The sequence below is a fragment of the Nocardia sp. FDAARGOS_372 genome (assembly GCF_002554515.1).
Lineage (GTDB): Bacteria > Actinomycetota > Actinomycetes > Mycobacteriales > Mycobacteriaceae > Nocardia > Nocardia farcinica.
Map to the genome: position 1 here is coordinate 4239648 of NZ_PDDW01000001.1, position 55889 is coordinate 4295536.

57 protein-coding genes (2 of these 57 cut by a window edge) are annotated in these 55889 nt (G+C 71.2%); 26 read left to right on the forward strand and 31 right to left on the reverse strand.

The features are described from left to right. Together CRM89_RS19990 and CRM89_RS19995 are read left to right on the forward strand one after the other, a co-directional pair. Positions 1-895, forward strand: partial view of a cation diffusion facilitator family transporter gene (locus CRM89_RS19990; RefSeq protein ID WP_098087064.1) — the 3' portion only. Its footprint begins 29 nt before the window's first position; 895 of the gene's 924 nt are visible here — the last part of the coding sequence; the start codon falls outside the window, past its left edge; its stop codon occupies positions 893-895. Positions 896-974: 79 nt separating this feature from the next. Next, positions 975-2108: a S9 family peptidase gene (locus tag CRM89_RS19995; RefSeq protein WP_098085546.1), complete on the forward strand. Its 1134-nt coding sequence runs from the start codon at positions 975-977 to the stop codon at positions 2106-2108. A gap of 122 nt (positions 2109-2230) precedes the next feature. Here CRM89_RS19995 and CRM89_RS20000 read toward each other — a convergent pair whose 3' ends face one another. Beyond that, entirely contained in the window at positions 2231-2554 is a 324-nt protein-coding gene (locus CRM89_RS20000) for a hypothetical protein (RefSeq protein ID WP_098085549.1), read from the reverse strand. Further along, complete coding sequence (locus tag CRM89_RS30495; RefSeq protein ID WP_127516269.1) at positions 2551-2895, reverse strand: hypothetical protein; 345 nt, start codon at positions 2893-2895, stop codon at positions 2551-2553. The genes CRM89_RS20000 and CRM89_RS30495 overlap by 4 nt, the downstream gene beginning before the upstream one ends. Before the next feature lie 367 nt (positions 2896-3262). Here CRM89_RS30495 and CRM89_RS20010 point away from each other — a divergent pair, with 367 nt between their 5' ends. Together CRM89_RS20010 and CRM89_RS20015 are read left to right on the forward strand one after the other, a co-directional pair. Further along, the gene (locus CRM89_RS20010; protein WP_127516271.1) at positions 3263-4498 is read left to right on the forward strand and encodes a hypothetical protein; all 1236 of its coding nucleotides are present in this window, start codon (positions 3263-3265) and stop codon (positions 4496-4498) included. A 70-nt stretch (positions 4499-4568) separates the two neighbouring features. After that, positions 4569-5111, forward strand: coding sequence for an NUDIX hydrolase (locus tag CRM89_RS20015; protein WP_098085558.1), 543 nt, complete (start codon positions 4569-4571; stop codon positions 5109-5111). Between the two features lie 191 nt (positions 5112-5302). Here the strand turns inward: CRM89_RS20015 and puuE are convergent, their stop codons facing one another. From puuE to uraD, 9 genes are all read right to left on the reverse strand, one after another. Further along, on the reverse strand, positions 5303-6202 hold the full coding sequence (gene puuE, locus CRM89_RS20020; protein WP_098085560.1) for an allantoinase PuuE: 900 nt from the start codon (positions 6200-6202) through the stop codon (positions 5303-5305). Continuing rightward, positions 6199-7188, reverse strand: a complete 990-nt coding sequence (gene alc, locus CRM89_RS20025; protein WP_060594162.1) for an allantoicase — start codon at positions 7186-7188, stop codon at positions 6199-6201. Before alc ends, puuE begins: the two co-directional genes overlap by 4 nt. Continuing rightward, a complete protein-coding gene (locus CRM89_RS20030; RefSeq protein WP_098085563.1) occupies positions 7185-8456 on the reverse strand; it encodes an aldolase/citrate lyase family protein in 1272 nt (423 codons plus the stop codon). The genes alc and CRM89_RS20030 overlap by 4 nt, the downstream gene beginning before the upstream one ends. Further along, entirely contained in the window at positions 8453-11173 is a 2721-nt protein-coding gene (locus CRM89_RS20035) for a molybdopterin-dependent oxidoreductase (protein ID WP_098085566.1), read from the reverse strand. Before CRM89_RS20035 ends, CRM89_RS20030 begins: the two co-directional genes overlap by 4 nt. Then, positions 11170-12018, reverse strand: a complete 849-nt coding sequence (locus tag CRM89_RS20040) for a xanthine dehydrogenase family protein subunit M (protein WP_060594159.1) — start codon at positions 12016-12018, stop codon at positions 11170-11172. Before CRM89_RS20040 ends, CRM89_RS20035 begins: the two co-directional genes overlap by 4 nt. 232 nt (positions 12019-12250) lie before the next feature. Then, complete coding sequence (locus CRM89_RS20045) at positions 12251-13618, reverse strand: 8-oxoguanine deaminase (RefSeq protein ID WP_098085569.1); 1368 nt, start codon at positions 13616-13618, stop codon at positions 12251-12253. Continuing rightward, complete coding sequence (pucL, locus tag CRM89_RS20050; protein ID WP_098085571.1) at positions 13606-14499, reverse strand: factor-independent urate hydroxylase; 894 nt, start codon at positions 14497-14499, stop codon at positions 13606-13608. Before pucL ends, CRM89_RS20045 begins: the two co-directional genes overlap by 13 nt. A gap of 6 nt (positions 14500-14505) precedes the next feature. Further along, a complete protein-coding gene (gene uraH / locus CRM89_RS20055) occupies positions 14506-14835 on the reverse strand; it encodes a hydroxyisourate hydrolase (protein ID WP_011211777.1) in 330 nt (109 codons plus the stop codon). After that, complete coding sequence (gene uraD / locus CRM89_RS20060) at positions 14832-15350, reverse strand: 2-oxo-4-hydroxy-4-carboxy-5-ureidoimidazoline decarboxylase (RefSeq protein ID WP_098085574.1); 519 nt, start codon at positions 15348-15350, stop codon at positions 14832-14834. Before uraD ends, uraH begins: the two co-directional genes overlap by 4 nt. Positions 15351-15482: 132 nt before the next feature. Between uraD and CRM89_RS20065 the strand changes: the two genes are divergently transcribed. From CRM89_RS20065 to CRM89_RS20075, 3 genes are all read left to right on the forward strand, one after another. Then, on the forward strand, positions 15483-16049 hold the full coding sequence (locus tag CRM89_RS20065; RefSeq protein ID WP_011211779.1) for a nucleotidyltransferase family protein: 567 nt from the start codon (positions 15483-15485) through the stop codon (positions 16047-16049). Between the two features lie 17 nt (positions 16050-16066). After that, entirely contained in the window at positions 16067-17107 is a 1041-nt protein-coding gene (locus CRM89_RS20070; protein WP_060594156.1) for an XdhC family protein, read from the forward strand. An 87-nt stretch (positions 17108-17194) separates the two neighbouring features. Next, positions 17195-18127, forward strand: coding sequence for a 1-phosphofructokinase (locus CRM89_RS20075; protein ID WP_041560458.1), 933 nt, complete (start codon positions 17195-17197; stop codon positions 18125-18127). Here the strand turns inward: CRM89_RS20075 and CRM89_RS20080 are convergent. The 5 genes from CRM89_RS20080 to CRM89_RS20100 form a co-directional block, all read right to left on the reverse strand. Next, positions 18124-18402 (reverse strand): DUF3349 domain-containing protein, encoded by a 279-nt coding sequence (locus CRM89_RS20080; protein WP_011211782.1) that lies wholly within the window; start codon positions 18400-18402, stop codon positions 18124-18126. The genes CRM89_RS20075 and CRM89_RS20080 overlap by 4 nt on opposite strands. Before the next feature lie 14 nt (positions 18403-18416). Further along, positions 18417-18752: a DUF3349 domain-containing protein gene (locus CRM89_RS20085; protein WP_011211783.1), complete on the reverse strand. Its 336-nt coding sequence runs from the start codon at positions 18750-18752 to the stop codon at positions 18417-18419. A 10-nt stretch (positions 18753-18762) separates the two neighbouring features. Next, entirely contained in the window at positions 18763-19044 is a 282-nt protein-coding gene (locus CRM89_RS20090; RefSeq protein ID WP_011211784.1) for a hypothetical protein, read from the reverse strand. Positions 19045-19056: 12 nt separating this feature from the next. After that, positions 19057-20226 (reverse strand): inorganic phosphate transporter, encoded by a 1170-nt coding sequence (locus tag CRM89_RS20095; RefSeq protein ID WP_011211785.1) that lies wholly within the window; start codon positions 20224-20226, stop codon positions 19057-19059. A gap of 94 nt (positions 20227-20320) precedes the next feature. Continuing rightward, positions 20321-21892 carry an ATP-dependent DNA ligase gene (locus CRM89_RS20100; protein ID WP_098085577.1) on the reverse strand — a complete coding sequence of 524 codons (1572 nt, stop codon included), beginning with the start codon at positions 21890-21892 and terminating at the stop codon, positions 20321-20323. Positions 21893-22030: 138 nt separating this feature from the next. Here CRM89_RS20100 and ramB point away from each other — a divergent pair, with 138 nt between their 5' ends. The 7 genes from ramB to CRM89_RS20135 all read left to right on the forward strand — a co-directional run bounded on the left by ramB (position 22031) and on the right by CRM89_RS20135 (position 29166). Continuing rightward, positions 22031-23437, forward strand: coding sequence for an acetate metabolism transcriptional regulator RamB (gene ramB / locus CRM89_RS20105; RefSeq protein WP_011211787.1), 1407 nt, complete (start codon positions 22031-22033; stop codon positions 23435-23437). Positions 23438-23608: 171 nt separating this feature from the next. After that, complete coding sequence (gene urtA, locus CRM89_RS20110) at positions 23609-24883, forward strand: urea ABC transporter substrate-binding protein (RefSeq protein WP_011211788.1); 1275 nt, start codon at positions 23609-23611, stop codon at positions 24881-24883. A gap of 3 nt (positions 24884-24886) precedes the next feature. Further along, positions 24887-25771, forward strand: coding sequence for an urea ABC transporter permease subunit UrtB (urtB, locus tag CRM89_RS20115; RefSeq protein ID WP_011211789.1), 885 nt, complete (start codon positions 24887-24889; stop codon positions 25769-25771). Beyond that, positions 25768-26910, forward strand: coding sequence for an urea ABC transporter permease subunit UrtC (gene urtC / locus CRM89_RS20120; RefSeq protein ID WP_060594153.1), 1143 nt, complete (start codon positions 25768-25770; stop codon positions 26908-26910). Before urtB ends, urtC begins: the two co-directional genes overlap by 4 nt. Beyond that, positions 26907-27785: an urea ABC transporter ATP-binding protein UrtD gene (urtD, locus tag CRM89_RS20125; RefSeq protein WP_098085580.1), complete on the forward strand. Its 879-nt coding sequence runs from the start codon at positions 26907-26909 to the stop codon at positions 27783-27785. The genes urtC and urtD overlap by 4 nt, the downstream gene beginning before the upstream one ends. Next, positions 27769-28461, forward strand: a complete 693-nt coding sequence (gene urtE, locus CRM89_RS20130) for an urea ABC transporter ATP-binding subunit UrtE (RefSeq protein ID WP_098085583.1) — start codon at positions 27769-27771, stop codon at positions 28459-28461. The genes urtD and urtE overlap by 17 nt, the downstream gene beginning before the upstream one ends. A 6-nt stretch (positions 28462-28467) precedes the next feature. Further along, positions 28468-29166 carry a GntR family transcriptional regulator gene (locus CRM89_RS20135; protein ID WP_060594151.1) on the forward strand — a complete coding sequence of 233 codons (699 nt, stop codon included), beginning with the start codon at positions 28468-28470 and terminating at the stop codon, positions 29164-29166. Between the two features lie 30 nt (positions 29167-29196). On the opposite strand, the gene CRM89_RS20140 is transcribed toward CRM89_RS20135, so the two are convergent. Continuing rightward, positions 29197-30699 carry a hypothetical protein gene (locus CRM89_RS20140; protein WP_098085585.1) on the reverse strand — a complete coding sequence of 501 codons (1503 nt, stop codon included), beginning with the start codon at positions 30697-30699 and terminating at the stop codon, positions 29197-29199. A 193-nt stretch (positions 30700-30892) separates the two neighbouring features. Here CRM89_RS20140 and CRM89_RS20145 point away from each other — a divergent pair, with 193 nt between their 5' ends. From CRM89_RS20145 to CRM89_RS20155, 3 genes are all read left to right on the forward strand, one after another. Next, positions 30893-31438, forward strand: coding sequence for a carboxymuconolactone decarboxylase family protein (locus CRM89_RS20145; RefSeq protein ID WP_098085588.1), 546 nt, complete (start codon positions 30893-30895; stop codon positions 31436-31438). 100 nt (positions 31439-31538) lie between these two features. After that, positions 31539-31913, forward strand: a complete 375-nt coding sequence (locus CRM89_RS20150; RefSeq protein ID WP_086842266.1) for a VOC family protein — start codon at positions 31539-31541, stop codon at positions 31911-31913. 79 nt (positions 31914-31992) lie between these two features. Further along, positions 31993-32424 (forward strand): PPOX class F420-dependent oxidoreductase, encoded by a 432-nt coding sequence (locus CRM89_RS20155; protein ID WP_098085591.1) that lies wholly within the window; start codon positions 31993-31995, stop codon positions 32422-32424. Here the strand turns inward: CRM89_RS20155 and CRM89_RS20160 are convergent. Together CRM89_RS20160 and lpdA are read right to left on the reverse strand one after the other, a co-directional pair. Next, positions 32414-33118 (reverse strand): polysaccharide deacetylase family protein, encoded by a 705-nt coding sequence (locus tag CRM89_RS20160; protein WP_098085593.1) that lies wholly within the window; start codon positions 33116-33118, stop codon positions 32414-32416. The two genes, CRM89_RS20155 and CRM89_RS20160, sit on opposite strands and share 11 nt — an antisense overlap. A 141-nt stretch (positions 33119-33259) precedes the next feature. After that, positions 33260-34663, reverse strand: coding sequence for a dihydrolipoyl dehydrogenase (gene lpdA / locus CRM89_RS20165; protein ID WP_060594145.1), 1404 nt, complete (start codon positions 34661-34663; stop codon positions 33260-33262). 179 nt (positions 34664-34842) lie between these two features. Here lpdA and CRM89_RS20170 point away from each other — a divergent pair, with 179 nt between their 5' ends. Together CRM89_RS20170 and CRM89_RS20175 are read left to right on the forward strand one after the other, a co-directional pair. Further along, positions 34843-35883 (forward strand): AraC family transcriptional regulator, encoded by a 1041-nt coding sequence (locus CRM89_RS20170; protein ID WP_086842236.1) that lies wholly within the window; start codon positions 34843-34845, stop codon positions 35881-35883. A gap of 155 nt (positions 35884-36038) precedes the next feature. Continuing rightward, positions 36039-37085 (forward strand): NADP-dependent oxidoreductase, encoded by a 1047-nt coding sequence (locus tag CRM89_RS20175; protein WP_098085596.1) that lies wholly within the window; start codon positions 36039-36041, stop codon positions 37083-37085. On the opposite strand, the gene CRM89_RS20180 is transcribed toward CRM89_RS20175, so the two are convergent. Beyond that, a complete protein-coding gene (locus CRM89_RS20180; protein WP_098085599.1) occupies positions 37082-38059 on the reverse strand; it encodes a dipeptidase in 978 nt (325 codons plus the stop codon). The genes CRM89_RS20175 and CRM89_RS20180 overlap by 4 nt on opposite strands. Before the next feature lie 138 nt (positions 38060-38197). Here CRM89_RS20180 and CRM89_RS20185 point away from each other — a divergent pair, with 138 nt between their 5' ends. Next, positions 38198-40267, forward strand: coding sequence for a prolyl oligopeptidase family protein (locus CRM89_RS20185; RefSeq protein WP_011211803.1), 2070 nt, complete (start codon positions 38198-38200; stop codon positions 40265-40267). Between the two features lies 1 nt (position 40268). On the opposite strand, the gene CRM89_RS20190 is transcribed toward CRM89_RS20185, so the two are convergent. Together CRM89_RS20190 and CRM89_RS20195 are read right to left on the reverse strand one after the other, a co-directional pair. After that, entirely contained in the window at positions 40269-41129 is an 861-nt protein-coding gene (locus tag CRM89_RS20190) for an alpha/beta fold hydrolase (RefSeq protein WP_098085601.1), read from the reverse strand. Between the two features lie 5 nt (positions 41130-41134). After that, positions 41135-41767: a TetR/AcrR family transcriptional regulator gene (locus tag CRM89_RS20195; protein ID WP_011211805.1), complete on the reverse strand. Its 633-nt coding sequence runs from the start codon at positions 41765-41767 to the stop codon at positions 41135-41137. Positions 41768-41900: 133 nt separating this feature from the next. On the opposite strand from CRM89_RS20195, the gene CRM89_RS20200 reads away from it, so the two are divergent. Both CRM89_RS20200 and CRM89_RS20205 read left to right on the forward strand, forming a co-directional pair. Beyond that, entirely contained in the window at positions 41901-42590 is a 690-nt protein-coding gene (locus CRM89_RS20200) for a ZIP family metal transporter (protein WP_041561435.1), read from the forward strand. A gap of 94 nt (positions 42591-42684) precedes the next feature. Next, positions 42685-43494, forward strand: a complete 810-nt coding sequence (locus CRM89_RS20205) for a DUF6585 family protein (protein ID WP_228787455.1) — start codon at positions 42685-42687, stop codon at positions 43492-43494. Positions 43495-43685: 191 nt separating this feature from the next. Here CRM89_RS20205 and CRM89_RS20210 read toward each other — a convergent pair whose 3' ends face one another. The 8 genes from CRM89_RS20210 to CRM89_RS20250 all read right to left on the reverse strand — a co-directional run bounded on the left by CRM89_RS20210 (position 43686) and on the right by CRM89_RS20250 (position 51489). Then, the gene (locus tag CRM89_RS20210) at positions 43686-44639 is read right to left on the reverse strand and encodes a S9 family peptidase (protein WP_228821797.1); all 954 of its coding nucleotides are present in this window, start codon (positions 44637-44639) and stop codon (positions 43686-43688) included. Between the two features lie 156 nt (positions 44640-44795). Further along, complete coding sequence (gene groL, locus CRM89_RS20215; RefSeq protein WP_011211809.1) at positions 44796-46421, reverse strand: chaperonin GroEL; 1626 nt, start codon at positions 46419-46421, stop codon at positions 44796-44798. 214 nt (positions 46422-46635) lie between these two features. Beyond that, positions 46636-46935 (reverse strand): hypothetical protein, encoded by a 300-nt coding sequence (locus CRM89_RS20225; protein WP_011211810.1) that lies wholly within the window; start codon positions 46933-46935, stop codon positions 46636-46638. 22 nt (positions 46936-46957) lie between these two features. Then, the gene (locus CRM89_RS20230; protein ID WP_060594139.1) at positions 46958-47689 is read right to left on the reverse strand and encodes a Clp protease N-terminal domain-containing protein; all 732 of its coding nucleotides are present in this window, start codon (positions 47687-47689) and stop codon (positions 46958-46960) included. 55 nt (positions 47690-47744) lie between these two features. After that, complete coding sequence (locus CRM89_RS20235; RefSeq protein ID WP_060594138.1) at positions 47745-48833, reverse strand: NAD(P)/FAD-dependent oxidoreductase; 1089 nt, start codon at positions 48831-48833, stop codon at positions 47745-47747. 79 nt (positions 48834-48912) lie between these two features. Next, positions 48913-49797 carry an RNA polymerase sigma-70 factor gene (locus CRM89_RS20240; protein WP_060594137.1) on the reverse strand — a complete coding sequence of 295 codons (885 nt, stop codon included), beginning with the start codon at positions 49795-49797 and terminating at the stop codon, positions 48913-48915. A 20-nt stretch (positions 49798-49817) separates the two neighbouring features. Beyond that, on the reverse strand, positions 49818-50708 hold the full coding sequence (locus CRM89_RS20245; RefSeq protein WP_060594136.1) for a phosphatidylcholine/phosphatidylserine synthase: 891 nt from the start codon (positions 50706-50708) through the stop codon (positions 49818-49820). 67 nt (positions 50709-50775) lie between these two features. Continuing rightward, positions 50776-51489: a phosphatidylserine decarboxylase gene (locus tag CRM89_RS20250; RefSeq protein WP_060594135.1), complete on the reverse strand. Its 714-nt coding sequence runs from the start codon at positions 51487-51489 to the stop codon at positions 50776-50778. Between the two features lie 320 nt (positions 51490-51809). Between CRM89_RS20250 and CRM89_RS20255 the strand changes: the two genes are divergently transcribed. Next, positions 51810-52838 carry a beta-ketoacyl-ACP synthase III gene (locus CRM89_RS20255; protein ID WP_011211816.1) on the forward strand — a complete coding sequence of 343 codons (1029 nt, stop codon included), beginning with the start codon at positions 51810-51812 and terminating at the stop codon, positions 52836-52838. A gap of 11 nt (positions 52839-52849) precedes the next feature. On the opposite strand, the gene CRM89_RS20260 is transcribed toward CRM89_RS20255, so the two are convergent. Then, on the reverse strand, positions 52850-53302 hold the full coding sequence (locus tag CRM89_RS20260) for an SRPBCC family protein (RefSeq protein ID WP_011211817.1): 453 nt from the start codon (positions 53300-53302) through the stop codon (positions 52850-52852). Between the two features lie 225 nt (positions 53303-53527). Here CRM89_RS20260 and CRM89_RS20265 point away from each other — a divergent pair, with 225 nt between their 5' ends. The 3 genes in view from CRM89_RS20265 to CRM89_RS20275 are tightly spaced (at most 46 nt apart) and all read left to right on the forward strand, a layout consistent with a single transcriptional unit that may run on beyond the window. After that, positions 53528-53725 (forward strand): hypothetical protein, encoded by a 198-nt coding sequence (locus CRM89_RS20265; protein ID WP_060594134.1) that lies wholly within the window; start codon positions 53528-53530, stop codon positions 53723-53725. A gap of 46 nt (positions 53726-53771) precedes the next feature. Then, on the forward strand, positions 53772-55436 hold the full coding sequence (locus CRM89_RS20270; protein WP_086842255.1) for an FAD-dependent oxidoreductase: 1665 nt from the start codon (positions 53772-53774) through the stop codon (positions 55434-55436). A gap of 13 nt (positions 55437-55449) precedes the next feature. Then, on the forward strand, positions 55450-55889 hold the 5' end (the start) of the coding sequence (locus CRM89_RS20275; RefSeq protein ID WP_098085609.1) for an ATP-binding protein. 1054 nt of this gene lie beyond the right edge of the window; 440 of the gene's 1494 nt are visible here — the first part of the coding sequence; its start codon is at positions 55450-55452; the stop codon falls past the right edge of the window.

Below are 55889 nucleotides of genomic sequence, written 5' to 3' on the forward strand. Positions count from 1 at the left end.
GGTGGTCGAGGCGGGTAGTGCGTCCGGGAAGTACGTGCGGCGGCTCGGCCTGGTGATCGGGCTCGGGCTGGTGACCTTCGTGGCGCAGCTCGTCGTCGGGTTGTCGACGTCGTCACTGGCGCTGCTGTCGGACTCGGCGCACGTGTTCACCGATGTGTTCGGGGTGGCGATGGCGCTGGTGGCGATCCTGGTGGCCCGCCGTGCCGCGCATCGCGCCCACCGCTCCTACGGGATGTATCGCGCGGAGGTGCTGGCCGCGCTGGTCAATTCGCTGCTGCTGTTCGGTGTCGCCGGATGGGTGCTCTACGAGGCGGTGGGGCGGTTGGCCGAGCCACCCGAGGTGCCGGGGCTGCCGGTGGCCGTGGTCGCCGTCGTCGGGTTGGTGATGAACGTGGCCGCGCTGCTGCTGTTGCGGCGTGGCGCCGGCGAGAGCCTGAACGTGCGCGGCGCCTACCTGGAGGTGCTGGCCGACCTGCTCGGGTCCGTCGGCGTCCTGGTCAGCGGTCTGGTGACGCTGGTGTTCGGCTGGCGCTACGCCGACCCGGTCATCGGTATCGGCATCGGCCTGTTCGTCCTGCCCCGCGCCTACAGTCTGGGTCGGCACGCGCTGCGAATCCTGTTCCAGCACGCCCCCGCCGGGATGGACGTCGAGCAGGTCCGCACCGACCTCGCGGATCTCCCCGGCGTGGCGCAGGTCCACGACCTGCACATCTGGACGCTGACCTCCGGGATGGAGGTGGCCTCCGCGCACCTGGCCGTCGAGGCGGGCGCCGATACCGACCGCGTGCTGGCCGCCGCGCAGGAACTCCTGGCCGATCGCTATCACCTCGACCACGCCACCCTGCAGGTCGAATCGGCGAGCCGGGCACAGGAGTGCGACCGACTGCCGTGGTAGACCGCACGGCCGCGCCGGATGCGCCGGCACGGCCGTCGTGCGCGAGACTGGTCCGCAGTCGACCGGACAGGAGTCATCCATGCGCAAGTTCGTCGCCGCGGCCGCCGTGGCCGTCAGTTGCGCGGGCACGCTGCTCGCCCTTCCCGGCACCGCGCACGCCGAGCCGGGCACCGTCGTCTCGGTGGCGCCGCTCGCGGCGGTCGCCACCCCGCCCGGGGCCGGCGATGCGGCCCGCATCCACTACGACACCGTCACCGTCGGCGATGCGCCGACCGTCGCCAGCGCGGCCGTGTATTTCCCGCCCGGCGAAGCGCCCGCGGGCGGCTGGCCGGTGATCGCGTGGGCGCACGGCACCGTGGGACTCGGGGACGACTGCGCCTACAGCGTCGCTGGTCCGTCGGCACGCGAACGGGACTGGGCCTACCTGGGCACCTGGCTGGACCAGGGCTACGCCGTGGTGGCCGCCGACTACGCCGGGCTGGGAACGGCCGGAGAACATCCGTACCTCAACGGAATGGTCGAGGCGCACAACATCGTCGACGCGGTGCGGGCGGCGACCGCGCAGTACCCGAACCTGGCGCGCCGGTGGGCCGTGGTCGGCCAGTCCCAGGGCGGCGGCGCGGCGGTGGTCACCGCGCGGTACGCCACCGAGCTGGGCGGGCCCGAACTCGACTATCGGGGCGCGGTGGGCACCGGTGTGCCCGCCTACATCGAGGACATCCTGATACCGCTCGGGCCGGGAATGCCACCGATCGAGCTGGGCCCGCACACCTCCGCCTACGTGCTGTACATCCTGGCCGGGCTGGAGACCACGCACCCCGAACTGAACATCGGCTCCTACCTCACCGAGGCCGGACGCGACTGGGTGGCGCGGGCGCGCACCTCGTGCGTGGAGGCGTTCGGCACGGAACTCGCCGCGCACGATGTGGTGCTCGGCGACCTGTTCGCCCGGCCGCTGGCCGAAATCCCGGATCTGCACGGCGTGCTCGCCCGCTACCTCGGCCTGCCCGAATCCGGCTACGACCGACCCCTGTTCCTCGGCCAGGGCTTGCGCGACACGGACGTCATCACCCCCCAGACGCTACGGTTCGCCGCCACCCTGCAATCGCGCGGCGAGCCGGTGACGCTGCACGTCTACGACGAGGACCACAACGGCGCGGTGAACGCCTCACTGCCCGACAGCCTGCCGTTCGTACGGAACCTGTTCGCGTAGCTCGAGTTCCAACCTCTCGAAACAAGGATGGTTTCATCGCTTGTCTCGGCGTTCGGGCAGCACCACCGCCAGGATGAGCACGGTCAGTGGCAGGCCGACCGCGAGGGCGTATCCGAGCGTGATCACTGTTCAGGCGGTGTCGGTGCGGTGATTCCCCATCGCCGCGGATAGCGCTGTGTTGCGGTGATCAGGTCGGCGACTCGAGTGACAACCCACCACGGAGTGCCGGCTTCGAGGTCGTCGAGATGGGGAATCACGACCGCGTCGGCGGCGCGATCGAGTACGTGCTGGACGGCGATCAGCGCGGCCAGGACGGCGGTGACGTCGGCGTGGACGGTGTAGACGAGGTGGAGCCGGTGTTTCCGCGTGAGCGCCTCCAAGGTGGCCGGGTCGTGGGTGCCGTGCAGTAGGGCGATCGCCCGTGTCGGACTGCCGGGTCCGGTCACTGGCGGTCCTCGATGTACTGCGCGGCGAGCCGGAACCGGGGACAGTCGTGCCCGGCGTGGTCGGCCATCAGGTGGATGGCGTGCGCGCGCCCGCGGACGGGATCGGTGCAATCGCAGGCGACCGGGCAGTTGAGGTGGCGGAGGCCGGCGGCGACGCGTTCGAGGAGGTCGCGATCGCGAGTGTGCCAGAGCCGGATGGTGGCGGCCATCGACGGGTTGCGTGCCTGTCTGGTGGGAAGTTTCGGTCGTTCCTGACTCGGCTCGGCGATTGATTCGTTTGCGGCCTGGCCGTGTTCGGTGTGCAGCAGGTCAACAGCAGGCCTTGCCTGGTTGAGGTCCATTCGTACTCCTTTGCGCTCGAATGGCTCTCACCTTCACCGCCCAGACGCGGCCGCCGTATGACCAAATGGTTATGCAGGTTGCGGTTCGGGTTATCTCCCCAGTTCAGATCGGTAGGCTCGTCTTGATTCAGCGGATCGGCAGCGCGCATACACACGTTGATCGGACTCAGGGGGAAATTTGGGAACGGCATCGGGCAGCGGACGACCGTATTGCCGCTCGTGCAGTCGACCGCTGGCCGCCGACAATTCCACGGTGCTATGTGGCCCCTGCACAACCGAGGCCCGCGACCGTATCGCGGAACCGCCGACGCTCTCACCAGGCTTCTGGGACCATCCACCGCTCGAACAGGCACTTGCCGAGCGGCATATGGGCAAGGTCATCGCGGCTTACCGCCGCCATCCCGACCATGGGTCCGCAGTACGCCAAGCAGATATCGCACGCTGGGCCGGGACCAGCCAGGTGCGAATCAGCCGAATCGAAAACGGTCCACCGATGCGGCAGATGGACAGTCTTGCCTACTGGGCCGAGCTGCTCGGTATTCCGCATCACCTGCTGTGGTTCCAGATGCCCGGCCGCACCCACTCGATGTCTGTGCCACGGCAGGCTGCCACGGATTCTCCGACCGCCAGCGGGTTTCGGCTGCTGCGCTTGGATGCTCGTCTTCCGGCGGCGCAACGTGATATGGCCGTCATCGAGTCTTTGCGGTCCGCAGATCTCAGGATGGGCGGCGGCCATCTCTACCGCGAACTGATCCGTTACCTCACGACCGATCTCGGGCCGCGCTTGCTCTTCGGCCATGCCGATCCCGCGTTGTTCGTCGTCGCCGCCGGACTGATCGAGATGTCCGGGTGGATGGCGCACGACGCAGGACACGATGAACTGGCTCATCACCAATTCACGCGTGCCCGCGAGTTCGCCAAGCTCGGCCCCGATCGGCAGCTGCCGGTGCATATTCGCACCAGCCTCAGCCATCTCGAGCTGCATCGGGGGAATCCCAAGCGCGCGATCCAACATGCCTACGAGGCGGAATCCGCCCTGGCGAAAGCACCGGCGCATCCCGAACTCAAAGCCCGGTTGTCCGCGATGCAGGCCCGCGGGTTCGCGGCCCTGGGCGAAGCCCGCCAAACCCGTGCCACCCTGCAACGGGCGGCGGACGCGCTCGACGCTCCTACCGCGTACCCACTGTCGCCGTGGGTCAGCCGATTCGATCACGGCAGTCTCGCTGCCGAAGCTGCGCGATGCGCCAGGCTACTCGGTGATCGTGCCCGTGCCGCCGAATACGCGCAGCGGGCGATCGACCTCCGGTCACCCGATCGGGCGCGCTCCCGCGCGCTCTCTCAACTCATGCTGGCGGCAATACTCGCCGACCAAGGGCACCCGGAGCCTGCCTGCACGATCGCCGACGGCGTCATCGCGGCAACCTCCGACCTGGCATCCCATGTCGTCGTCCGGCATCTCGGAGACCTGGTCGACAGCCTCCAGCCGTACCGCAACAGTCCGCCGGTGACGGCCTTTCTCGAGCACCTGCGCGAGACCATCCGCTCCCGTACCTGGATACTGGCTATGGTGACCAGCCAACCGGACCAGTTTTCCGGCGCGTAGCACCATCGACGGCGACGCGGGCGAGATTCCGATCGGATCACCGAGTGGAGTTGCGCAAGAAGATGGTGTCATGAGTGCCGTGGAGAAGCCCCTGTACGAACGTGACCCCGAGGCCTATGCGGCGCATATCGCCGAGGGCAACGCGATACTGCCTCGGAAGCTGGTCAGCGCTGATGTACTGCTGTTCGACCAGCAGGGGCGAATTCTGCTCGTCGATCCGAACTACAAGCCCGGGTGGGATCTGCCCGGCGGCAATGTCGAGGCCAACGAACCGCCGGACGCCGGAGCGCTACGTGAACTACATGAGGAGCTCGGCCTCGAACTGTCCCCGGACGACCTGGACTTACTGTGCGTCGACTGGGTGTCGCCACACAGTAGATGGGACGACTGGCTGAAGTTCATTTTCGGGGGCCTCCGCCTGACGGATTCGCAGATCGCCGGCCTCCGTATCGAGGACGAAGAACTCACGGCGTTCGAGTTCTGCTCGGAAAGTCAGGCTCGGCAGCGGCTCGGCACCGCGCTGTGGACGAGAGTCGAGGCCGCTCTCGACGCGGATCGAACCGGCAAGGCCGTCTATCTGCGCGACGGCCGGCCCAACCACGGCTACGGCTGAATCCGGTGCTTCGACGGGCCGCCCAGACAGGCCGGCAGACGCGACCTGTCGACGCCGTTCGCGCGGGTCGACATCCACCAGGGTTCGGTCCCGACGGAGCCTGCTTACGGTTACTCGTCGACATCCTCGAGCCTGCGTGCGGCCTCGTCGAGCAATCGGTCGTCCTTGTCACCGGCCTTGTCCACACCGCCCTAACCCGGGGCCGGATGCACCCGCCGCCAGTGTTCGGCGATGTCGATGCGGCGGGTGACCCACACCCGGTCGTGGGACTGCACGTGGTCGAGGAATCGCTCGAGGGCGGCTGTGCGGGCGGGGCGGCCGACGAGCCGGCAGTGCAGTCCGACGGAGAGCATTTTCGGCGCGCCCTGTGCGCCCTCCCGGTAGAGGACGTCGAAGGCGTCGCGGAGGTGGGTGAAGAACTGGTCGCCGCTGGGGAATCCGGCGGGGGAGGCGAAGCGCATGTCGTTGGTGTCGAGGGTGTAGGGCACGACGAGGTGGTCGCGGTCGTGCACGCGCACCCAGTAGGGCAGGTCGTCGGCGTAGGAGTCCGCGTCGTAGACGAAGCCGCCGTGTTCGACGACCAGTTCGCGGGTGTGGGGTGAGTCGCGGCCGGTGTACCAGCCCAGCGGTGGCGCGCCGGTGAGTTCGGTGAGGATGCCGACCGCCTCGGCCATGTCCGCGCGTTCGGCCTCCCGGTCGACGAGTTGATAGGAGATCCAGCGCAGGCCGTGGCAGGCGATCTCGTGGCCGAGCTCGACGCAGGCGGCCACGGCGTCGGGGTTGCGTTGCATCGCGCGGGCGACGGCGAAGATCGTCAGCGGCAGCCCGCGCCGCTCGAACACCCGCAAGACCCGCCACAGGCCCGCGCGCGAGCCGTACTCGTAGAGCGATTCGACGCTCATGTGCCGGTTCGGGAAGGGTTCGCAGGGGGTCAGCTCGGTCAGGAACGTCTCGGAGTGCGGGTCGCCGTCGAGGATGTTGCGCTCGGCGCCTTCCTCGTAGTTGAGCACGAACTGGACGGCGATCCGCGCGGCACCGGGCCAGTGCGGGTGCGGCGGGTGTGCTCCGTAGCCGACGAAATCGCGGGTCATCCGCCCAGCTCCCCGAACAGCCGGACCCGGGCCAGGCCGCCGTCGGGATAGATGTCGAGTCGGACCTCCTCGACGGAGGCGGCGACCGCGGCGATCGGGAAGCGGTGCCTGGTGTCGGGTTGCAGCGGCGTGCGCGGCAGCAGCTCCACCTCGGTGCCGTCGGTGGTGCGCCCGGTCAGCCGCGCGGCGGCGGGACTGTTGCCGAGGAAGTAGGAGGTGTCGAGTTCGGCCAGCCGGATCAGGCCGGGACCGGCGAGCCGGATGCGCACCCAGTCGTTGCCGTCGTCGCGGCGGCGCGCGGTCTCCCAGCCGTCGCCCATCCGGCGGGCGTTGCCGGGATGGAGCAGCTGGTGCGGGGACCCGTAGAAGCGGTCGGAGCAGTCGAGCACCAGGGCGCCGTTCTCCAGGGCGGCCAGGTCCACCGGGCCGAGGCCGAGCAGCGCCGGGTCGGGCCTGCCCTCGCCGTGGACGCGCAGCCGGGCGATGCCGCCGTCGGGGTGCATGGTGAGGCGCACATGGGTCCAGCGGTCGCGGCTGGGGATCGGGAACGGGTTGCGGGCGTCGCCGCGAACCGGCACCCGGTCGAGCAGGGGTACCCAGTCGGTGCGGGCGGCGATGTCCGCGGCGGGCGGGTAGCCGTCGATCGCGAGGGCGGACAGCGAGATCGCGGGCGGATAGTTGCCGGTGAACCAGGAGGTGTCGACGACGACGCCGTGGATCACCCCGGGCACGCCGAGCCGGACGACGGCGGCGTCGTCGCCGGGCAGGCCACGGTGCCTGCGGGTCTCCCAGCCGTCGTACACCTGGCCTCTGTGCCCGTAGGTCGCGGGCCGGAACTCCGGTGCCTCGGGCACGATCAGGTTCTCCTTCTCGGCGAAGAACTCGTCGTCGGCCCAGATCACCGCACCGCCGAGCGAGCGCACCGCCAGATCCGGCAGTTCGGTGAAGCCGCGCGGTGCGACGCGGTCGGCGGCCGTCTCGTTCACGGCGTCTCCTGTTCCAGCTCGGGCAGCGGTCTGCGCAAGGCCAGCGCGCGCACCACCGCCGCGTCCAGTTCCGGTGCGTCGGCTCGCACTTCGTCCTCGGTGACGGCGCCGCACCGGGTGGCGCGCAGCACGGTCGAGGCGAGCGCCTGCGCCGTGGCCGGTTCGTCGACAACGCCGTGCCCGGCACCGCCGCCGTGCCCGGCACCGGCGCGCCCGGCCAGGTAGGAGCGCAACCGCGGGACGGCCGCCTCGACGGCGGTGCGGAAGAAGGCGTAGGTGGCGGCCCAGCGGGTCACCAGGTGGCCGGGATGCATGTCCCAGCCCTGGTAGTACCCGCGCCGCAGCGCCCGCGTGACCAGCCGGTGATGTTCCCGCAGCGCGGCGGGCGGATCCCCGTCCGGCACGATCAGCGTGGAGCCGTCACACACCCACACGCCCGTCTGCGCGGCCGCGGCCTGCATGACGGCCTTGGCGTGGTCGGCCGCGGGGTGGTCCAGCGCCTGGCAGTGCGCGGCGACGCCGCAGTCGGCGGTGTAATCGTAGGTGCCGAAATGCAGCGCGTCGCAGCGACCTTCGGCGACGGTGAGCATGCGGGCGACGGGCGTGCCGCCGTCGGCGCCGATGATGGCCTGCGGGCTCTCGATCTGCAGTTCGAACCGCAACGCCCCCTCCGGCAGGCCCGCGCCGCGCTCCAGCCCCTCGCACAGCGCCACCAGCGCCGAAACCTGTTCGGGCGCGCGCACCTTCGGCACCGTGACGACGAACCCGGCGGGGACGCCACCCGCCCCGTCGAGCACGAGTTCGAGGGTGCGCACCGCGCGCCGGCGTTCCAGCCCGGCCAGCCCTTTCGTCCGGATACCGAAGCGGGCCGGTCCGGCGGGGTCGGCGGCCCAGGCGGCGAGCACCGCGCCCGCGGCGAGCGCGGCCGCGTCCTCCTCGTCGTCGGGCCGCGGGCCGTAGCCGTCCTCGAAGTCGATGCGCAGATCCTGCACCGGTGCGGTGCTGAGGCGGTCGCGCACGGTGGGCAGCACGTCGATCGGGTCGAGCTCGGCGAGGGTGTCGCGGTGCCGGTCGAGCAGGTCGACGGCGGCGGCGCCCCACCGAGCGGGGGTGTCGGCCGCCGCCCGGTCGGCCGGGACGTAGACCGTGTGGATCGGCTGGGCTCGCCCGTCGGAACCGGGATATCGGGTGCGCAGCTCGGTGTCGACGGCGTCGAGCATCGCCTCGATCCTGGCTCGCACGTTCTCCGGCAACCGCGTCGCGGTCATCGCGACTCTCCTTCCTGCAGGGCACGCCAGATCCGGTCCGCCGTCATCGGCAGCCGGTACATCCGCACGCCCACGGCGTCGCGGATCGCGTTGGCCAGTGCGGGCGCGACCGGGTTGTACGGGGATTCGCTCATCGATTTGGCGCCGAGCGGGCCGAGTTCGTCGGCGGTGTCGGCGAAGGCGACCTCGGTGACGGGCAGGTCGGCGGCCTGCGGAATGTGATAGTGGCGCAGGGTGCGGGTGGTGACCACGCCGCGCTCGGCGCGCATGTCCTCGTACAGCGCGGTGCCGATCGCCTGCGCCGCACCGCCTTCCACCTGGCCGCGGCACTGCGCCGGGTGCAACACGGTGCCGGCGTCGGCGGACTGCACCGAGTGCAGGATCCGGACCCGGCCGGTGTCGGGATCCACGGCGACGCGGAAGGCCTGCACGTTGAAGCTGACCGAGCGCGGACTGCCCGCGTGGGTGCCGCGGGCACGCAACTCCCCCGCCGCGCACAGCTCGGCGGCCGTGACCAGCCGGTCGCCGCAGCGCACGCCGTCCGGCCCGGGCACGCAGGCGTCGGCGGGCAGGCCGGTCAGTTCGGCGGCGCGGGTGCGGATCCGTTCGCGCAACGCGGTGGCGGCGAGGTGGGTGGCCTTGCCCGCGACGACGATGCCGGTGGAGCCGAACGCGCCGGTGTCGTGGCCGACGAGGTCGGTGTCGGACTGGCGGATGTCGATGCGGTCGGCGGCCACGCCGAGCGCGGTGGCGGCCAGGGTCAGGTGCGCGGTGGTCGTGCCGTTGCCGAATTCGGCGGTGCCGACCCGTATTTCGTAGCGGCCGTCGGCGCGCAGGACGGCCACCGTCTCGGCGTGGTGGCCGCGCGGCGGGATGGTCGCGATCATCGCCGCGGCCATGCCCTCCCCGACCCGCCACCGCGGGCCCGGTGCGGCCACCCCGTTGCCGCGCCGCAGCGCCGCGCGCGCCAGGTCCAGGCACTGGTCCAGGCCGTAGCTGCCGAAGCGCAGATCGCCGGGCTCGGCCTCGGCGCCGACGAACGGATCGCCGGGCCGCACGGCGTTGCGGGCGCGGAACTCGAACGGGTCGATGCCCAGCGCACGGGCCAGCTCGTCGAGCGCGGATTCGATGCCGAAGACCAGCTGGCCGAGGCCGTAACCGCGGAAGGCGCCGGAGGGGACGTTGTTGGTGTAGGCGGCGCGGCCGTCCACCCGCTTGTTCGGGCACCGATAGAGCTGCACCGACTCCCCGACGCCGTGGAAGAGCACACCCGGACTGTGGTTGCCGTAGGCGCCCGCGTCCAGCAGCACATCCACGGCCAAGGCGGTGAGGATGCCCGCCGCGTCGGCGGCCGCGGTGACCTCGACCCGCGCCGGATGGCGGCTGGTCGCGGCGGTGAACTCGTCGGTGCGGGTGTACTCGTACTGCACCGGCCGCCCGGTGCGCAGCACGGCCAGCGCGATCAAGTCCTCGACCAGCATCTCCTGCTTGGCGCCGAAACCCCCGCCCACGCGGGCCGCGAACACCCGCACCCGGTCGCGGGCGAGCCCGAACACCTCGCAGAGTTCGTCGCGCACCAGGAACGGCACCTGGGTCGAACAGCGGATCACCAGTCGCCCGGCCCGGTCGAGCCAGCCGACGCCACCGTGGGTTTCCAGGTGCACGTGCTGCACCCGTGGACTGTGCCACACACCCCGCACCACGTGGGCGGCGTCGGCCAGCCCGGCCGCGACCGAACCGACCTCGCCGTGGATCTCGGCGACCAGGTTCCGGGCGGGATCGGCGATGCGCGCCTCGGCTGGTTTGTCACCGTGCAGCGCGGGCGCACCCTCCGCCAGTGCCAGTGCGGGATCGAACACCGCGGGCAACTCCGCGTAGGTCACCCGCAGCAGCCGGCAGCCGGCGCGCGCGATGTCGAGGGTGTCGGCGACGACGGCGGCCACCCGCTGCCCGGCGAATCGCACCGTGCGGTCGAGGACGTAGGTGTCGTCGGGGTCGTCGGTGCGCAGTTCGTGGCGGGCCGTGGAGAAGGCGCGCGCGGGGGCGTCGGCGTAGGTGAGCACGGCGTGCACGCCCGGTAGCGCCTCGGCGGCGGCGGTGTCGATGGCGACGATCCGCGCGTGCGGGTGCGGGCTGGGCAGCACGGCGAGGTGCAGCGGCGCGGCCGGTGGGGTGCGCTCGTCGTCCCCCGGCTCGAAATCCAGGGTGAACGGTTCCAGTCCGGCGACGACCCGCGGCCCGGCCGGTGCGCCGACCGGAGCGGGACGCTCGGCGGCACCCGCGGGCGCCGGGGAGACCGCCGCGAGGATCGGCCGGTAGCCGGTGCAGCGGCAGAGGTTGCCCTTGAACAGTTCGGGGAGATCGGCCTCGGGCGGGGTGGCCGCCCCGGTCAGCCCGGCGGCGGTGACGACCATGCCGGGTGTGCAGAAGCCGCACTGGAAGGCGGATTCGGCGAGGAAGCGGCGCTGGATCGGGTGCGGATCGGCGGGAGTGCCGAGGCCGGCGGCGGTGACGACGCGCGCGTCGGCGGCGCGATGGGCCGGGACGAGGCAGGAGTGCACCGCGAGGCCGTCGAGCAGGACCGAGCAGGCGCCGCAGTCGCCGGCGTCGCAGCCCTTCTTGACGGCGCGGGCCCCGTGTTCGCGCAGCAGGGTGCGCAGGCACTGGCCGGGCCGGGGCCGGGCTTCGACGGAGCGGCCGTCGACCTCGAATCTCACGGCGCCGCACCGCCGTTCAGCTCCGCGACCACCTGGCGGGCGAGCAGCCCGGTGACATGCGCGCGCCAGTCCGGGGCGCCGTGCGGATCGTCGAACCACAACCGCGGATCCAGACCCGCGACGGCCGCGGCGACGGCGTCGGGCGCGGGCACGCCGTCGAAGCCGAGGACGACGGGCCGCACGGTGGCCGCGCTGATGGTCAGGACGACGCCCGCGGCGTCGAGCCGGCCGATCACCAGTGCGCCGGAGCGACCGAGCGGGGCGAGCGCGATCCTGCGCAGCACGGTGCGTGCCGACAGGGTCCGCCGCGGTACGACGAGCGCCCGCAACACCTCCCCCTCGGCGAGCACGGTCCGGCCCGGCCCGGTCACGAACTCGCGCAACGGAATCCGCCGCTCCCCACCCGCGCGCGGCCACACCACCGCGACCGCGTCCAACGCCACCAGCACGGCCAGCACCGCACCCGCGGGCAGGGCCAGGCACACGTTCCCGCCGACGGTCGCCGTTCGCCAGATCTTGTGCGAGGCCACCAGCGCCCGGCAGGCCGCCGCGAAGCACGTCGTCGCGGGCAGACCGGGGAATCGCGGCGACCGCCCCAGTTCGCGGCCCGGCCGCGCGCCCGCGAACTCGGCCAGGGTGCAGGTCGCGGCGATCTCCAGGCCGGCCTCGTGCAGGGTGAGCGGTGGCCAGTCCAGCGCGGTGATGTCGACGAGCCGGTGCAGATGCTCCTGCGGCTCGGAGAACAGGAACGTGCCGCCGGCCAGCACCGCCGTGCCGCCACCCACCTCGGCCAGGTCGCGGCGGTCGCGTGCCACGACCACCTCGCGGATCGTGTCCAGGTCCACCGCTCACCTCGCTCCCGTCGCCCGACCCGTCCTCGGAGGGCTCACGGTAGGGGTGTGCGATTGCCGCGGCGTTGCGCCGCGGCCACGTCCGCGTTTCGCGGGCGTAACCCCTACCAGCCGCTTCCGCAGTATGCCCCGCGGGCGACCGGTCCACGCCCGACACGACCGAACCGAAATCCGCAGGTGATCGCGGCCGAGCACGCGCGAACACCCGCGCGGAGCAATCCGACGGCTACCGGGCCGCGCGCAGCAGCGCCGCCTGCGCCGCCGCGACCTCGCGCCCCACCACCGCCTCGTCGACCGTGCGCACCCGCCCGTCCCGCACGATCACCCGGCCATCGACGACCATCGCCGCCAGCGGCGGCGGCGCGCCCAGGATCAGTGCCGTGACCGGGTCCTCGATTCCGGCGTGCGCGGCGGTGTCGAGCCGCCACAGCGCCAGATCCGCCAGCTTGCCCGGCTCGATCGACCCGATCTCCGCCGCCCGCCCGAGCACCCGCGCGCCGCCCATCGTCGCCAGCTCCAGCGCCCGGCGCACGCTCATCGCGCGCGGCCCGTGCGCGGCGCGGGCGAACAGCAGGGCGTGACGTGGCTCCTCGAGCATCACGGCGGCCTCGTTGCTGGCGGCGCCGTCCACCCCGAGCCCCACCGCGACCCCGGCCGCCACCAGCTCGGGCACCCGCGCGATGCCCGCACCCAGCCGTCCGTTGGAGGTCGGGCAGTGCGCCACGCCGGTTCGCGTGCGAGCCAGTGTGGCGACCGCCGTGTCGTCGAGGTGCACCGCGTGCGCGAGCCAGACGTCGGGCCCGGTCCAGCCCAGTTGTTCCAGGTACTGCACGGGCGTGCAGCCGAAGCGCGTGCGGCAGTAGTCGAGTTCGTCGCGGGTCTCGGCCACGTGGGTGTGCAGGCGGACCCCGGCGGATCTGGCCAGCGCCGCCGACTCGCGCAGCAGGTCCGGCGTCACCGAGAACGGGGAACAGGGCGCGAGCGCGATCCGCACCATGGCGTCGAAGCCGGGATCGTGCCAGCGATCGATCGCCGCGGCGCCGGCGGTGAGAATGTGGTCGAGCCGTTCGACCACCGAGTCGGGCGGCAGACCCCCGTCGCTCGCGCCGAGATCCATCGATCCGCGGCACGCGTGGAATCGCACGCCGACCGCGGCGGCCGCGGCGATCTCGGCGCCGAGCAGGTCACCGCCGGTGCGGGGGAACAGATAGTGGTGGTCGGCGGTGGTGGTGCAGCCGGTGCGGGCCAGCGCCGCGAGCGCGCCGGTGGCCGCGACCCGCACGGTGTCCTCGTCGATGCCCGCCCAGATCGGGTAGAGCGTGCGCAGCCACTCGAACAGGGTGGCATCGGCGGCGATCCCGCGGGTGATCCACTGGTACAGGTGATGATGGGTGTTGACCAGGCCCGGGGTGAGCAGGCAGCCCCGCCCGTCGATACGGGGGACGTCCAGGGCGGGCGCCGGGCCCGCCGCGACCGCGCCGATCCGGTTGCCGTGCACCACGACGTGGCCCTCGCGGTACTCCGTACCCGCGGCGTCGACGGTGACGACCGCGCAGCGGTCCAGCACCAGCGTCGGCGCGTTCACAGCTCCCATGCCTGCCCGGCGTCCGGCGCGTCGGCGCGGCGCAGCGCGGCCTCGATGAGCCCGTAGGGCCGGTCGGCGGCGTAGTACACCTCGCCGTGGTTGGCGATCCCGAACGGCGACAGGTCGTAGTCGAAGTGGTGTCTGTTGGGCGCGACCAGCCGGATCTCGGCCAGCACCGGGAAGTCGGCCAGCACCGCCGAGCCCATCTCGAACAGCGTCTGTTGCAACGCCTTGGAATGGTGGGTGGCGAACACTTCGATCAATCGGGCGCGCACGCCCGTATACATGGCCGCCCAGTCCACGGCCGCGGTGTCGGCGAAGCGCCACCGCGCGGTCAGGGCGGTGGCCAGCATCCGGTCGTCGGTCGGCGCGAGCACGGTGAATTCGTCGCGCAGGAAGCCCGCGAACTCCGATCCGGTCGATTTGAGCAGCACCAGATCCCGCACGCCGCCGACCACCCAGGACCCGGTGCCCGTGACCGTCACCGCCGCCGTGCGCACCTCCGGGCCCCGCCGCACCCAGGTGTGGTCGTGCTCGCCCGGCCCGACCCGCGCGCGCTCCCAGGCGAATTCGTCGATCTCCACCCTGGCCGCGTGGACCGGGGCGATGTCGCGGACGAAATGCCCGGCCAAGGCGAGCCCGTAGTCCTCGATGTGGTGCAGGCCCTGGGTCTTGGCGTAGGCGTAGGCGGTCTGCTTCTGGCTGTCGGTGGGCAGCACCGCCGACTGGTCGCCGGTGACGTAGGCGTCGGCGAAATCACCGCGCAGCCGGGTGGAGACGGTGACGTCGCGGATCTCGTGCCGCGGCCCGTCCCGGTGGATGCGCACGATGCGGTTCTCGGACTTGCCGTAGCGGTTGTCCGACAGCACGATCGGTCCGGTCAGCGGCACGGGCGCTCAACTCCCTCGGTAGGTGGAAAAAGCGAAGGGCGACAGCAGCAACGGCACGTGGTGGTGACGTTCCTCGGTCACCGCGAAGGTGATCGCGACCTCCGGGTAGAAGGTCGGTGTGCCCTGCGCGGCGAAATACGCGCCGGTGTCGAACACCAGGCGGTAGGTCCCCGGCGACACCTCGGCGAGCCCGCCGATGCGCCCGTCGGCGTCGGTCGCGCCCGAGGCGACCGGTTCGGCTCCGGCGTACAGCGTGACGGCGACCCCGGCGGCAGGGACGCCGCGCACGGCGTCCAGCACGTGGGTACTGAGTGTGCTCGTACCGGGTGTGCTCATACCGGGTCCTCTCCCGTGACGGCAGGCAGGCGGGCCAGCCGGAACCGATTGATCTTCGCCAATTCCTCTCGGACGACGCGTTTTTCGACTTCCGGGTCGTTGCGCAGGCGGGCCTCGAGGATCGCGAGCAGCTCGTCGGCCGACCGGCCCGCGGCGCTCACCAGGTAGATCCGGCCGAAGCGGCGCTCGTAGGCCCGGTTCCCGGCGGCCAGTGCCGCGCGCGTCGCGGCGTCGGCGCCCGCCACGCCCGCCTGCTCGCGCGACGAGGCCGCGCCGCCCGGCTGTTCGCCGATGCGGGGATGCCCGGCCAGGGCCCGGTCGATCTCGCGCTCGGACAGGTCGGCGAGCACCCGCTCGGCCGCGGCGTACAGCCGCTCGGCGGTGCCGTAGGGGCGACCGGCGACCACCCGGCGCGCCCATTCCGGCGACGCGCAGACCTCGAGCAGCGCCGCGGTGGCCGCGGCCGCCGGCAGCGCGTCGAAGGCGGCGATACCCGCCGGTGCGGGGTGCGTCATCGGTCCAGCATCGGTGACGCGACCGCCCGGCGCCAGCGCAGGGACGGATGGGCGCGCCGGCGTGTCGGGCCTACGCCGTTCCGCCGCCCGCGTGTAACCCACAAGCAACGATCCGTGATTACGGTGACCGGCATGGCAGTATCCCGCGTCGGCATCGTGCTCGCCGCGGGCGCGGGAACCCGCTACGGCCGTCCCAAGGCGCTCGCCGAGGGCGGCGCCTGGCTGCGTTCGGCCATCGCCGCCCTGCACGGCGGCGGCTGCGAGCGGGTGGTCGTCGTGCTCGGCGCCACCGGCCCGCACCCGCACGCGCTGGACCTGCCTCCGGAGGCGACCCCGGTCTGGGCGCCCGACTGGGCCCGCGGGCTGTCGGCCTCACTGCGGGCGGGGTTGCGCGCCGCGGCGGGCGGTGACTACGCGGTGATCATGCCGGTGGACACCCCCGATGTCGGCGCCGCCGTCGTCGCCCGGGTTGTCGAGGCCGCGCTCCACGCACCGAGCGGGCTGGCCAGAGCCGTTTTCGCGGGCACGCCGGGGCATCCGGTTGTGATGGAGCACAAGCACTGGGCCGGGGCGCTCGCGATGGCCACAGCAGATCGAGGTGCCGGGACCTATACCGCGTCCAGGAGCGATATGGTGTGCGTCACGTGCGACGATCTGGCGACTGGAGTCGATCACGATTTCCCGGCCACCGCACACTGAGTGGAGTTGAGAACTGCATGCGCGACATCGTCGACGACCTCTTGCGGGTGTGGTATTCGGGCCGCACGGGTGGTCTGGCCACCGTGGTGCGGGCGGCGGGCGGTGAGCGGCTGCCGGTCGGCACGGCCATGCTGGTCGACGCCGACGGCGCCGTCTTCGGCGCGGGGCTGGGCGGCACGCTCGACAACAGCATCCGCGAGGCCGCCGCGAGCGCGGCGCGCACCGGCCACCGAGCCATGCACCGGCTGTCCGTGCCGCCCGGCGAGCCCGGGTTGGAGGCGGGCGGCAGCATCGACGTCTTCGCCGAACCCTTCTCCCAGCACGACTTTCCCGAATTCCCCACCGTCGCCGCCGAGATCGCCGCCAACCGGCGGGTCACCGTGTTCACCGTGGTCTGGAACCCCGACACCGACCTGATCGGCCAGCACCTCATCACCGACAAGCGGCACAACACCGAATTGGTCGCCCTGCCCGAATCCGACATCTTCGTCGCCTCGTTCGCACCCGCGCCGCGCCTGATCATCTTCGGCGCCAACTCCTATGCGGCGGCGCTGGCCACCCAGGCCAGGATGCTCGGCTACCGCGTCACCGTCTGCGATTCCCGCGAGGAGTTCGCCAGGCCGGAGGCCTACCCGGGCGCGGAGGTGGTGGTCGACTGGCCGCACCGCTACCTCAACACCCTCGCCGCGGCCGACGAGATCGACGCGAGCACCGCGATCGTGGTACTGCTGCCCGATCCCAAGTTCGAGATCCCGCTGCTCACCGTGGCCCTGCGGCTGCCCGAACTGGGCTACCTCGGTGCGGCGGGCTCGTATTCGGCGCACCTGCGACGGCTCGAGGACCTGCGCGCGGGCGGGTTCGACGAGACGACGCTCGCGCGGCTGCATTCCCCCGCCGGTCTGGACGTCGGCGCCCGCACCGCCGCCGAGACGGCCGTCGCGATCGCGGCCGAACTGCTGGCGGTCCGGTCCGGGCGCGCGGGGACGCCGGGCCGCGAGGACACCGGAATGATCCGCCCGGTCGGCGCTTTCGAGGGGAAAGCCACTGTGGGACTGTAGTTCTCCCGACCAGTAGCCGATCCGCACCCCGGCGGGCTATGACGGGCGACAGTTGCGCGGGGTGCCCAGACGTGGACAGTGGTTACCGTGATCCTCACTGTGACAATGAATCCCGCGTACGACACGACCTACCGGGTCGAGCGGTTCGAGCGCGGGCGGGCCCACCGGGTGCGTTCGGTCGAGCAGCGTATCGGCGGCAAGGGCATCAACGTGACGCGGGTGCTCAACCAGCTCGGCCGTTACGCGCGCGCGACGGGATTCGCCGATCACGCCTTCGCGGCCGCGGCCGAACTGGAGCTGCCGGTCGATTTCGTGCACGCGCTGCCCTGGGTCCGGCGCACGGTGGTGATCAGCGAATCCGACGACGGCACCGCGACCGCGCTGGCCGAGCCCGGTGCGCGGGTGTCGAACCCGCACGCCTGCGAGCAGCTGGCGGTCCGGGTGGCGGGCCTGCTGCCCGATCTCGGCGGGCTGGTGATCTCCGGGTCGCTGCCCGGGGGGATCGACGCCGGACTGCCCGCGCAGATCGCCGACAGCGCCGTCGCCGCGGGGGTGCCCACGATCTGCGATGTGGAGGACGAGGCGCTGCGGCTGGTCGCGAAGGTGCCCGGCGTGGTTCTCATGCCCAATGCCGCCGAGCTGACCTTTCTCACCGGCGACGAGCCGCAGACCGCGCGGGAGGTGGTGCGCGCGGCCCGGCCGCTGGTGGACGCGGGCGTGCGGGCGGTGGTCGCCACCCGGGGTGCGCGCGGCATGGTGGCGGTCACCCCGGAGGGCGCCTGGTGGGGCGGGCTACCGCAGCCGCTGGCGGGCAACCCCACGGGGGCGGGTGATTCCGCGGCGGCCGCGGTGATCGCGGCGCTGGCCGGCGGCGGCGAACCGGACTGGCCCGCGATCCTCACCGACGCGGTCGCGACGGCCGCCGCGGCGGTGGTCATCCCGGTGGCGGGCGAGATCGACCGCGGGCTGCGCACCGAACTCGCGCCCACCGTGCGCATCGAAGAACTCGACCCGCGCTAGGGCCGCTCCGATTCCGGCCACTCCCGGCCCGCCAGCCGCTCCTGCACGCGGGCGACATCCTGTTCCGAGGGCATCTCGTTGGTGACCTTGGTGATGAGCACCTGGATGTCGGTGCGGTCGCCGGAACCGTAGACCGCGGACGCGATCTCGGCCACCTCGTCGTCGGAGAGTCGGCGCCGCAGCACCGCGAGCAGCGGGATGTAGTCCGATTCCGGCACGCCCTCCGGGTAGCCGGCCCGCAACCAGTCGATGATGGCCTGGAGGAACGGGGGCACGACGCACCGCTTCCTCAGTCCGGGTCGTCGGCCGGGGGCTGGGCCAGCGGCCACCCACCCGCCGCCAGGTGCGCGGCCACCCGGGCCACGTCGTGCGGGTCGGGCTGCTCCTTGGCGAAGCGGGCGATGGCCGCCACGATGTCGTCGTGGGTGATGGTCGACTCCGGGTTGTCGCGCACCAGTTCCTCGGCGACCGTGACCACCTCGTAGTCGGTGAGGTGCCGGTGCAGCACCGCGAACAGCGCGACGTAGTCCGACTGCGGCACGCCCTGCGGATAGCCCGCCCGCAGCCAGCCGAGAATACGGCCGAGAACCTTCGGCCTGGTGGTGTCGGATGCCGACTCGGTCACGGTGCGCCCCTCACTCTCCGAACAGGTGGATGCCGAACCGCGCGGCCAGGAAGGCCTTGGCGGTGTAAAGGATTCCGGTGACGATCGCCGCGACGATCAGCGCGAAGCAGAGGTACGCGCCCGCGGCGGCGACGTGGTTGCGCCGGGTGATCCCGCCCTCGGCATCGACGGTAGCCGCCGCCGACCACCAACGCACGCCGAGCGCGAAGACGATCGGCAGGCCCGCGCCGAGCACCAGCGCGGCGACGACGACCTGCCACAGCGCGGACAGGTTCGTGGCGAGGGTGTGCACTGCGGACTCCTTCTACAGCGAGGGGGATCGGGGGGTCGGGTGCGCGCCGGTGCCCGGCCACTCGTTGACGTTGGTGGTGTCGACCTTGTCGCGCCGCGAGCGCACCCACATCAGCGTGCACAGCACCACCAGCACGGCGAACACCACGAGCACGCCCGCGAACCCGCCGATCAGGTGGGCGACGGCCCAGCAGATCGCGCCCGCCAGGCCGGCCATCGGCAGCGTCAGCAGCCAGGCCACCGCCATGCGGCCCATCACCGCCCAGCGCACCTCGGCGCCCTTGCCGATGCCGCTGCCCAGGATCGAGCCGGTGGCGGTCTGCGTCGTCGAGAGCGGCAGCCCGAAATGCGCGGAGGTCAGGATGATCGCGGCCGAGGAGGACTCCGCGGCCAGGCCCTGCGGCGAGTCGATCTCCACCAGGCCCTTGCCCAGGGTGCGGATGATCCGCCAGCCGCCCAGGTAGGTGCCGGCGGCGATGGCGAACGCGCAGGCGGCCATCACCCACAGCGGCATCTCGTCGTCCTTGGTGAGCGTGCCGTGCGCGACCAGCGCCAGGAAGATCACGCCCATCGTCTTCTGCGCGTCGTTGGTGCCGTGCGCCAGCGAGACCAGCGACGCCGAGCCCACCTGCCCCCAGCGGAAGCCCGAGCGCACCTTGGCCTGATCCGAGGACGCGGTGACCCGGTACACGCCCCAGGTGCCGATGGTCGAGACCAGCGCGGCCACCACCGGCGCCAGCACCGCGGGCAGCACGATCTTGGTCAGCACGCCCTCGGAGCCCGACGCCCAGATCACCCCGCCCCAGCCGAGCGCGGCGACGGTGGCGCCGATGAGACCGCCGAACAGCGCGTGCGACGAGCTCGACGGCAGGCCGAGCAACCAGGTGAAGACGTTCCAGAGAATCGCGCCGACCAACCCGGCGAAGACGATCACGAGCAGGTCCTGCCCGCCCACCGCGTCGAGCTGGACGATGCCCTTGGCGACGGTCGCGGCCACCGCGACCGAGAGGAAGGCGCCGATGAGGTTCAGCGCCGCCGAGAGGGCCACCGCGATGCGTGGCCGCAGCGCCCCGGTGGCGATGGAGGTGGCCATTGCGTTGGCGGTGTCGTGGAAGCCGTTGGTGAAATCGAATGTGAGTGCCGTCGCGATGACGATCAGCAGCACCAGTAATTCGGCGGTCACGTCTCCAGTGTGCGGTAACCGTCTGTTCGCCTGCCAGGCGGTCGCCGCGTGTCGGGCGTTCACCCCGATGCGCTAAAGTGCGCGCCTCACCGGATCAGGGCAGCAGGCCGCGCACGGTATCGATGGTGTCGGCCTGGTCGGGCGTCTTGTCGGGCCGATAGCGCACCATCCGCGCGAACCGCAGCGCGACGCCGCCGGGGTACCGCGGGCTCACCTGCACACCGTCCAGCGCGATCTCCACCACCAGCTCCGGCCACAGGTACACGGTGTGTTCGTCGCGGGCCCGCTCGTGGCGCGGGAACTCCGCGGTCTGCCAGGCCAGCAGGGCGTCGGTGAGGCCCTTGAAGGTCTTGCCCACCATCACCGGCTCGCCGGTGCGCGGATCGCGCGCGCCCAAGTGCAGGTTGGACAGGTACCCGGTGCGCCGCCCGTACCCCCACTCCGCACCGAGCACGAGCAGGTCGAGGGTGTGCGTCGGCTTGATCTTCTGCCAGGACCGCCCGCGTCTGCCCGCCGCGTACGGCGCGCTCAGCGACTTGACCATCAGCCCCTCGTGTCCGGCCGCCAGCGCGCCGTCGAAGTACTCGGCGGCGGCCTCGGCCTCGGGCCGGATGAGCGCCGGGATGGCGTGTTCGCCCGCGACCGCCAGCAGCGCGGCCCGGCGCTCGGACAACGGGGCGTCGAGCAGGTCGCGGCCGTCCAGGTGCAGGCAGTCGAAGAAGTACGGGTGCAGCAGCAGTTCGCGCGTCGAGGACACCGGCGGCACCACCGGCGTGCCCGGCGGCAGGTCGACCTCGGCCGCGCGGGCGGGGTCGGCGGTGGCGAAGCGGCTCATCGTCTCCTGGAACGGGCGCGGGCGGCCCGCATCGGTCAGCGCGAGCGTCTCCCCGTCGAGCACCACGCTGGTGCAGTCGAGCCGGGCCACCAGCTCCACCAGTTCCGGGACACCCGCGGTGATGTCGCGCAGCGTGCGGGTGAACACCGCGATCCGATCGCCGTCGCGATGGACCTGGATGCGCGCGCCGTCGAGCTTGTGCTCGACGCTGACCTCCCCGCCGAACTCCGTCATCGCCTCCTCGAGCGAGGCGCCCGGCGCGGCGAGCATCGGCTGGATCGGCCTGCCCACCTCGAGCCGGAACTCCGCCAGCGCCGCCGCGCCACCGCGCAGGGCGGCCTCCGCCGTCACGGGCAGCTGCCCGGAGAGCATGTAGGCCCGGCGCACCTGCTCGACCGGCACGTCCGCGGCTACGGCGACCGCCTCGGCGACCAACGCGGTGAGCGCGCCCTGCCGCAGTTCCCCGGTGAGCAGCCGCAGCAGGAACTCCTGTTCGGGTCCGGTCGCCGCCGACCACAGCCGGGTCAGCAGTTCCTTGCGACGATTCCCCGAGCCGGCGCCCGACACGGCGGCCAGTTCGTCGAAGATCGCGTCGACCGTCGCCACCTCCAGCGCGGCGTCCAGCGCCGGTGGCACGCGCACCCCGGTGAGCGTGCGCCAGCCGGTGCCGATGCGGCCCTGCCGCAGCTCACCGGACAGCCACGCGACCACCGGGGCCAGCTCCGCGGACTCCGCCGCGCGCAGCAGCTCCGCCAGCGCCGCGACCTTCGTCTTCCTCGACCTGGTGGCCCGCACCGCCTCCGAGGTCCGCACCACGTCAGCGAACAGCACGAATCAGACCGTAACCGCCGGTACCGACATCCGCACGGATCCACGCCAGGACCGCGCGGCCGCGGGCGCTCCCCGCGCTCTCGCACATCCTGTTAATTTCACATTGGCACTGCTGTGAAGACCGCCTAAGCTGGTCGCATGGCCAAGACTTATGTGGGCGCGCGGCTGCGACAGCTGCGCACCGAGCGCGGGCTGAGCCAGGTCGCGCTGGCCCAGCAGCTCGAGATCTCGGCCAGCTACCTGAACCAGATCGAACACGACGTCCGCCCGCTCACGGTGCCGGTGCTGCTCAAGATCAGCGAAGTGTTCGGCGTGGACGCCACCTTCTTCTCCTCCCAGGACGACACCCGGCTCATCGCCGAGTTGCAGGAGGTGGTGATGGACCAGGAACTCGGCATCGAGGCCGACACCCAGGAGATCGCCGAGATGGTGTCCGCGCACCCGAGCCTGGCCCGCGCGATGGTGGCCATGCACAACCGGTATCGCAACACCAGCGCCCAGCTGGCCGCGGCCACCGAGGACCGCTTCGCCGACGGCGCGGGCAGCGCCACCATCAGCAAGCCGCACGAGGAAGTGCGCGACTACTTCTACCAGCGGCAGAACTACATCCACGAACTCGACACCGCCGCCGAGGAACTCACCGCTCGGATCCGCTTCCACGGCGGGGACGTGAGCACCGAGATCACCCGGCTGCTGCGCGAGCACGACGTGCGCATCATCGAGCGGATCGATCTCGGCGAGGGCGTGCTGCACCGCTACGACCCCGAGACCCGCAGGCTCGAGATCGCCCCGCACCTGTCCGGCGGGCAGCGCACCTTCAAGCTGGCCGCCGAGCTGGCCTACTTCGAATGCGGCGACCTGCTGGAGAAGCTGGTCGACGAGGGCAATTTCGCCTCCGAGGACACCCGCAAGCTGGCCATGCTCGGCCTGGCGAACTACTTCGCCGCCGCCACCGTGCTGCCCTACACGCACTTCCACGAGATCGCCGAGGACTTCCGCTACGACATCGAGCGGCTGTCGGCGTTCTTCAGCCAGAGCTACGAGACCATCTGCCACCGGCTGTCCACCCTGCAGCGGCCCTCGCTGCGCGGGGTGCCGTTCTCGTTCGTGCGGGTGGACCGGGCGGGCAACATGTCCAAGCGGCAGTCCGCCACCGGGTTCCACTTCTCCTCCAGCGGCGGCACCTGCCCGCTGTGGAACGTCTACGAGACCTTCGCCTATCCGGGCAAGATCATGACCCAGATCGCGCAGATGCCCGACGGTCGCAAGTACCTGTGGGTGGCGCGCACCGTCGAGCGGCGCGCCACCCGCTACGGCCAGCCCAGCAAGACCTTCGCGATCGGCCTGGGATGCGAACTGCGCCATGCGAGCCGGGTCGTCTACGCCGACGGCATCGACCTGGACCAGGTCAAGGCCACCCCCATCGGCGCGGGCTGCCGGGTGTGCGAGCGCGCCAACTGCCCGCAGCGCGCCTTCCCGCCGCTGGGCAAGAAACTCGACATCAGCGAACACCGCAGCTCGGTCTCGCCCTACGTCCTGAAATGAGCGCGACGTCCTGAGATGAGCGCCGCTCCGGGCGTTCCGGGGAAACGTTCACATCACTGAAACATCGGCAATCCACTTGTCACCGAGGGATATTCCGGCGCAACAACTTCTGTCTAACGTTCGCGGCACGAATACAGCCGCTGTATACGCGTGTCAGAAGGGTTCCGCCACATGTCAGATCCACGTTCCGCCCGTCGGCATCGTTCTCGCCGGGTGACCAAGGCGCTGGTCGTCCCGACCGCGCTCGCCCTCACCGGCCTGTTGCTGACCGCCTGTGGCGCCAAGGACGACGCGTCCAGCGACGCGGCCGCCGCCTCCTGCGTCGACACCTCCGGCCCGACCGTGAAAATCGGGTCGCTGCACTCCCTCTCGGGCACGATGGCGATCTCCGAGGTCACCGTCGCCAACTCCACCAAGCTGGCGGTGGACCAGATCAACGCGGCGGGCGGGGTGCTGGGCAAGCAGATCGAGCTGGTGCTCGAGGACGGCGCCTCCGATCCGAAGACCTTCGCGGAGAAGGCCGAGAAGCTCATCAGCTCCGACTGCGTGGCCGCGGTGTTCGGCGGCTGGACCTCGTCGAGCCGCAAGGCGATGAAACCGAAGTTCGAGAGCCTCAACTCGCTGCTGTACTACCCCGTGCAGTACGAGGGGCTGGAGGACAGCAAGAACATCTTCTACACCGGCGCCACCACCAACCAGCAGATCGTGCCCGCGCTGGACTATCTGAAGCAGAAGGGCGTGAAATCGCTCTACCTGGTCGGCTCGGACTACGTGTTCCCGCAGACGGCCAATCGTGAGATCAAGGCCTACGCCGCCGCCAACGGCATCGAGATCAAGGGCGAGGACTACACCCCGCTGGGCTCGACCGACTTCTCCACCATCGTCAACAAGGTCCGCACCGCCGACGCCGACGCCGTGTTCAACACCCTCAACGGCGATTCCAACGTCGCGTTCTTCCGCGAGTACAGCAACGCGGGCCTGAAAGCCGCGGACATGCCGGTGGTTTCGGTGTCCATCGCCGAGGAGGAGGTCGCGGGCATCGGCGCCCAGCACATCGCCGGGCAGCTGACCGCCTGGAACTACTACCAGACCGTGGACACCCCGCAGAACAAGGCGTTCGTCGACGCCTACAAGGCCGCCTTCGGCGCGGACAAGCCCACCTCCGACCCGATGGAGGCCGCCTACACCTCGGTCTACCTGTGGAAGAACACCGTCGAGAAGGCGAACTCCTTCGCTGTCGCCGACATCCAGGCCGCCGCGGACGGAGTGAGCTTCGACGCGCCGGAGGGCCGGGTCACCATCGACGGCTCCAACCACCACATCACCAAGACCGCCCGCATCGGGGAGATCCGTCCCGACGGCCTGATCTACACGGTGTGGGAGTCCGCGGGCCCGATCCAGCCCGACCCGTACCTGAAGTCCTACGACTGGGCGAAGGGTCTGTAGCTCGTGGATGTTCTCGTCGGACAACTCTTCACCGGGTTGAGCCTCGGCTCGATTCTGCTGCTCGCCGCGCTCGGCCTGTCGCTGACCTTCGGCCAGATGGGCGTGATCAACATGGCCCACGGCGAATTCATCATGGCCGGCTGCTACACGACCTACGTCGTGCAGAAGGTGATCTCCGACGCCGGGGTGTCGCTGATCGTCGCCCTGGTGATCGGGTTCCTGGTCGGCGGCGCGCTGGGCGCGGTGCTGGAGATGGGGTTGATCCGCTGGATGTACGACCGGCCGCTGGACACGCTGCTGGTGACATTCGGTGTGGGCCTGGTGTTGCAGCAGCTGGCCCGCGACGTCTTCGGTGCCCCGGCCAAGAACGTGCTGGCACCGGAATGGCTCGGCGGCGGCGTCACGATCCTGGGCGCCGTCGTCCCCAAGACCCGCATCTTCATCCTGGTGCTCGCGGTGGTCGCGGTCGCCGCGCTGGCCGCGGTGCTCAAGGCGACGCCGCTGGGCAGGCGGATCCGGGCCGTGGTGCAGAACCGCGGCCTGGCCGAGACCAGCGGTATCTCCAGCCGCTTCACCGACATCAGCACCTTCTTCATCGGCTCCGGCCTGGCCGGGGTCGCCGGGGTGGCGCTGACGTTGATCGGGTCGACCAGCCCCACGATCGGGCAGAGCTATCTCATCGACGCCTTCCTGGTGGTGGTGATCGGCGGCCTCGGCCAGATCAAGGGCACCGTGATCGCGGCGTTCGCGCTGGGCCTGCTCAATTCCTACATCGAGTACGAGACCACCGCCTCGATCGCCAAGGTGATCGTCTTCGTGATCATCGTGATCGTGCTGCAGGTCCGCCCGCAGGGTCTGTTCACCGTTCGGACAAGGAGTTTGGCATGACGACGCTGATCGGGTCGTGGCGGGAGCGCTCCTCGCTCACCGCGCTCGCCGGGTTCGCCGTCGCCGCGATCCTGTTGTTCGCGGTGGCACCCGCGGTGCTCAGCGATTTCCGGCTGAACCTGCTGGCGAAGTTCCTGTGCTTCGCCATCGTGGCGGCCGGCATCGGGCTGGCCTGGGGGCGTGGCGGCATGCTGACCCTCGGCCAGGGCGTGTTCTTCGGCATCGGCGCCTACATCATGGCGATGCACCTGCAGATGGCCGACGCCGCCCGGCTGGGCAACGACGTGCCGGAGTTCATGGAGATCGCGGGTATCCGCGAGCTGCCGACCTTCTGGCAGCCCTTCGCCTCCGCGCCGGTGGCGATCCTGGCGATCCTGGTGCTGCCCGCCCTGGTGGCGGCGGTGCTCGGCTACGGCGTGTTCAAGCGCCGGGTCAAGGGCGCGTACTTCGCGATCCTCAGCCAGGCGCTGGCCGCCGCGCTGGCGATCCTGCTCACCGGGCAGCAGGCGCTGGGCGGCTTCACCGGCCTGTCCGACTTCCGGGCGTTCTTCGGGTTCAAACTGTCGGACCCGGCCAACCGGCGGATGCTGTTCTTCCTTGCCGCGGGCGCGCTGCTGGTGGTGGTGGCCATCGTGCGCCAGCTCATGCACAGCCGCTACGGCGAACTCCTGGTCGCCGTGCGCGATCAGGAGGAACGGGTGCGCTTCCTCGGCTACGACCCGGCCGACATCAAGATCGTGGCCTACGTGGTCGCGGCGTTCTTCGCCGGGATCGCCGGTGCGCTGTTCACCCCGATCGTCGGCATCATCTCCCCCGCCGACATCGGTGTGGTGCCCTCGATCGCCTTCCTGATCGGGGTGGCGATCGGCGGACGGACCACACTGCTCGGCCCGGTGCTCGGGGCGATCGGCGTGGCGTGGGCGCAGACCACGCTGTCGGAGCAGTTCCCGTCCGGGTGGACCTACCTGCAAGGCGTGCTGTTCATCGTGGTGGTCGGGTTCATCCCGGCCGGGCTGGCCGGGGTGTGGCCGATGCTGAAGGCGCGGTTCGGTTCCCGCACCGCCGCGCCGCCATCCCCACCGCCGGTCCCGGCCGCCGCACCGGCGGTCGACGAGGCAGAGAAGGTGGAATCGCGATGAACGCAGCGTCGAACGAAGCGACAGCGGCAGTGGCGACCGAACCACGCTTCGGCGGGAACGCGGGCATGGCCAGCGAATACCTCGAAATCCGCAAACTCTCGGTGAGTTTCGACGGGTTCAAGGCGGTCACCGACGTCGATCTCACGGTGCTGCAGGGTGACCTGCGGTTCCTGATCGGACCCAACGGCGCGGGCAAGACCACGCTGATCGATGCGATCACCGGCCTGGTGCCCGCCACCGGATCGGCGCAGAAATCCGGCGCCGAGCTACTGGGCAAGAAGGTGCATCAGATCGCGCGGCTCGGCGTCGGGCGCACCTTCCAGACCGCCAGCGTCTTCGAACAGCTGACCGTGTTGCAGAACCTCGACATCGCCGCGGGCGCGGGCCGCTCCGCGTTGACCTTGCTGCGCAGGCGCAAGTCGGTGTTGCCGAGCATCGAGGAGGCGCTGGAGACCACCGGGCTGGCCGCGCTGCGCGACAAGCCCGCCGGGGTGCTCGCGCACGGGCAGAAGCAGTGGCTCGAGATCGGCATGCTGCTGGTGCAGAACGCCTCGGTCCTGCTGCTCGACGAACCGGTGGCGGGCATGAGCGCCGAGGAACGCGAGGAGACCGGGAACCTGCTGCGCCGCATCGGCGCCGAGCGCGTGGTGGTGGTCGTGGAGCACGACATGGAGTTCATGCGCTCCTTCGCCACCTCGGTGACGGTGCTGGCCGGCGGCACGGTGCTCAGCGAGGGCACCGTGGAGCAGGTGCAGGCCGACCCGAAGGTGCAGGAGGTCTACCTGGGCACCGCGGCCGCGATCGGCACCGAACTCGAGGACGCCGTCGCCGCGTCCGCGACCACCGAGGAGGCCGGCGATGCTGGAACTCGTTGACATCCGCTCCGGCTACGGACGCACGGAGGTGATCCACGGCGTCTCGCTCACGGTGCCCGACGATTCCGTGGTCGCGATCATGGGGCACAACGGCGCGGGCAAGACCACGCTGCTGCGCACCGCGGTCGGGTTGCTCGGCGCCAAGTCCGGGGAGATCCGCTTCGACGGCGAGACGATCACCAGGCTCGCGCCCTCCCGGCGGGTCGCGCGCGGCATCGCCTACGTCCCGCAGGGGCAACAGAGTTTTCCCCAGCTGACCACAGCCGAGAACCTGCAGGTGGTGGCCGACGGCCGCAAGCGCGGTAAAGAGCTCATCGAGGAAGCGCTGACCCTGTTCCCGGCCCTGCGAGAGCTGCTGTCCCGCAAGGCGGGGCTGCTCTCCGGCGGTCAGCGCCAGCAGCTGGCGATCGCGCGGGCGCTGATCACCGAACCGAAGCTGTTGATCCTGGACGAGCCGACCGAGGGCATCCAGCCGTCGGTGGTCGCCGAGATCGAGCGCACCATCATCGATCTCACCCGGCGCGGCGGGCTCAGCGTGCTGCTGGTCGAGCAGCACATCGGGTTCGCGTTGCAGGCAGCGCAGCGCTACTACGTGCTCGAATCCGGGCGGGTGAGCTCGACCGGCGCGGGTGGGGCGGGCGCGGAGACCGCCGTGCGCGCCGCGATGGCGATCTGAGCCGCCGTGGCGCGCCGGGGGCGGGTGCCGCTGGGTGAACAGGTCTACCACCGGCTGCGCCACGATCTGGCCACCGGCGCCGTGGTGCCCACCGAACGGCTCGGCGAGGAACGGCTCGCCGAGGCCTACGGCGTCTCCCGCACGCCGGTGCGGGAGGCGCTGACCCGCCTACAGGCCGACGGGCTGGTGGAACGGCACGCCGACGGCCTCTATCCGTATCGGCCCCGGCTCGAGGAACTCGACGACCTCTACGAACTCCGGGTGACGCTGGAGGCCAGGGGAATTCACCGCGTCCTCGAGCCCGGCGCGCGGCGCGCCCACGACCGCGCCGCGCTCGGCGCCCAGCTGCGCCACTGGGTCCGGTTGCGTGACGACCCACCCGTACCCGGCCCGGCCGTCGTCGCCGAGGACGAGCACTTCCACACGGCCTTGCTCGCCGCCTCGGGCAATGCCGCCCTGGCCGACGCGCTGGCCGCGGTGCACGGTCGACTGCGCCCCGTCCGTACCCTCGACCTGCCCACCGGCGCGCGCATCGCCACCATGACCGCCGAGCACATCACCATCGCCGAACAGCTTCTCGCCGGTGAGCCGCGACGGGCACTGGCACTGCTGGTCACCCACATCGAGAGCTCCCGCGCGCACGTGCTCGCCCGTGCCGAACACGCCCTCGAACTCGCCGAACTCGGTCGCGCCGTGCGCGATTGACCGCAGCCCGGCGCGGGCGAGCCGCCGGTGTCAGCAGCCGGACTGGAACGGGAAACACGCGCTCGGACGCGGCGGAGCGGTCGGCATGGCGCCGGTGGTGGAGGTGGTGGTGGTGACCGCCGGTGCCGCGGGCGGATCGTCGTCGTCACGGGCCACGGCCGTCACGACCATGCCGAACACGGCGAGGATCCCCACGAACGCCACGGCCAGCACCAACCAGCTCGCCAGGTGCGGGGAGCGGCGGCCCGGCGGGCGGGGGGCGGAGCGGGGCGGGGCGAACGCGGGGGCGTAGCCGCCGGGGCGCGGGCCGCCGGTCGCGGGCCGAGGTGGTGGGGTCGGGCCGGCCGACTCGATCGGCGACCGGCCCGGTGTGGCGGCGGCCCGGACGGGCGCCGCCGGCTGAGTTGGCGGACTCTGGCGAGGCGACTCGGTAGGCGTCCGAACCGGCATGGGGTCGGCGGCCCGGACGGGCACCACGGGCGACGGTGGTGAGGTCGGGCCGGGCGACCCGTCGGAAGGCGCCCGACCCGATGTGGGATCGGCGGCCCGGGAGGGCGCGGCAGGCTGAGGTGGTGAGGTCGGTCCGGCCGACTCGGAAGGCGCCCGAACGGGCGTAGGTTCGGCGGCCTGGACAGGCACCGCGGGCGGGGAGGTGTCCGGGTCGGCGGCGTCGGCAACGGGATTCGCACGCGGGACCGCGGGGTCCACGACCGGCGTCGTCGGGTGCGCCTCGGGAGGGGTTGGCGCGGGCTCTCCCGGGCCGGATCCTGCGGTGGGACGGTCGATTCCGCCGGCCGGGGCGAAGCCTTCGGCATTGGGCGCCGCGCTGATGCCGGGCTCGGTTCCGGGCGGGGTCGCCGAGGGCGGTGGCGGGCCGGGTTTGCGGCGGAATGCCGACAGTGGGTTGCGGCGGGTCCGGGGGCCCGGCGGGGGGCCGCCGAAACCGTCCGCGGTCAGGTCCTCGCGGCCCACACCGTCGCTCATGCCGAGCGCGTGCGCCGCGGCGAGCACCTGATCGGGGGTCCATTCCCGTTCCCCCGCATTGAATTTCTCGAGGTAGCCGCGCAGGTCGGCGGCGTCGGTCACGTTGGCGACCAGCACCTCGCGGCCGGGGCGCAGGCCGATGCGGGACGGGCGCACCACCACCCCGCGGAACGGCACGAGGGCCACCAGGCCGCAGACGTGACCGGGATCGAGCAGGGCCCGCTCCAGCGTGGTCCGCACGGCGTAGAGGGCGTGTTCGAGACGGTCCGCGGGCACGGTCTCGCCGTCGAGGTCGGCAGGGTCGCCGCTGATCGTCCAGGCGGCGTCGGCGCGGGCGCTGAGAATACCGCTCTGCCTGCGCCGGAAGCCGCGGATCTCGACCACCGCCACCCCGCGGGGCAGCACCAGCACCGCGCCCACCCGGCGGGTGCCGCGATCGACCCGCACGTCGACCAGGGCCAGGCAGGTGATCGGCAGCGAGCGCAGGCAGTCGACGAATTCGCCTTCGGCCGCGGACAATTGCGCGTCCGGCCTGATCTTCACCAGCATCCGTCGACCTCAGCCCCTCTTCGTCACCGTGGCACGAGGCGCCCCACCCCCGCACCGGTACTGATGATGCCGGTACGCGGCGGGGAAAACCACCGGAAGGTCGCGAACGGCCGTGCCGGACGACCGGAAGGTAGGCTCGGCGCACGGTCCGGCGACGGCGCCCGGGCCCGGTGGACGGCGGAAGGCGGCGGCGATGACTTCGACCTCACGAGCGCGCATCGAACCGGGTCGGTTGCGGGAACTCGGTCCGATCAACTGGGTTGTCTGGCAGGTTCTTTCCCGGGTCGCGGGCGTACCGGACGCGCATCTGTTCAGCACGCTCGGCCGCACCAGGGGCCTGTTCCGCGGCTGGCTGCACTTCTCCGGCAAGCTCATGCCGGGCGGGCGGCTGCCCCGCCACGAATCCGAACTCGTCATCATCCGGGTCGCGCACCTGCGCGGCTGTGAGTACGAGATGGACCACCACATCCGCCTGGGCAGGCGCGCGGGCGTCACCCCGGAGATCCTCGACCGGCTGCGGATCGGTCCCGCCGATCCGGCCTGGACACCGAAACACCGCGCCCTGCTCGACGCCGTCGACCAGCTCACCACCACCCGCGACATCGACGACGCGGCCTGGGCGGAGCTCGCCGAGTACTACGACGAGCGCGAACTCGTCGAGATCGTGCTGCTGGTGAACCAGTACGAGGGCCTGGCGGCCACCATCACCGCGCTGCGGATCCAACGCGACCGGTTCTGAAGACCGGGTTGTGATCGGGTTCACATGCTATGCCGGGAATTACCGTATGCTGTACAGCGTACTATGTACGGTATTGCTCGAACCGACCCTGGGAGCGCCCTTGCAGATCACCGCCAACGCCATCTCGCTCAACGTCGCCGACCCCGCCGCCTCGGCGAAGTTCGTCACCGAACACTTCGGCTTCACCGAACAGATGTCGGCCGACGGTTTCGTCTCGCTCACCCGGCCGGACGCGCCGAACCTGATCTTCCTGCGCACCGGCCTGTCCACCTTCAAACCGGCCGAGATCGCGGGCAGTGCGGGTCAGGGCCTGCTGGTCGTCTTCGTGGTGGAGAACATCGACGCCGAATACGACCGGCTGCGCGCGGCGGGCGTGCCGATCGTGACCCCGATCGAGACCGAGGAATGGGGCGAGCGCTACTTCCAGATGCGCGACCCGAACGGCATCATCTTCCAGCTGGTGCAGTGGGTCTGAGCCGCCACTCGTGCGGGGCAGGCGGGTCCGGCCCCGCACCCGCGGGAAGGTTGCCGCGCCCGGCGTGGTTGCAGTGCGCATGGACCTCGATCAGGCACTCGAATTCGCCCGCGGCACCCAGCGTTCCGTGCTGACCGCGATCCGGCGCGACGGCCGGCCGCAACTGTCCAACGTCCTGCACACGGTCGCCCCCGACGGTGCCGTCCTCATCTCGATCACCGCCGACCGCGCGAAATACCACAACCTGCGCCGCGAGCCCTGGGCCGCCCTGCACGTCACCAGCGCGGACTTCCGCTCCTACGTCGTCCTAGAAGCCGACGTCACCCTCACCCCCGTCGCCACCACCCCCGACGACCCCGCGATCGACGCCCTCGTCGACTACTACCGCCTCGCCGCGGGCGAACACCCCGACTGGACCGACTACCGCCGCGCCATGGTCGCCGACCGCCGCGTCCTCGCCCGCCTCACCCCGCGCCGCGCCTACGGCCTCCTGGAACGGGTCAGTGGGTGAGGAGGTCGGAGACGGTGACGAAACGGTAGCCCTGGGCGCGCAGGTCGCTGACGATACGGGGGATGGCGGCGAGGGATTCGGCGGCGTTGCCGTACATGACGTGCAGCAGGATGATCGAGCCGGGGCGGGTTTCGCGCACGGCTTGCTCGGCGATGGTGGCGGCGTCGGCGGTGGTGCCGGAGTCGGGTTCCACGTCCCACATGATCGTGGTGCGGTCGTGGTCGGCGAGGTAGCGCGGCAGGGACCAGAGTTTCTTGCCGTAGGGCGGGCGGAAGGTGACCGGGCCCTGGTAGCCGGTGGCGCGGATGGCGGTGTCGGTGCGTTCGACTTCCTCGCGCACGGTGGCGGGGGAAACGAAGAGCATGCGGCGGTGGCTGTAGGTGTGGTTGCCCAGCTCGTGGCCCGCGGCGGCGATGGCGCGGCCGAGCTCGGGGCGGGCGTCGAGATCGCGGCCGTTGAGGTAGAAGGTGGCGCGGACGTCGAGCTCGGCGAGAACGCGCAGGACTTCGGTGGCGCGCTCGCTCGGCCCGTCGTCGAGGGTGAGGGCGACCAGCTTCTCGGTGGTGTCCACGCGGTCGACCAACCGGCCGGCCACCTGATAGGTGCGCGAACCGACCAAACGGTATCCACCGATCAGCACCACGAGCACCAGCACGAGTCCGGCGGCGGTCCCGATGATCCATGAGCGACGCATCGCGCCAGTCAAACACACCGGCACCGGAACGGCAGCGCGCCAGCGCGATTCGATCCGGCACCGCGCGGCGAGCAACCCGCCTGCTACGACGACGGCGCCCGGGCCGTCGGGGCCACGGGCGCCGTCGAGCGGGTCCGGCGATCAGAAGTTGATCATGTGCCCGGCCAGGCCGTGGAAGGCCTCCTGCAGCGCCTCACTGAGGGTCGGGTGGGTGTGCACGTTGCGGGTGAGCTCGTTGACGGTGAGATCCCACTTCTGGGCCAGCGTCAGCTCCGGCAACAGCTCGGAGACATCCGGGCCGATGAGGTGGCCGCCGAGGAGCTCGCCGTAGCGGGCGTCGGAGATGAGCTTGACGAAACCGGTGGGATCGCCGAGGCCGTGCGCCTTGCCGTTGGCGGTGAACGGGAAGGTCGCGACCTTCACGTCGTAGCCCTCGGCTCGCGCCTGCTCCTCGGTGAGGCCGAAGCTGGCGACCTGCGGCTGGCAGAAGGTCGCGCGCGGCATCATCCGGTAGTCGCCCAGGGTGAGCGTCGGCGCGCCGGCGATGGTCTCGGCCGCGACCACGCCCTGCGCCTCGGCGACGTGGGCCAGCTGCAGCTTGGCGGTGACGTCACCGATGGCGTAGATGTGCGGGACGTTGGTGCGCATGTTGTCGTCGATGGCGATCGCGCCGCGGTCGGTGAGCGCGACACCGGTGTTCTCCAGGCCGTAGCCCTCGACCCGCGGCGCGAAGCCGACGGCCTGCAGCACCTTGTCCACGGTGACGGTCTCCACCGAACCGGACTTGTTGTCCTTGATGGCGACGGTCACCTTGGTACCGTCGTCGTCGATGGACTGCACGGCGGCACCGGTGGTGATGGTGATGCCGAGCTTCTTGTAGGCCTTGGTGATCTCCTTGGAGACGTCGGCGTCCTCGTTGGGCAGCGCGCGGTCGAGGAACTCCACGATGCGCACGTCCACGCCGTAGTTCTTCAGGACGTAGCCGAACTCCATGCCGATGGCGCCCGCGCCGACGATGAGGATCGAACCCGGCAGGTCACGGGTCATGATCTGCTCTTCGTAGGTAACCACGTTGGCGCTGCGGGAGGTGCCGGGCAGCAGCTTGGTGACGGTGCCCGTGGCGATGATGACGTTGTCGAAGGTGATCGACTCGGTGCCGCCCTTGCTCAGTTCCACCGAGAGGGTGTTGGCGTCGACGAACGTGCCCTTGCCGTCGAACTCGTCGATCTTGTTCTTCTTCATCAGGAAGTGGACGCCCTTGACGCGGCCGTCGGCGACCTTGCGACTGCGGTCGAACGCCGCACCGAAGTCGAAGCTGACGTCGCCGGAGATTCCGAACGTCTTGGCTTCCTTGTGGAAGATGTGCGCGAGCTCCGCATTGCGCAGCAGCGCCTTCGACGGGATGCAGCCCACGTTCAGGCACACACCACCCCAGTATTTCTGCTCGACAACCGCTGTTCGCAGGCCGAGTTGCGCGGACCGGATCGCGGCGACGTAACCGCCGGGACCAGCACCGAGAACGACGACATCGTAGTGGGAAGTCACGTCTGCGAGCCTAACGCTGCCGCGCTCGGTTCACCCACCGTGCCCCCGCCTCGGTGAGATCCAGGCCACAGCCGCGGCGGCGTCCGCGCCTGCCGCGCCGGGCCGCGCCGCCGCCTGCGGGCGGGACTACGCTGGTCACCGTGGTGAACGGCGGAACGAGCGGTCGGCAACCGGTCGCGATGTCCGCGCCGGCGCCGCTCGCGGGCGCTCCGCCACCGGCGCGTCCGATCGACGACACCGCCTCGACCCAGCTGGTCCGCCTGGTGCGTGATGTCGTTTCGCTATCACAGCCCGATCCGGTCGCGATCGCGCGGATTCCCGGCACGGACGACGCGGTGCTCGGCGGCGAACTGCACCGCATTCCGCTGACCTCGCTGGTGCGGCTGTGGGAGCTGCTGGCCCGCAACGGCCGCGGCGCGGGGCTCGCGGTCGCCGCGGCCGCGCCGCTCGGCACGCTGGCCACCTGGGACTACCTGGTGACCACCGGGCCCACGCTGGCCGCGGCGCTGCGCGCGGCCCAGCCCTATCACCGGTTGGTGACCGCGGCGGCCGAGGGCTTCGCGCTGCGCGAGGACGACGGCCTCACCGTCGAATTCCGCACCACCGCGGGCGATCCCGCCGTGGCCGCGGTGATCAACGAGTACGTGCTCGCCTACTACCTGCGCCGCGCGCGGGAGGCGACCGGGCGGGCGGTGACGCCGGCCCGGGTCACCTTCGCCGGTCCCGCACCGCGCGAGCATTCGGCGTTGGTGGACGCCTTCGGCACCCGCCGCATCGAGTTCGGCGCAGGCGCCGACAGCATCACCTTCGCCCCCGACGACGCCCACGCGCCGCTGACCCGGGCCGATCCGGCGCTGGCGCACCTGCTGCGCGACCACGCCGACCTCGTGCTCGCCACCGCGCGGCCGATCCCCGGCCCGCTGGACGCCTTCCGGGCCGCCCTCGACGCCGCCCTCGACGACGGCGAACCCGCACTGCCCGCGGTGGCGCGACGGCTGGCGACCAGCCCGCGGACCCTGCAACGGCGGCTGGCCGCACACGGCACGACCTGGCGGCAGGAACTGGATCTGGCCCGCCACGAACGGGCCCGCGTCCTGCTGGCCGGCGGGCGCACCACCGCCGCGGTCGCCGAGCGGCTCGGCTTCACCGACGACCGCGCGCTGCGCAAGGCGAGCAGACGCTGGCGCGGCGTCTCGCCGACCGGCCTGCACCACCGCTAGCCGGATCGCACCCCGCCGCTCGCGGCCGTCCCGCGCGTGGCGCGAAGGGACCGGTCCCTGTCGTCGGCGGACCTGGGCCGCCCGGGTACCCGCCCCTAGTGTCGACAGCAACGGATCGCAGGATCCGAAAATCGTTGGCACAGAAGGAGAATTCGATGACCGAGCCAGCACCGCGACAGGCCGCCGCGACCGGGCTGCCCCGGACGGGCCGGGAGTTCCAGCTGGCCGCCCGGCCGGACGGCGTGCCCACCGCCGCGAACTTCGCCCTGGTGACGCGACCGGTCCCGGAACCGGCGCCCGGCCAGGTCCTGGTGCGCAACACCTGGATGTCGGTGGACCCGTACATGCGGGGGCGGATGGACGATCGCCCCTCCTACATCGAGCCGTTCCGGATCGGCGCGCCGCTGGAGGGGTCGGCGGTGGGCGAGGTGATCGCCTCCCGCGCGCCCGCGGTGCCGGTGGGCACCACCGTCACCCACTTCGCGGGCTGGCGCGACTACGCCGTGCTCGACGCGGCCGCGGTGACCCCGGTGGACCCGGACCTGGCGCCGCCCTGGCAGTACCTGGGCGCGTTGGGCACCACCGGCCTCACCGCCTACGCCGCACTCACCGACGTGGCGCCGGTGCGGCCGGGGGACACGGTCTTCGTGTCCGCCGCGGCGGGCGCGGTCGGCAGCGTCGCCGGTCAGCTCGCGAAACTGCTCGGCGCGGGGCGGGTGATCGGTGCGGCAGGCGGCCCGGCCAAGAACGCGCTGCTGCGGGAGGAGTTCGGCTTCGACGCGGCGCTCGATCACCGGGCGGGCGATCTGGCCGGGCAGCTGGCCGCGGCCGCGCCCGAGGGCATCGATGTCTACCTCGACAGCGTCGGCGGCGAACACCTGCGGGTCGCGGTCGAGGCCATGCGCCCGCGCGGCCGGATCGCGCTCGTGGGGGCGATCAGCGGCTACAACGGTGCGGCGGCCGAACCCGGCCCCGACCTGTACAAGGCGGCCACCCGGGAGGTGTCGCTGCGGGGCATGCTGGTGAACAGCTACTTCGACCGTTTCGGCGAGTACATCGGCAAGGCGGCGGGCTGGCTGGCGCGCGGCGAACTGCGGACCAGGCAGACCGTCCACGAGGGACTCGAGCAGGCCCCCACGGCGTTGCTCGGGGTGCTGTCCGGCGCCAACGTCGGCAAGATGCTGGTCCGGCTGGCCGACTAGCGCTCCCGCCACACCTTCGCCGCGGCGCGGCAGAAGTTGCCGCCGAACACCGCCGCCAGATCGGCCGGGGTGAAACCGCGGGCGGCGAGCACCTGGTCCAGACCGGGCACGCTGTCGAGCCCGAGCAGTTCCTCGGGAGCGGTCCACTGCAGCGGGCCCCAGGCGGTGTAGGCGTCGGAGAAGGCGCCGGGGTTCTCGGTGAGTTCGGCGTTGAAATCGGCGGCGTCGAAGGAGTAGTCCGAGCCGATGCCGATGTGCTCGATACCGACCAGCTCGGCGCCGTACTGGATGTGATCGGCCATCGCCTCGACCCGCTCGGCGGCCTGCTCGGGCCGGTTGCGGCCGAGGAAGATGCCCACGCCGTTGATCCCGATCACCCCGCCGGTCGCCGCGCAGGCGCGGGCCTGGTCGTCGGTGATGTTGCGCGGATGTTCCCACAGCGCGGCGAAATTGGCGTGGCTGTAGATCATCGGGACGTCGGTGTGCTCGGCGAGGTCGAGGCCGGTGCGGCGCGAGCAGTGCGCGCCGTCGACGAACACCCCGACCTCGTTGAGCACCCGCACCAGGTCACGGCCGTAGGCGGTGAGGCCGGTGTCCTCGGTGTCCAGGCAGCCGCAGCCCGCGGCGTTGGCGTGGTTGTAGGCGGGCAGCAGCGAGCGGACACCGAGCTCGTGGAAGACGCGCACGGTGTCCAGGTCACCGCCGAGCGGACCGGCGTCCTCGAGGTCGAAAGCCAACGCGATGGCGCCGGGCGCGCCGACGTCGGCCAGGGTGTCGACCAGGCGGAAGCGGCCGTCGGCCACCGCGGCGGCCCGGAAGGCGTGCAGTAGCTCCAGGGTGTCTGTCGTGCGCTGACGCGAATAGCCGACGTTGACCGACAGATAGGAGCCGAGCGGATAACGAGCCAGCTCGGCGACCTCGGCATCGGGTGTCAGCGGCAGGCAGCAATGCTGCTCCCAGAGGAAGGGAGACATATCGGACTCCTGTTCGCTCGTGCGTGGTGGCGATCCTACGAGGCCACGGCAACTCATGAGCATCCCTGCCGCGCGCCGCGCCGAGCGCATCCGCCGTCCGCGCACGCGGGCGCGAATCGGCTCGGCCACAATGTGGGCATGAGCGGCGTGGAGCAGAATGTGACCGATCCGTACCTCTGGCTCGAGGATGTGACCGACGAGCGCGCCCTGGACTGGGCCCGAGCCCATAACGAGGTGGTCGCAGCGCGTTTCGCCGCCACCGAGCGGTTCGCCCGGCTCGAGCAGCGCATCCTCGACATGCTCGACACCGACACCAAGATCGCCTACCCCGGCCGCCGCGGCCGGTGGCTGTACAACTTCTGGCGCGACGCCGAGCACCCGCGCGGAGTGTGGCGGCGCACCACCTTCGCCGAGTACGCCCAGCCGTCGCCGGACTGGGACGTGCTCATCGACCTCGACGCGCTCGCCGATCAAGAGGAGGAGAACTGGGTGTGGGGCGGCGCGGCGGTACTGCGCCCCGAGCAGCGCCGCGCCCTGATCAGCCTGTCCCGCGGCGGCGCCGACGCCAAGGTGGTGCGCGAATTCGACATCGAGACGCGGCAGTTCGTCGCCCCCGAGGACGGCGGCTTCTACCTGCCCGAGGCGAAGTCGGAGATCCGCTGGATCGACGCCGACGAGGTCTACGTCGGCACCGATTTCGGGCCCGGCTCGCTCACCGACTCCGGCTACCCGCGCATCGCCAAGCGGTGGCGGCGCGGCACCCCGCTGGAGCAGGCGCGCACGGTGTTCGAGGGCGAACCGGGCGACGTGGCGGTCTCGGCCGGCTACGACCGGACCCCCGGCTACGAACGGCACTTCGTCGGCCGCGCCACCGACTTCTTCAACGAGGAGGTCTACCTCCTCGACCCGGACGGCACCCCGCGGCTGCTGGAGGTGCCCACCGACGCCAGCGAATCCTGGTACAAGGACTGGCTGCTGGTGCGGCTGCGGTCGCCGTGGGAAGTCGGCGGCACCACCTACCCGACCGGCGCACTGCTGGCCACCGACTTCCCGTCCTTCCTGGCCGGTGAGCGCCGCTTCGACGTGCTGTTCACCCCGGACGCGCACACCTCACTGCACGGCTACGGCTGGACCGAGAACCACCTGTTGCTCATCACGTTGCAGGACGTGCAGACCAAGCTGCACGTGCTCACCCCCGGTGCGGACGGCTGGGCGATCGAACCGCTCGCCGACACCCCGCCGATGGCCACCACCAGCGTCATCAACCTCGACCCGCTCGAGGGCGGCGACGAGTTCATGCTCACCACAAGTGGTTTCACCACCCCGGCGACTCTGCTGGCCGGTTCGGTGGGCGGGCCGACCACCACGCTCAAACAGGAACCCGGCTTCTTCGACGCCGCGGGCATCGAGACCGAACAGTTCTTCGCCCGCTCCGACGACTCGACCATGGTGCCGTACTTCGTGATCCGGCATCGCGACCGCAAGGGCAGCCCGGGACCGACGGTGATGTCGGGCTACGGCGGATTCGAGGTGTCCCGCACGCCCGCCTACAGCGGCGCGTCCGGCATGGGCTGGCTCGAGCGCGGCGGCACCTGGGTGATGACCAACATCCGCGGCGGCGGTGAGTACGGCCCGGAATGGCACACCTCGGTACAGAAGGCCAACCGGCACAAGGTGTACGAGGACTTCGCCGCCATCGCCCGCGACCTCGTCGCACGCGGCATCACCACCCCCGATCAGCTCGGCGCGGTGGGTGGCAGCAACGGGGGCCTGCTGATGGGCGTGATGCTCACCCGCTATCCGGAACTGTTCGGCGCCATCGTCTGCCAGGTGCCGCTGCTGGACATGAAGCGCTACCACCTGCTGCTGGCCGGCGCGTCCTGGATGGCCGAGTACGGTGACCCGGACAAGCCGGAGGAATGGGCCTACATCCGCGAGTACTCCCCCTACCAGAACGTGCGGGCGGACGCGGACTACCCGCCGATCCTGCTCACCACCTCCACCCGCGACGACCGGGTGCATCCCGGGCACGCGCGCAAGTTCGCCGCGCTGCTCGAGGAGCAGGGGCACACCTTCTGGTACCACGAGAACATCGAGGGCGGGCACGGCGGCGCGGCCGACAACAAGCAGATGGCCTTCCAGGCGGCGCTGATCTACGAGTTCTTCACCCAGATGCTGATGGAGCGCCGAACCGCCGCGCGGGACTGAATCAGCGGTCGCGCAACCACTTCTCGATCCGGTCGACGGTGGCGACCGGATCGGGGATCCAGCCGTTGTGGCCGAGCGGCTCGGGCTGGTGCCAGGTGGTGATCTCGGCGGCGGGCATCTTGTCCAGCAGATGCCGCGCCGAGCTGGGCGGGGTGAGCTCGTCGCCGGTCATCGTGATCGACAGCACCGGCAGCTTCAGCCGCGCGATCCGCTCCTCGTAGTCGATGTCGGCGCCCACCGGCACGAACCGGCCGGTGCGCGCCAGCCGGGCCCAGTCCGAGATCAGCACCTTCGACTGGGGGCCGAAGCCGCCCACCGTGATCCGGTGGCCCGGCCAGAATCCGGCCAGGTTCGCCGTCAACACGGCGGCGGTGGTGCCGAACAGCAGGCCGGGGGCGGCCAGCCCGCGATAGCCGCGGTAATAGGGCGTGCCGGAGGCGACCAGGATCAGCCCGCCCAACCTGCCCCGGATCCGCGCGGCGTACATCACCGACAACTGACCGCCCATGCTGTGGCCGAGCAGGTAGGGGGTACTGGCCGGGAAGCGGCTGCGCACGACCTCGAAAATGGCCGGGAAATCGACCGACGCCAGTTCGTGGTAGCCGTAGGTGCTGTCCGGTCCCGGCCGCGGCCTGCTGTCGCCGTTGCCGCGCAGTTCCCCGATCGCGGCGTCGAAGCCGCGTCGGGCCAGCTGCCGGGCGACGGCCTCGTAGTAGGCACCGGGCACGCCGAGCCCGGGCATGATCACCACCACCGGCCGGGGCGCGTCGGGTGTCACGGGATGCCGATGGCTGCCCTCGGCCGGGATCAGCCGCACCGGAACGGTGCTGCCGTCCGGTACCTGGATCGGAACCGTCTGCATACCGCTCAGGCTCGCACCGCCCCCATGATCACCCGGCTGAGCACCCGGATCACGTCGTCGAGCGGCGGGCGCGGGTCCGTGCCGCTCCAGGAGTCGACGACGTAGTTCACCGCGCCGATGATCGCCAGCACCCGCATCTCGTAGTCACCGGGCGGGATCTCGCCCTGCAAAGCGGCGTCCTCGGTCGCACTGGCCAGCAACGCGCCCCACGCGCGGCGCAGCTCCAGGCGGAACTTCTCCACCTTCGGCCCGGCGCCGACCACCTCGACCAGGACGACCCGCGCCTTCCGCGGGTCCGAGCCGATCGCCTCGATGTAGGCGCGCACGGCGGCATCGATCCGCTCCAGCGCGGTCCCCTCGGCGTTCTTGTCCAGGGCTGCGGCCACGGCGTCGCGCGATTCCCGGTCGATCTGCTCGTAGAGCTCGAGCAGCAGGGACTCGCGGCCGGTGAACTCCTCGTAGAACTGACGCGAGGAAAGTCCGGCGTCCTTACAGATGGCGCCCACCGAGCTGTTGGCGTATCCGTCGCGCGCGAAGACCGTCAGTCCTGATTCCAGAAAACGCGCACGCCGCTGGCGTTGCCGGTCCTCTACGGGTTGCCCGGCATACATTCGTCCCGTATTCGCATCCTGTGACATTGCGCCAGACAATACCGAAGGCGGGGAACCCCTCGTCATGGATCGGGCCCTTCGTCGCACCGGTGGGCGCGGCGAGCGGCGCGCCCGCCGCGCGCACCCGGTCGGCCCGCCGATCCTGACCTACAGTTGCCGCATGTCGACCGCACTGCTGTACGGGCTGGGGACCGCGGTTCCGCTGCTGGTCGGCGCCGCGATCGGACTGCGATGGACGTTGCCGAAACCGCTGCTCGCCTCCTTGATGGCCTTCGGCGCGGGCACGATGATCGCGGCGGTCTCCTCGGAGTTGTTCGCCCCCGCCTTCCGGCAGGCCGGGGCGTTGGTCGCGGGCGCGGCGCTGTTCCTCGGCGCGGGCGTCTACGTGGTGGCCAACCACCTGATCGAGACGAAACTCGGCGCGGGCGCGATCGGCTGGGCCCTGATGCTGGGCACGGTGCTGGACGGCGTCCCGGAGAACACCGCCCTCGGTGTCTCGCTCAGTGCCGAGGCGGGCGTGGTGCTGCTGGTCGCGGTGGCGGTGGGCAATGTGCCCGAGGCGATCGGCGGCGCCGCGCTGATGCGGCAGCGCCCCGGCTTCTCCGCCCGGCGCGCACTGGCCCTGTGGACGGTGACGGCGGCGGTGCTGGTCGCGGTGACCGTGCTCGGGAAAGCGCTGTCGGGCAACCTGTCGGCCACCCATATCGCGGTCGTCCAGGCGTTCGCCGGTGGTGCGACGATCGCGGTGCTGGCGGATTCCCTGATGCCCGAAGCCTATCGGGAGGGCGGCTGGTGGGTCGGAATGGCCACCGCCGCAGGATTTCTGGTCGCCTTCGTGCTCGCGGGCTGAATACCGCGGCGGCGGAAGTCGCGCGCAACGGTAGCGCTATCGGGGCGAGTGCAATACGCTTCGCGCGGATGAAAACCGCCGCATGGAGGAACGATTGACCACTCCGAGTATGCCGGAGGACGGTGCGGGCGGAACCGAGGTCCGGCGCACAGTACCTTTGTCGCAGCTCGTGCACCTGATGGCCGAATACCAGAAACTCGGTGCGCACCGGCAGACGTTTCTCGCCGCCCCCGTCAGCGATACGTTCGTGCGCGGGTGCGGCATCGTCGCGGGCTGTCTCGGCGCCGTCGCGGTGATCTGCGCGGCCGTCGGCGCCGTGAGCGGCGGGGCGGCGATCGGGCTGGTCGCGGCGGTGCCCGCCGGACTCGCCCTGTACCGAGGCCGGCTCAACAACCGCAATCGCGCCGCCCGGCTCGACCTCTTCGAACACGGCATGACGGTGTATCGCTCCGGCGAACGGGTCGCCGGATTCCGCTGGGACACCGCCGAAGTGCGGCAGCAGGCCATTCCCTTCCAGAACACCGCCCACATCGAGTACTCCCTGGAGATGTCGGGCCCCGACGGCTCGCACGCGCGATTCGACGAAACCCATTTCGCCGAGGGCCGGGAATGGGCCAGAGCCATCCAATCCGCCGTCACCGCCACCCAACTCCCGCGCGCGGTGACGGTGATCGACGAAGGCGACACCGCGCGTTTCGGCGATTTCGCGCTGAATCTCGACGCGCTGGTGTTCCGCGGCGACCAGTATCCGTGGGACCGCATCCAGCTCATCGACGCGCGCAGCGGACTGGTGCGGATCAAGGTGGACGGCAACTGGGTTTCGCTCGCCCCGGTCGGCACCATCCCGAATTTCTACATCTTCAACGAACTCGCCGAACGACTACGGTTGCCTGCCACCGCCTGAGCGGGTCAGCGGCCGGAGGCGGCAGCGCAGCATCACCACGCAGGCCGCCCCCGCACAAGCACAATCCAGCACAGCCTGAGCGGGTCAGCGGCCGAAGGCGGCAGCGCAGCATCACCACGCAGGCCGCCCCCGCACAAGCACAATCCAGCACAGCCTGAGCGGGTCAGCGGCCGAAGGCGGCAGCGCTGGTTTCAGTCCAGGGTGTCGATGTTGTGCAGGATGACGCGTTGGGCGGCGGCCCAGGCGGGCGAGCCGACGTCGAGGAAGTCGGCGTGTGTGACGCCGGGCAGCTCGTGCAGGTGGGCGTTGTCGCCCGCGGCGCGCGCGGCCGCGATGTAGCGGCGGCTCTGCTCGATCGAGACGACCTGGTCGGCGTCGCCGTGTAGCGCGTCGATGCGGATGCCGACCGGCAGGTGCGCGATGGGCGAGGCGATCCGGTAGCGGTCGGGCACCTCGTCCGGCGCGCCGTCGAGCAGGGCGCGGACGAAGGCGTCGTGGCCGCGGGTCACCGCCAGTTCGAGATCGAACACGCCCGCCATGAGCGTCGCGCTGCGCGGCCGGACGCGCGGCTGCGCACCCGGCGCCGTGGGCGGCAGCGTGTGCCTGCCCGCCACCCACGCGGCCAGGTGCCCACCGGCGGAATGCCCGGCGACGTGGACGCGCTCCAGGTCGAGCCGGTGTCCGGAGCGTTCCTGGACCACCGTCGCGAGCGCCTCCACGGCGTCGTCGGCGTCGGCGAGCGTGCTCGGCCAGCCACCGCCGCCGCGCACCCGGCGGTATTCGATGTTCCAGACCGCGACGCCGTGCCGGGCCAGCGCTGTGGAGTTGGCGGCGGTGTCGTCGAGGTCGCGCCACTGCGACCAGCCGCCGCCGTGCACCATCACGACCACCGGATACGGCGCGGCGCCGCGCTCGGGGAGATACAGGTCGCCGATGTGGTCGGGGTCCGGGCCGTAGGCGATCCGCAGCGGCGCGTCCGGGGTGGCGGGCGGCGGGCCCGCGGGAGTGGTGACGACACTCGGCGGCGCGGACGTTCGCTCGCCGGCCGCGCACCCGGCGGCGGCGAACACGGCCACCACGGCGGCCAGCGCGCGACGGCGGCTGACGGCGGGCAGCGGGATCGGTCTGCTCCCGTCCGTACTCATCGGCACCGGCTCCCTCCACGTCGGTCGTCCGACCGACTGTATCGAGCGTCGTCCCGCCTGCGGGCCGGGTATGCCGGGCCGGAACGGCCGAGAGCCGGGCCACCGTCGGTGGCCCGGCTCTCGGGTTCTCTCAAAGGTGTTGCCGTGCGGCGGGACTCAGAAGTCCATGCCGCCCATGCCACCGGTCGGGTCGCCGGCGGGAGCGGCGGCCTTCTCCGGCTTGTCGGCGACGACGGCCTCGGTGGTGAGGAACAGGGCCGCGATGGAGGCCGCGTTCTGCAGCGCCGAGCGGGTGACCTTGACCGGGTCGGCGACGCCGGCGGCCAGCAGGTCCTCGTACTCGCCCGAGTCGGCGTTCAGGCCGTGGCCGGCCTCCAGGTTCGAGACCTTCTCGGCGACCACGCCGGGCTCGAGGCCGGCGTTGAAGGCGATCTGCTTCAGCGGAGCCGAGAGGGCGACGCGCACGATGTTCGCGCCGGTGGCCTCGTCACCGGTCAGCTTCAGCTCGTCCAGGGCCGGGGCGGCCTGCAGCAGGGCCACGCCACCACCGGCGACGATGCCCTCCTCGACGGCGGCCTTCGCGTTGCGGACGGCGTCCTCGATGCGGTGCTTGCGCTCCTTGAGCTCGACCTCGGTGGCCGCGCCCGCCTTGATGACGGCCACGCCGCCGGCCAGCTTGGCCAGCCGCTCCTGCAGCTTCTCGCGGTCGTAGTCGGAGTCGGAGTTCTCGATCTCGGTGCGGATCTGCGCGACCCGGCCCTTGATCGCCTCGGCGTCGCCCGCGCCCTCGACGATGGTGGTCTCGTCCTTGGTCACGACGACCTTGCGAGCCTGGCCGAGCAGCTCGATGCCCGCGGTCTCCAGCGAGAGGCCGACCTCTTCGCTGATGACCTCGCCACCGGTCAGGATGGCGATGTCGGCCAGCTGGGCCTTGCGGCGGTCACCGAAGCCCGGGGCCTTGACGGCGACGGACTTGAAGGTGCCACGGATCTTGTTCACGACCAGGGTCGACAGGGCCTCGCCCTCGACGTCCTCGGCGATGATCAGCAGCGGCTTGCCGGCCTGGATGACCTTCTCCAGCAGCGGCAGCAGGTCCTTGACGGTGGAGACCTTCGAGCCGACGAGCAGGATGTAGGGATCCTCGAGGACCGCTTCCTGACGCTCGGGATCGGTCACGAAGTAGCCGGAGATGTAGCCCTTGTCGAAGCGCATGCCCTCGGTCAGCTCCAGCTGGAGGCCGAAGGTGTTGCTCTCCTCGACGGTGATGACGCCTTCCTTGCCGACCTTGTCCATGGCCTCGGCGATCAGCTCACCGATGGACGCGTCGCCCGCGGAGATGCCCGCGGTGGCGGCGATCTGCTCCTTGGTCTCGACCTCCTTGGCGGTGTCGAGCAGCTTGGCGGTCACGGCCTCGACGGCCTTCTCGATGCCGCGCTTGAGGCCCAGCGGGTTCGCGCCCGCGGCCACGTTGCGCAGACCCTCGCGCACCAGCGCCTGGGCGAGCACGGTGGCGGTGGTGGTGCCGTCGCCCGCGACGTCGTCGGTCTTCTTGGCGACTTCCTTGACCAGCTCGGCGCCGATCTTCTCGTAGGGATCCTCCAGCTCGATCTCCTTGGCGATGGACACACCATCGTTGGTGATCGTGGGGGCGCCCCACTTCTTCTCCAGGACAACGTTGCGACCCTTGGGGCCCAGCGTCACCTTGACCGCGTCGGCGAGGCTGTTCAGACCGCGCTCGAGGCCGCGGCGGGCCTCTTCGTCATACGCAATTGTCTTGGCCATGGCGTTGTTGAGATCCTCCATGTGGATGGCTGACACGCAGGACGACCGCAGGTTGGGTCGTCCCAGGTACGCTGGCCAGGTGCGGTGCCCGCGACGGACGACCGAGGGTGTCGATGGAACCCGGTCTCACCGTCCCGACCTGGCACTCACAGGTCGAGAGTGCCAAACCCATTTCTAGCACTCGGGGGTGGCGAGTGCAAGGTCTGCCCGGCCCTCAGGAACGGTCGTCGATCCGCAGCAACAGCGCGACGAAGGCGTCGGTGCGGCGCTCCTCGGGGGTACGCGGTTCCTCGTTGCCCACGGTGACCAGCTCGGCGTCGCGCAGCAACAGCTCGGCTTCCACCCGCATGACGGCCCGGATGAACGGTGGCGCCACCTCCGGGGGCAGGTCGCCGTGCACGATGTACTCGCCGTCGGGACCGGACTCGGTCTGCACGTACGACAGCGCACGCAGCAGGTCGATCCGGCGTTCCCCCGCGACCAGGTCGGAATCCTCGGCCGTCTCATCCGCCATTGCTATAGCTTAACGGGCAGCGTCAGGAAGACTCCTTCGCCACGAGCTGCGACAGCACCTCCACCAGGTGCGCCTCGGTCTGCTCCTTGTCGATGCCGAGACCGCTGAGCGGGCCCGCGCCGTGCTCCTCCTCGAGCAACGCGAGCAGGATGTGTTCGGTGCCGATGTAGTTGTGGCCCAGCCGAAGCGCCTCGCGGTAGGTCAGCTCGAGGACCTTCTTGGCGTCGCTCGCGAACGGGATCAAGCCGCTGTCGGCGGGCTTCTCGCTCGGCGCGGGCGGGAAGGCCGCGACCGCCGCCGTGCGCAGCGCGTCTTCGGTGACGCCGCGCGCGGTGATCTCCCGCATGGCCAGCGCGTCCGGCTGGCTCATCAGTCCGAGGATCAGGTGCGCGGCGCTGATCTCGGCGTGCCCGGACAGCCGAGCCGCTTCCTGGGACGCCATGACGACCTGCTGGGCACGCGGAGTGAAGCGGGCGAACCCGTCGTTGGGGTCGATGCCCCCGGCGGCGGGCCCCTTCGGCACGAAACGCTTCTGGGCGGCCTGCTTGGACACGCCCATGCTGGCGCCGATGTCGGTCCAGGACGCCCCGGAGCGACGGGCCTGGTCGACGAAGTGGCCGATCAGATGGTCGGCCACCTCGCCGAGATGGTTCGCCGCGACCACGGCGTCGGAGAGCTGTTCCAACACGTTGTCGGGCCTGGCTCGTTTGATGGCGGTGATGAGGTCGTCGAGACGAATCTGCGGTGTGGTCATGCGTCAACTGTAGGTTGACGACCTCCGGTGCGTCAACCTACAGTTGACGGATGGGTCAGCGCAGTCCCGCCGCGACCACCGCGCTGCGTACCACCTGCTCCTTCACCAAGGCCGCTGCGCGGCCCCGCAGCATGAAACGGCCCGGAGTGTCGTCGGCGCGCAACTGGTGGATGAGGCCGTCCTGCCTGCCCAAGCTCAGGCACTGCAGGTAGTAGCGGAAGCGCAATTCGGCCGGCTGCGCGCCGCGCAGGCGCGCGGCGACCGTGTCGGCGGCGTGTTTGCCGGTGGGCAGGGCGGTCGCGCAGGCCATCCGCAATTCACGGCCGCCGGGGCCCTCGATCAGCGCGCAGTCACCCGCGGCGTGGATGTCCGGGTGCGAGAGCGAGCGCAGGAACCGGTCCGTGCGGACGCGGCCGAGCGCATCCACGGCGATGCCGGCGCGGGCCGCCAGGTCGGGCACCGCGAAACCGGTGGCCCACACCGTCGCGGCCGCCGGGACGACGGTGCCGTCGGCCAGGCGCGGACCCTGCGGCGTCACCTCCACCACCTTGACGTCGGTCCGCACCTCGACGCCCAGCCGGTCCAGCACCGCGCGGATGTGCGCCACCGCCTCGGCCCCGAGCCAGGCCCCCGGTTCGTCGGTGCCGAGCAACAGCACCCGGGTGCCCGGGTGCGATTCGGCGAGTTCGGTGGACAGTTCGATGCCGGTCGCGCCGGTGCCCACGATGGCCACCGGGCCCGCGCCCTCGACCTGCCAGTCCGCGGCGTCCGCGGTGTCCGCCGACCGGGCGAACTCGGCCACACCGGGGACGTCGTGCGGGGCGGTGCTGCCGAGCGCGTAGATCAGCGAGTCGTAGCTCAGCACCCGGCCGGTGTCGAGGCCGACGGTGCGGGCGGCCGGGTCGAGGTCGGTGGCACGGGCACACACGAAGTCGATGCCCTGGTCGCCGAGCACCCGCGCCAGCTCCCACTGCCGCAGCGGCTGCCCGGCCACCCGCTGGTGCAGCCGCACCCGTTCGATGAACTGCGCCCGCGCGTCCACCACCGTCACCTGGGCGCCGCGCGCCTTCTTCGCCAGCCGCCGCGCCGCCGACAGGCCCGCGTACCCCGCGCCAAGAACGACGATCCGATGCTGTCCGGTCATGATGAGGCTCCTTCCGTTCGCCGATACCCCTCAGACCGGACAGGCGCCGGAAATCTGACCGCCGCCGCGATGAGCTACGTCACACCGGATCGGGGCTCAGCCGCCCGAACGCGGCCAGCTTGGCCGGATTCACCACCAGCCGCAGCGCGGCGATGGCGTCCTCGGTGTAGTCGATACCCACCACCAGCATCGGCGCGCCCGCCACCCGGACCACCAGCGCGGGCGCGCCGTTGGCATCTTCGACACCGATCACCATGCCGGGCACCTGCCTGCGGAACAGACCGAGCAGGTAGCGGGCGACCCGGTCGGCGCCCTCGACCGGACGGCGGGCCGCGTTGATCACACCGCCACCGTCGGCGGTGGCGGTGGCGTCGGCGGTGAGCAGGTTGCGCAGCGCGGCCACGTCACCGGTGCTCGCGGCGGCCAGGAACCGCTCGAGCAGCGCGCGGGCCCGCTCGGCGGAGACCTCGAAACGGTTGCGGCCCAGCCGGACCCGCTGCGTCGCCCGGTGATAGGCCTGCTGCGCGGCACTGTCGGACACGTCGAGCATCTCGGCGATCTCGCGGTGGGGGTAGCCGAAGGCCGCGTGCAGCACGAACACCGCGCGCTCGAGCGGGTTCAACCGCTCGAGCGCGGTGAGCAGCGCCAGCGACACCGACTCGCGCAGTTCGACGGTCTCCAGCGGGCCGAGTTCCGCGGTCGGCACCGGTTCGGGCAGCCACGGTCCCACGTAGCTCTCCCGGCGGGCCCGAGCGGAGACCAGCCAAGTGCGGCACAGATTCACCACCGCGGTGGTCAACCACGCTTCGGGCGTGCGGATCTGGGACCGATCGGCGCCCGCCCAGCGCAGATAGGTCTCCTGCACGGCGTCCTCGGCCTCGGTCGCCGAGCCGAGCATCCGGTAGGCGAGTGCGAACAGGCGCGGGCGATGCGCCTGGAACTCGCGCAATCCGTCCGGTTCCACGTCACCTCCCGCCGCTGTGCTCAGAGTTCCAGATCCTCCGGGGTGGTGCGCCTGCCGCCCGGCCTGCGCAGCCGCAGCCGGGCGCTGGACGCGCGGATGGCCGGACGCCGCCGCTGCGCCCGGCGCTGGGCCCGCCGCTCGGCGGGCTTGTGCTGCCAGGTCTCCGGCCGCGCGGCCACCCATCGCTGGGAGTGCCACGCGAACGGGATGTGCGCCAGGTACAGCCCGACCAGCACCAGCAGCAGCACCAACGGATAGGTCACCAGTGCGGCACCGGCCAGGGCGACCAGCACCAGCAGCCCGGCGGCGGCCTGTGGCGCCACCGACACCGACTTCATGGCCAGCGTCGGAATGGTGCTCACGCACAGTGCCGAGGCCAGCACGGTCCAGGCCGCCACCTCGTAGAAACCGACCCACCAGCCGTCACCGAACTGCTCGAGCAACGCGATCGGCACCAGCGCGATCAACGCACCCGCGGGCGCCGGGACGCCGACGAAGTACTCGCGCGCCCAGTCGGGCCGGTTGTCGTCGTCGAGCAGGGTGTTGAACCGGGCCAGCCGCAGCACGATGCTCACCGCGAACAACAGCGCGATGATCCAGCCCGCGCTGCTCTCGTTGAGCAGCGCCACGTACAGCACCAGCGCGGGCGCGACGCCGAAGGAGATGGCATCGGACAGCGAATCCAGTTCGGCGCCCATCTTGGTGGTGGCGTCGAGCATGCGGGCCAGCCGGCCGTCGAGGGTGTCGAACACCGCCGCGGCACCGACCATCGCCAGCGCGACGTCGAGCTTGCCGTCGAGCGCGAACTTCACCGCCGACAGCCCCGAGCACAGCGCCAGGATCGTCACGATGCTGGGCAGCAGCCGGATACTGCGACGCCTGCGCCTCGGGGAGGGCACCGCCGCTTCCATCACGACAGCTCTTCCATCACGACAGCTCTTCCATCACCACAACGCCTCCGTCACGACAGCGCTCCCGTCACGACAACGTCGCGAGGACGGTCTCGCCCCCGATGGTGCGCTGGCCGGGCTGCACCAGCAGTTCGGTGCCCACCGGGAAGTAGGTGTCCACGCGGGAACCGAAGCGGATCAGGCCGTAGGTGTCGCCGATGGTGAGCACGTCGCCCACCCGGGCGTCGCAGACGATGCGCCGCGCCAGCAGACCGGCGATCTGCACCACCACGATCTGCTGCCCGGACTGCGTCTCGAGCAGCATGCTGTTGCGCTCGTTGACCGCGCTGGCCTCCGGCAGATCCGCCGAGCGGAACTGGCCGGACTGATGCCGCACCTCGCGCACCACACCGGAGACCGGGGTGCGCTGGACGTGCACGTCGAGCACGGACAGGAAGATGCTCACCCGCGGCAGCGGCTGGTCACCCAGCCCCAGCTCGGCGGGCGGGGCGGCGGTGTCGACGAGCGCGATCTCACCGTCGGCGGGGGCGACGACCACGCCCGGCCGGTTCGGCGGCACCCGGTTGGGGTGGCGGAAGAAGCCCGCGCAGGCGGCGGCGGTCGCCAGCCCGGCCCGGCGCACCCACTTGCGCTTGCCCGCCGCGACCGCGACGGCCAGCGGCACGGCGACGAAGGGCAGCCCGGCGGGATGCAGCGGGGGGATCGAGGCCCGCACCAGATCGACGACGTGGCCGACTCCGGTGGTCTCGGGCGTGCCGGGCGGTGTGGGACGGCGTGCCACAGATTCCTCTTTCAGTGCTCGTACTTCGGTGCTCGGTCGCGGCTCGATGGGGTCGGCCTGCGCCCCTCCACGATAGGTCCGGCGCAAGCCACCACACCTTACGGGAAACGCGCCGTACCCGCGCCGTCCACCGCGACCGGATCCACACCCGCCGAGCCGCGGCGGCGATTGTGGAAATCGCCACGCGCGCTCGCAACCGGAGGGCTAATATGAGGTTGCCTCATGTCTACGGAAACGTAGGTGGCGGGCCGCACGATCGATACTCGAGAGGCTTCGCCGGAAACCCCGGTCGCAGCGCCGCAGGTAATAGGGAGACGCACATGTCTGCTCGAATCGCCCAGACGACTGGGGCTGAGCACACCGCGATCCTCGGGCTCGGCGTCTATCGCCCCGCCCGCGTCGTCACCAACGATGAGATCGCCGGGCCGATCAACTCCAGCGACGAATGGATCCGGACCAGGTCCGGCATCAAGACCCGGCGATTCGCCGACGAGACCGAGACCGTCCAGAGCATGAGCGTGGCCGCCGCCCGTGATGCGCTCGAGGCCGCCGCCGTGGCGGTCGACCAGGTGGACTGCGTCATCGTCGCCACCTCCACCCACCTGCTGCTCACCCCGGCCGCGGCCCCGCGCATCGCCACCGAACTCGGCATGAACGGCGCCGCCGCCTTCGACATCTCCGCCGGGTGCGCGGGCTTCTGCCACGCGCTGGCGCTGGCCTCCGACCTGGTGCGCGCGGGCACCTCGAAGAACGTCCTGGTGATCGGCGTCGAGAAACTGACCGACACCATCGACATGACCGACCGCTCCACGGCGTTCCTGTTCGCCGACGGCGCGGGCGCGGTGGTGGTCGGCCCCGCCGAGGAGCCGGGCATCGGCCCGACCGTGTGGGGCTCCGACGGCACCCAGCACCACGCGATCCGCCAGAACAAGGACTGGATCGAGTTCTTCACCGAGATCGAGGAGAAGGGCCTCGACGCGGTGCGCCCCTACCTCACGATGGAGGGCACGGCGGTGTTCCGCTGGGCGGCGCACTCGCTGGAGAAGGTCTGCCGCGACGCCATCGACCGGGCCGGGCTGTCCACCGACGACCTGCGCGCGATGATCCCGCACCAGGCCAACGGCCGGATCATCGAGATCATGGCGCGGGTGCTGAAACTGCCCGAGGACTGCGCGCTGGCCAACGACATCGAGGAGACCGGCAACACCTCCGCGGCCTCGATCCCGCTCGCGATGGAGGCGCTGCTGCGCAAGGGCGAGTCGAAGCCCGGCGACACGGCGCTGTTGATCGCCTTCGGCGCCGGGCTCTCCTACGCGGCCCAGGTGGTGTCGCTGCCCAGGCTGAAGTAGGACACCGCCGATCAGGCGGCCTCGGCGGCCGCCTTGATCGCGGCCAGTGTCTTCTTCATGCCGTCGAGCAGGTTCTCCTCGAACGCCGGCTCGCCACCCAGCACGGTGTCGATGACCTTGCGCACCGGCCACCGCACGCCCGCGGAGACGTCACGGCGCTCGGTGAGCCGGGTGCCGTTCGCGATGGGTTCGAGGGTGAAACTCCAGGTGGTGCCGTTCTCGTTCATCCGGAAGGCGAATTCGCGTTCCGGCTCGAACCGGACGATCCGCGAACTGGTCGGCCAGACCTTCCAGCCGTCCTTGTTCCAGTTGACCGTCCAGGTCCCCGCCTTCGGCGTGCCGAGCGGGATCATCTTGCGGGTCATCGGGCTGAACTCGGGCATCCGGGACAGATCGCTGACGATCTGCCAGACGCGCTCGGGCGCGGCGAGGATGTCGACGGTCGCTTCGAGATTCTTGGGCAACTCTGCCTCCGTGTTCGAGCGTCCCGGCACCGTGGCCGAGCGCGGGGGACGACGCGTGCCGCACATCCTAATGTGCGAGGCGCGCTGACAATTCGGTCACAGTTCGATACGCCGTTTCCGGACCGTTGTAATGGCGGGCGCACAATGACGGATAGACGAGAGACCAGACACTGCCAGAGCTTTGACACAGCCACCAGCTTTCCGTCGAGCGTGAGGTGATCGGCCGTGAAACTGCGCTCCTTGCTACACCGCCGCCAGGCGGCCCGCGTTCCGCTGCTCCCGGTGATCGAACCCGAGGACGGGCGCCCCGTCCGCGCCACCGGCCGTTCCGATCTCCGTCGGCCGGATCTGGCCGACGAGGAACGCCTCGAACGCCTGCTGACCCCCACCGAACTGGAGATGGTGCTCGAGCACCGCGTCTGACCGCGACGACGCGACAGGCGAGTACCGCACGCGACATACTCGACGGGTGAGTGCCCCCGCCGCCAAACCGGCCATCCTCAGCGTCGACGACGATCCCGGCGTTTCCCGCGCCGTCGTCCGTGATCTGCGCCGTCGCTACGGCGCCGACTACCGCATCCTGCGTGCCGAGTCCGGCGACCAGGCGCTCGAGGCGCTGCGGGAGATGAAACTGCGGGGCCAGCCGGTGGCCGTGCTGATCGCCGATTACCGGATGCCGGGCATGAACGGCATCGAATTCCTCGAACACGCGATGGACCTGCATCCGTACGCGCGCCGCGTGCTGCTCACCGCCTACGCCGACACCGACGCCGCCATCGACGCGATCAATGTCGTCGATCTGGACCACTATCTGCTCAAGCCGTGGGACCCGCCGGAGGAGAAGCTGTATCCGGTGCTGGACGCGCTGCTCGAGGCGTGGCGGGGCAGCGAGCACCGGCCGGTGACCGAGACCAAGGTGGTCGGCACCCGGTGGTCGCCGCGCGCCTCGCAGGTTCGCGAGTTCCTGGCCCGCAACCAGCTCCCCTATCGCTGGTATCTGGCCGACGAGCCCGAGGGCGCGCGCCTGCTCGAGGCCGCGGGCGCCGAACCCGAGCGCTGCCCGGTGGTGATCACCTCCGCGGGACAGGTGCTGCTTCAGCCGACCGACAGCGTGCTGGCCGAGCACGTGGGTCTCACGGTGAATCCCGCGGGCGAGTTCTACGACCTCATCGTCGTCGGCGGCGGGCCGGCCGGGCTGGGCGCGGCCGTGTACGGCGCGTCCGAGGGCCTGCGCACCGTGCTGGTGGAGCGCACCGCCACCGGCGGGCAGGCCGGGCAGAGCTCGCGGATCGAGAACTATCTCGGCTTCCCGGACGGACTGTCCGGGGCGCAGCTCGCCGACCGGGCCCGGCGCCAGGCCGCCAAGTTCGGCGCCGAGGTGGTGACCACCCGCGAAGTGGTGGGGCTCGAGGTCAACGGCTCGGCGCGCACCGTGCGCTTCGCCGACGGCGGGCGGCTGTGCGGGCACACCGTCATCATCGCCACCGGTGTCGACTACCGGCGGCATCCGGCGCCCGGCGTCGACGAGTTCACCGGCCGTGGCGTCTACTACGGCTCGGCCATGACCGAGGCGGCCGAATGCGCCGACCGCGAGATCTACATCGTGGGCGGGGCGAATTCGGCGGGCCAGGCCGCGGTGTTCCTGTCCCGCAACGCGCGCACCGTGCACCTGGTGGTGCGGGCGGACTCGCTGGCGAAATCGATGTCGCACTACCTGATCGAGCAGATCCGCCAGATCCCCAACATCCAGGTGCACACCGAGACCGAGGTGGTCGGCGCGATCGGCGACGACCACCTGCGCCAGATCGTGCTGCGCGACAACCGCACCGGCGCCGAGGAGAAGGCCGACACCGAGCGGCTGTTCCTGTTCATCGGTGCCGCGCCGCAGACCGACTGGCTCGACGGTGTCGTCGCGCGCGACCCGGCCGGGTATGTGCTGGCCGGTCCCGACCTGCTGGTCGAGGGCACCCGGCCGGCGGGTTGGGAGCTCGACCGGCCGCCGCACCACCTGGAGACGAGCGTGCCCGGCGTGTTCGTGGCCGGCGACGTGCACGCCGAATCGGCCAAACGGGTCGCCTCCGCCGTCGGCGAGGGCGCGATGGCCGTGATGTTCGTCCATCGTTACCTGGCCTGAGACGGAGCCGGACATGACCGAAAGCGACCGGACCGATACCACTGCCCCCGGCTGTGACCCCGCCGAACTGCGGACGCTGTTCCTGTTCGAGCAACTCGACGACGAGCAGCTGGCCTGGCTGTGCGCGGACGGGCGGATCGAGCTCATCGAACCCGGCCCGGTCTACCGCCAGGGCGACCCGGCCACCTGCTTCTACGTGCTCATCGAGGGCGAGCTGCGGCTGACCAAGTTGGCCGGCGGCATGGAGATCGAGCTGAACCGCACCGACCACCGCGGCGTCTACGCGGGCGCGTGGACCGCCTACCTCGGCGAGCAGGCCGAGCCCACCTACAACAGCTCGCTGTATGTCACCCGGCCCTCGCGGTTCTTCGTGCTGGACGCGGAGATCTTCGCGCGGATGATGCACGCCTGGTTCCCGATGGCGGTGCATCTGCTCGAGGGCGCGTTCTTCGG

Excerpts from the sequence above, each read along its gene's own strand:
- puuE (WP_098085560.1), bottom strand. The coding sequence starts at position 6,202 with ATGACCCGCGATTTCGTCGGCTACGGAGCACACCCGCCGCACCCGCAC.
- urtC (WP_060594153.1), top strand. The coding sequence starts at position 25,768 with ATGACGACGCTGATCGGGTCGTGGCGGGAGCGCTCCTCGCTCACCGCG.
- CRM89_RS30495 (WP_127516269.1), bottom strand. The coding sequence starts at position 2,895 with ATGGACCTCAACCAGGCAAGGCCTGCTGTTGACCTGCTGCACACCGAA.
- CRM89_RS20200 (WP_041561435.1), top strand. The coding sequence starts at position 41,901 with ATGTCGACCGCACTGCTGTACGGGCTGGGGACCGCGGTTCCGCTGCTG.
- CRM89_RS20225 (WP_011211810.1), bottom strand. The coding sequence starts at position 46,935 with ATGGCGGATGAGACGGCCGAGGATTCCGACCTGGTCGCGGGGGAACGC.
- CRM89_RS20145 (WP_098085588.1), top strand. The coding sequence starts at position 30,893 with ATGACTTCGACCTCACGAGCGCGCATCGAACCGGGTCGGTTGCGGGAA.
- CRM89_RS20045 (WP_098085569.1), bottom strand. The coding sequence starts at position 13,618 with ATGGGAGCTGTGAACGCGCCGACGCTGGTGCTGGACCGCTGCGCGGTC.
- CRM89_RS20185 (WP_011211803.1), top strand. The coding sequence starts at position 38,198 with ATGAGCGGCGTGGAGCAGAATGTGACCGATCCGTACCTCTGGCTCGAG.
- CRM89_RS20070 (WP_060594156.1), top strand. The coding sequence starts at position 16,067 with ATGCGCGACATCGTCGACGACCTCTTGCGGGTGTGGTATTCGGGCCGC.
- CRM89_RS20065 (WP_011211779.1), top strand. The coding sequence starts at position 15,483 with ATGGCAGTATCCCGCGTCGGCATCGTGCTCGCCGCGGGCGCGGGAACC.
- CRM89_RS20175 (WP_098085596.1), top strand. The coding sequence starts at position 36,039 with ATGACCGAGCCAGCACCGCGACAGGCCGCCGCGACCGGGCTGCCCCGG.
- uraH (WP_011211777.1), bottom strand. The coding sequence starts at position 14,835 with ATGAGCACACCCGGTACGAGCACACTCAGTACCCACGTGCTGGACGCC.
- CRM89_RS20195 (WP_011211805.1), bottom strand. The coding sequence starts at position 41,767 with ATGTCACAGGATGCGAATACGGGACGAATGTATGCCGGGCAACCCGTA.
- CRM89_RS20140 (WP_098085585.1), bottom strand. The coding sequence starts at position 30,699 with ATGCTGGTGAAGATCAGGCCGGACGCGCAATTGTCCGCGGCCGAAGGC.
- groL (WP_011211809.1), bottom strand. The coding sequence starts at position 46,421 with ATGGCCAAGACAATTGCGTATGACGAAGAGGCCCGCCGCGGCCTCGAG.
- CRM89_RS20180 (WP_098085599.1), bottom strand. The coding sequence starts at position 38,059 with ATGTCTCCCTTCCTCTGGGAGCAGCATTGCTGCCTGCCGCTGACACCC.
- CRM89_RS20030 (WP_098085563.1), bottom strand. The coding sequence starts at position 8,456 with ATGACCGCGACGCGGTTGCCGGAGAACGTGCGAGCCAGGATCGAGGCG.
- CRM89_RS20015 (WP_098085558.1), top strand. The coding sequence starts at position 4,569 with ATGAGTGCCGTGGAGAAGCCCCTGTACGAACGTGACCCCGAGGCCTAT.
- urtA (WP_011211788.1), top strand. The coding sequence starts at position 23,609 with ATGTCAGATCCACGTTCCGCCCGTCGGCATCGTTCTCGCCGGGTGACC.
- CRM89_RS20160 (WP_098085593.1), bottom strand. The coding sequence starts at position 33,118 with ATGCGTCGCTCATGGATCATCGGGACCGCCGCCGGACTCGTGCTGGTG.
- CRM89_RS20235 (WP_060594138.1), bottom strand. The coding sequence starts at position 48,833 with ATGACCGGACAGCATCGGATCGTCGTTCTTGGCGCGGGGTACGCGGGC.
- CRM89_RS20010 (WP_127516271.1), top strand. The coding sequence starts at position 3,263 with ATGGGCAAGGTCATCGCGGCTTACCGCCGCCATCCCGACCATGGGTCC.
- urtD (WP_098085580.1), top strand. The coding sequence starts at position 26,907 with ATGAACGCAGCGTCGAACGAAGCGACAGCGGCAGTGGCGACCGAACCA.
- CRM89_RS20155 (WP_098085591.1), top strand. The coding sequence starts at position 31,993 with ATGGACCTCGATCAGGCACTCGAATTCGCCCGCGGCACCCAGCGTTCC.
- CRM89_RS20245 (WP_060594136.1), bottom strand. The coding sequence starts at position 50,708 with ATGGAAGCGGCGGTGCCCTCCCCGAGGCGCAGGCGTCGCAGTATCCGG.
- urtE (WP_098085583.1), top strand. The coding sequence starts at position 27,769 with ATGCTGGAACTCGTTGACATCCGCTCCGGCTACGGACGCACGGAGGTG.
- CRM89_RS20230 (WP_060594139.1), bottom strand. The coding sequence starts at position 47,689 with ATGACCACACCGCAGATTCGTCTCGACGACCTCATCACCGCCATCAAA.
- CRM89_RS19995 (WP_098085546.1), top strand. The coding sequence starts at position 975 with ATGCGCAAGTTCGTCGCCGCGGCCGCCGTGGCCGTCAGTTGCGCGGGC.
- CRM89_RS20210 (WP_228821797.1), bottom strand. The coding sequence starts at position 44,639 with ATGAGTACGGACGGGAGCAGACCGATCCCGCTGCCCGCCGTCAGCCGC.
- CRM89_RS20255 (WP_011211816.1), top strand. The coding sequence starts at position 51,810 with ATGTCTGCTCGAATCGCCCAGACGACTGGGGCTGAGCACACCGCGATC.
- CRM89_RS20190 (WP_098085601.1), bottom strand. The coding sequence starts at position 41,129 with ATGCAGACGGTTCCGATCCAGGTACCGGACGGCAGCACCGTTCCGGTG.
- uraD (WP_098085574.1), bottom strand. The coding sequence starts at position 15,350 with ATGACGCACCCCGCACCGGCGGGTATCGCCGCCTTCGACGCGCTGCCG.
- ramB (WP_011211787.1), top strand. The coding sequence starts at position 22,031 with ATGGCCAAGACTTATGTGGGCGCGCGGCTGCGACAGCTGCGCACCGAG.
- CRM89_RS20170 (WP_086842236.1), top strand. The coding sequence starts at position 34,843 with ATGTCCGCGCCGGCGCCGCTCGCGGGCGCTCCGCCACCGGCGCGTCCG.